This window comes from Streptomyces sp. NRRL F-6492, from assembly GCF_001280125.1.
Lineage (GTDB): Bacteria > Actinomycetota > Actinomycetes > Streptomycetales > Streptomycetaceae > Streptomyces.
On sequence record NZ_LGEG01000225.1, the window covers coordinates 1 to 55,192 of the forward strand.

The 55,192-nt window shown below is 73.2% G+C and carries 54 protein-coding genes, 4 pseudogenes and 1 riboswitch (1 of these 59 cut by a window edge); of the genes and pseudogenes, 22 read left to right on the forward strand and 36 right to left on the reverse strand.

Features of this window, described 5'->3' with window-relative positions; all coding sequences use genetic code 11:
* Nucleotides 1-1,794 (forward strand): NHL domain-containing thioredoxin family protein (locus tag ADL08_RS21045; protein WP_053645267.1); only part of this gene is annotated, 1,794 nt, incomplete at its 5' end.
* Here ADL08_RS21045 and ADL08_RS21050 read toward each other — a convergent pair.
* The 3 genes from ADL08_RS21050 to ADL08_RS21060 form a co-directional block, all read right to left on the reverse strand.
* A complete protein-coding gene (locus tag ADL08_RS21050) occupies nt 1,791-2,135 on the reverse strand; it encodes a hypothetical protein (RefSeq protein ID WP_053645270.1) in 345 nt (114 codons plus the stop codon). The two genes, ADL08_RS21045 and ADL08_RS21050, sit on opposite strands and share 4 nt — an antisense overlap.
* A gap of 101 nt (nt 2,136-2,236) precedes the next feature.
* Entirely contained in the window at nt 2,237-3,544 is a 1,308-nt protein-coding gene (locus ADL08_RS21055) for a M18 family aminopeptidase (RefSeq protein WP_053645271.1), read from the reverse strand.
* A 173-nt stretch (nt 3,545-3,717) separates the two neighbouring features.
* Nucleotides 3,718-5,547: an acyl-CoA dehydrogenase gene (locus ADL08_RS21060; protein ID WP_053645273.1), complete on the reverse strand. Its 1,830-nt coding sequence runs from the start codon at nt 5,545-5,547 to the stop codon at nt 3,718-3,720.
* A gap of 258 nt (nt 5,548-5,805) precedes the next feature.
* On the opposite strand from ADL08_RS21060, the gene ADL08_RS21065 reads away from it, so the two are divergent.
* Nucleotides 5,806-6,294: an SseB family protein gene (locus ADL08_RS21065; protein ID WP_053645275.1), complete on the forward strand. Its 489-nt coding sequence runs from the start codon at nt 5,806-5,808 to the stop codon at nt 6,292-6,294.
* A gap of 107 nt (nt 6,295-6,401) precedes the next feature.
* Here the strand turns inward: ADL08_RS21065 and gcvH are convergent, their stop codons facing one another.
* Nucleotides 6,402-6,764 (reverse strand): glycine cleavage system protein GcvH, encoded by a 363-nt coding sequence (gene gcvH / locus ADL08_RS21070; RefSeq protein ID WP_053645278.1) that lies wholly within the window; start codon nt 6,762-6,764, stop codon nt 6,402-6,404.
* Nucleotides 6,765-6,978: 214 nt separating this feature from the next.
* Here gcvH and ADL08_RS21075 point away from each other — a divergent pair, with 214 nt between their 5' ends.
* Both ADL08_RS21075 and ADL08_RS21080 read left to right on the forward strand, forming a co-directional pair.
* Nucleotides 6,979-7,941: a pirin family protein gene (locus ADL08_RS21075; protein ID WP_053645279.1), complete on the forward strand. Its 963-nt coding sequence runs from the start codon at nt 6,979-6,981 to the stop codon at nt 7,939-7,941.
* A gap of 121 nt (nt 7,942-8,062) precedes the next feature.
* Nucleotides 8,063-9,136, forward strand: coding sequence for an AI-2E family transporter (locus ADL08_RS21080; RefSeq protein WP_053645281.1), 1,074 nt, complete (start codon nt 8,063-8,065; stop codon nt 9,134-9,136).
* A 21-nt stretch (nt 9,137-9,157) separates the two neighbouring features.
* On the opposite strand, the gene ADL08_RS21085 is transcribed toward ADL08_RS21080, so the two are convergent.
* Complete coding sequence (locus ADL08_RS21085) at nt 9,158-11,278, reverse strand: ATP-binding SpoIIE family protein phosphatase (protein ID WP_053645283.1); 2,121 nt, start codon at nt 11,276-11,278, stop codon at nt 9,158-9,160.
* 137 nt (nt 11,279-11,415) lie between these two features.
* Here ADL08_RS21085 and aspS point away from each other — a divergent pair.
* Nucleotides 11,416-13,208, forward strand: a pseudogene (aspS, locus tag ADL08_RS21090) (aspartate--tRNA ligase).
* A gap of 203 nt (nt 13,209-13,411) precedes the next feature.
* Here aspS and ADL08_RS21095 read toward each other — a convergent pair.
* Nucleotides 13,412-13,762, reverse strand: coding sequence for a hypothetical protein (locus ADL08_RS21095; protein WP_053645285.1), 351 nt, complete (start codon nt 13,760-13,762; stop codon nt 13,412-13,414).
* Nucleotides 13,763-13,778: 16 nt separating this feature from the next.
* Nucleotides 13,779-14,000, reverse strand: a complete 222-nt coding sequence (locus ADL08_RS38305; protein WP_078968347.1) for a polymorphic toxin type 30 domain-containing protein — start codon at nt 13,998-14,000, stop codon at nt 13,779-13,781.
* On the opposite strand from ADL08_RS38305, the pseudogene ADL08_RS38310 reads away from it, so the two are divergent.
* Nucleotides 13,959-14,193: pseudogene (locus ADL08_RS38310) on the forward strand (amino acid--tRNA ligase-related protein); the annotation flags it as partial. The gene ADL08_RS38305 and the pseudogene ADL08_RS38310 overlap by 42 nt on opposite strands.
* A 455-nt stretch (nt 14,194-14,648) precedes the next feature.
* Here ADL08_RS38310 and ADL08_RS21100 read toward each other — a convergent pair.
* The 8 genes and pseudogenes from ADL08_RS21100 to ADL08_RS21135 all read right to left on the reverse strand — a co-directional run.
* Nucleotides 14,649-16,190 (reverse strand): annotated as a pseudogene (locus tag ADL08_RS21100) (RHS repeat-associated core domain-containing protein); the annotation flags it as partial.
* 116 nt (nt 16,191-16,306) lie between these two features.
* Entirely contained in the window at nt 16,307-16,846 is a 540-nt protein-coding gene (locus ADL08_RS38315) for a hypothetical protein (RefSeq protein ID WP_053645290.1), read from the reverse strand.
* Nucleotides 16,843-17,157 carry a hypothetical protein gene (locus tag ADL08_RS21110; protein ID WP_159043110.1) on the reverse strand — a complete coding sequence of 105 codons (315 nt, stop codon included), beginning with the start codon at nt 17,155-17,157 and terminating at the stop codon, nt 16,843-16,845. Before ADL08_RS21110 ends, ADL08_RS38315 begins: the two co-directional genes overlap by 4 nt.
* Before the next feature lie 167 nt (nt 17,158-17,324).
* Nucleotides 17,325-17,654, reverse strand: a complete 330-nt coding sequence (locus tag ADL08_RS21115) for a hypothetical protein (RefSeq protein WP_053645294.1) — start codon at nt 17,652-17,654, stop codon at nt 17,325-17,327.
* On the reverse strand, nt 17,647-18,063 hold the full coding sequence (locus ADL08_RS21120; protein WP_053645295.1) for an Imm50 family immunity protein: 417 nt from the start codon (nt 18,061-18,063) through the stop codon (nt 17,647-17,649). Before ADL08_RS21120 ends, ADL08_RS21115 begins: the two co-directional genes overlap by 8 nt.
* Nucleotides 18,050-18,553 (reverse strand): Imm50 family immunity protein, encoded by a 504-nt coding sequence (locus ADL08_RS21125; RefSeq protein WP_053645297.1) that lies wholly within the window; start codon nt 18,551-18,553, stop codon nt 18,050-18,052. Before ADL08_RS21125 ends, ADL08_RS21120 begins: the two co-directional genes overlap by 14 nt.
* A 4-nt stretch (nt 18,554-18,557) precedes the next feature.
* Nucleotides 18,558-19,109, reverse strand: coding sequence for a hypothetical protein (locus ADL08_RS21130; protein WP_159043111.1), 552 nt, complete (start codon nt 19,107-19,109; stop codon nt 18,558-18,560).
* 57 nt (nt 19,110-19,166) lie between these two features.
* Nucleotides 19,167-20,027 carry a DNA-binding protein gene (locus ADL08_RS21135; RefSeq protein ID WP_053645300.1) on the reverse strand — a complete coding sequence of 287 codons (861 nt, stop codon included), beginning with the start codon at nt 20,025-20,027 and terminating at the stop codon, nt 19,167-19,169.
* Nucleotides 20,028-20,410: 383 nt separating this feature from the next.
* Here ADL08_RS21135 and ADL08_RS21140 point away from each other — a divergent pair, with 383 nt between their 5' ends.
* Nucleotides 20,411-20,749 carry a DoxX family protein gene (locus ADL08_RS21140; RefSeq protein ID WP_053645302.1) on the forward strand — a complete coding sequence of 113 codons (339 nt, stop codon included), beginning with the start codon at nt 20,411-20,413 and terminating at the stop codon, nt 20,747-20,749.
* Nucleotides 20,750-20,825: 76 nt separating this feature from the next.
* On the opposite strand, the pseudogene metG reads toward ADL08_RS21140, so the two are convergent.
* A pseudogene (gene metG / locus ADL08_RS21145) lies at nt 20,826-22,468 on the reverse strand (methionine--tRNA ligase).
* Nucleotides 22,469-22,558: 90 nt separating this feature from the next.
* Between metG and ADL08_RS21150 the strand changes: the two are divergent.
* Together ADL08_RS21150 and ADL08_RS21155 are read left to right on the forward strand one after the other, a co-directional pair.
* Nucleotides 22,559-23,212: a response regulator transcription factor gene (locus ADL08_RS21150; protein ID WP_053645306.1), complete on the forward strand. Its 654-nt coding sequence runs from the start codon at nt 22,559-22,561 to the stop codon at nt 23,210-23,212.
* Entirely contained in the window at nt 23,209-24,297 is a 1,089-nt protein-coding gene (locus ADL08_RS21155; RefSeq protein ID WP_053645308.1) for a sensor histidine kinase, read from the forward strand. Before ADL08_RS21150 ends, ADL08_RS21155 begins: the two co-directional genes overlap by 4 nt.
* A gap of 3 nt (nt 24,298-24,300) precedes the next feature.
* On the opposite strand, the gene ADL08_RS38320 is transcribed toward ADL08_RS21155, so the two are convergent.
* Complete coding sequence (locus ADL08_RS38320) at nt 24,301-25,887, reverse strand: VWA domain-containing protein (protein ID WP_234352217.1); 1,587 nt, start codon at nt 25,885-25,887, stop codon at nt 24,301-24,303.
* A 259-nt stretch (nt 25,888-26,146) separates the two neighbouring features.
* Between ADL08_RS38320 and ADL08_RS21165 the strand changes: the two genes are divergently transcribed.
* Complete coding sequence (locus ADL08_RS21165) at nt 26,147-28,204, forward strand: PhoX family protein (protein ID WP_053645310.1); 2,058 nt, start codon at nt 26,147-26,149, stop codon at nt 28,202-28,204.
* Here ADL08_RS21165 and ADL08_RS21170 read toward each other — a convergent pair whose 3' ends face one another.
* From ADL08_RS21170 to ADL08_RS21180, 3 genes are all read right to left on the reverse strand, one after another.
* Entirely contained in the window at nt 28,205-29,212 is a 1,008-nt protein-coding gene (locus ADL08_RS21170; RefSeq protein ID WP_053645312.1) for a hypothetical protein, read from the reverse strand.
* Nucleotides 29,213-29,239: 27 nt separating this feature from the next.
* Nucleotides 29,240-30,724 carry an APC family permease gene (locus ADL08_RS21175; RefSeq protein ID WP_053645314.1) on the reverse strand — a complete coding sequence of 495 codons (1,485 nt, stop codon included), beginning with the start codon at nt 30,722-30,724 and terminating at the stop codon, nt 29,240-29,242.
* 194 nt (nt 30,725-30,918) lie between these two features.
* On the reverse strand, nt 30,919-31,140 hold the full coding sequence (locus tag ADL08_RS21180; RefSeq protein WP_053645316.1) for a hypothetical protein: 222 nt from the start codon (nt 31,138-31,140) through the stop codon (nt 30,919-30,921).
* A gap of 117 nt (nt 31,141-31,257) precedes the next feature.
* On the opposite strand from ADL08_RS21180, the gene ADL08_RS21185 reads away from it, so the two are divergent.
* Entirely contained in the window at nt 31,258-31,665 is a 408-nt protein-coding gene (locus ADL08_RS21185) for a hypothetical protein (RefSeq protein ID WP_053645317.1), read from the forward strand.
* A gap of 74 nt (nt 31,666-31,739) precedes the next feature.
* On the forward strand, nt 31,740-31,886 hold the full coding sequence (locus tag ADL08_RS37665; protein WP_199837050.1) for a hypothetical protein: 147 nt from the start codon (nt 31,740-31,742) through the stop codon (nt 31,884-31,886).
* Between the two features lie 78 nt (nt 31,887-31,964).
* On the opposite strand, the gene ADL08_RS21190 is transcribed toward ADL08_RS37665, so the two are convergent.
* The 5 genes from ADL08_RS21190 to ADL08_RS21210 form a co-directional block, all read right to left on the reverse strand.
* Complete coding sequence (locus ADL08_RS21190) at nt 31,965-32,201, reverse strand: DUF2630 family protein (protein ID WP_053645319.1); 237 nt, start codon at nt 32,199-32,201, stop codon at nt 31,965-31,967.
* Nucleotides 32,202-32,219: 18 nt separating this feature from the next.
* Entirely contained in the window at nt 32,220-33,218 is a 999-nt protein-coding gene (locus ADL08_RS21195; RefSeq protein WP_053645423.1) for an endonuclease/exonuclease/phosphatase family protein, read from the reverse strand.
* A 172-nt stretch (nt 33,219-33,390) separates the two neighbouring features.
* Nucleotides 33,391-33,819, reverse strand: a complete 429-nt coding sequence (locus ADL08_RS21200; protein ID WP_053645321.1) for an FxLYD domain-containing protein — start codon at nt 33,817-33,819, stop codon at nt 33,391-33,393.
* A 5-nt stretch (nt 33,820-33,824) separates the two neighbouring features.
* Nucleotides 33,825-34,325 (reverse strand): DUF7144 family membrane protein, encoded by a 501-nt coding sequence (locus tag ADL08_RS21205; protein WP_053645323.1) that lies wholly within the window; start codon nt 34,323-34,325, stop codon nt 33,825-33,827.
* Between the two features lie 37 nt (nt 34,326-34,362).
* On the reverse strand, nt 34,363-35,160 hold the full coding sequence (locus ADL08_RS21210) for an alpha/beta fold hydrolase (protein ID WP_053645325.1): 798 nt from the start codon (nt 35,158-35,160) through the stop codon (nt 34,363-34,365).
* A gap of 77 nt (nt 35,161-35,237) precedes the next feature.
* On the opposite strand from ADL08_RS21210, the gene ADL08_RS21215 reads away from it, so the two are divergent.
* From ADL08_RS21215 to ADL08_RS21230, 4 genes are all read left to right on the forward strand, one after another.
* Nucleotides 35,238-36,572 (forward strand): PLP-dependent aminotransferase family protein, encoded by a 1,335-nt coding sequence (locus ADL08_RS21215; protein WP_053645327.1) that lies wholly within the window; start codon nt 35,238-35,240, stop codon nt 36,570-36,572.
* 96 nt (nt 36,573-36,668) lie between these two features.
* Complete coding sequence (locus ADL08_RS21220; protein ID WP_053645329.1) at nt 36,669-37,076, forward strand: hypothetical protein; 408 nt, start codon at nt 36,669-36,671, stop codon at nt 37,074-37,076.
* Between the two features lie 36 nt (nt 37,077-37,112).
* Nucleotides 37,113-38,081: an ATP-binding cassette domain-containing protein gene (locus tag ADL08_RS21225; protein ID WP_053645331.1), complete on the forward strand. Its 969-nt coding sequence runs from the start codon at nt 37,113-37,115 to the stop codon at nt 38,079-38,081.
* Complete coding sequence (locus ADL08_RS21230) at nt 38,078-38,944, forward strand: ABC transporter permease (protein WP_053645334.1); 867 nt, start codon at nt 38,078-38,080, stop codon at nt 38,942-38,944. The genes ADL08_RS21225 and ADL08_RS21230 overlap by 4 nt, the downstream gene beginning before the upstream one ends.
* Nucleotides 38,945-39,002: 58 nt before the next feature.
* On the opposite strand, the gene ADL08_RS21235 is transcribed toward ADL08_RS21230, so the two are convergent.
* The 4 genes from ADL08_RS21235 to ADL08_RS21250 form a co-directional block, all read right to left on the reverse strand.
* Nucleotides 39,003-39,377, reverse strand: coding sequence for a VOC family protein (locus ADL08_RS21235; protein ID WP_053645336.1), 375 nt, complete (start codon nt 39,375-39,377; stop codon nt 39,003-39,005).
* Between the two features lie 111 nt (nt 39,378-39,488).
* Complete coding sequence (locus ADL08_RS21240; RefSeq protein WP_053645338.1) at nt 39,489-39,914, reverse strand: universal stress protein; 426 nt, start codon at nt 39,912-39,914, stop codon at nt 39,489-39,491.
* Nucleotides 39,915-39,988: 74 nt separating this feature from the next.
* On the reverse strand, nt 39,989-40,612 hold the full coding sequence (locus ADL08_RS21245; RefSeq protein WP_053645341.1) for an FMN reductase: 624 nt from the start codon (nt 40,610-40,612) through the stop codon (nt 39,989-39,991).
* Between the two features lie 4 nt (nt 40,613-40,616).
* Nucleotides 40,617-41,696, reverse strand: a complete 1,080-nt coding sequence (locus tag ADL08_RS21250; RefSeq protein WP_053645425.1) for an LLM class flavin-dependent oxidoreductase — start codon at nt 41,694-41,696, stop codon at nt 40,617-40,619.
* 187 nt (nt 41,697-41,883) lie between these two features.
* Between ADL08_RS21250 and ADL08_RS21255 the strand changes: the two genes are divergently transcribed.
* Both ADL08_RS21255 and cobM read left to right on the forward strand, forming a co-directional pair.
* A complete protein-coding gene (locus ADL08_RS21255; RefSeq protein WP_053645342.1) occupies nt 41,884-43,122 on the forward strand; it encodes a bifunctional cobalt-precorrin-7 (C(5))-methyltransferase/cobalt-precorrin-6B (C(15))-methyltransferase in 1,239 nt (412 codons plus the stop codon).
* Nucleotides 43,119-43,868, forward strand: a complete 750-nt coding sequence (cobM, locus tag ADL08_RS21260; protein ID WP_053645344.1) for a precorrin-4 C(11)-methyltransferase — start codon at nt 43,119-43,121, stop codon at nt 43,866-43,868. Before ADL08_RS21255 ends, cobM begins: the two co-directional genes overlap by 4 nt.
* Nucleotides 43,869-43,933: 65 nt before the next feature.
* On the opposite strand, the gene ADL08_RS39240 is transcribed toward cobM, so the two are convergent.
* Nucleotides 43,934-44,008 carry a 50S ribosomal protein bL37 gene (locus ADL08_RS39240; protein WP_372460710.1) on the reverse strand — a complete coding sequence of 25 codons (75 nt, stop codon included), beginning with the start codon at nt 44,006-44,008 and terminating at the stop codon, nt 43,934-43,936.
* Between the two features lie 94 nt (nt 44,009-44,102).
* On the opposite strand from ADL08_RS39240, the gene ADL08_RS21265 reads away from it, so the two are divergent.
* Nucleotides 44,103-44,348 (forward strand): type II toxin-antitoxin system Phd/YefM family antitoxin, encoded by a 246-nt coding sequence (locus ADL08_RS21265; RefSeq protein ID WP_053645427.1) that lies wholly within the window; start codon nt 44,103-44,105, stop codon nt 44,346-44,348.
* A 105-nt stretch (nt 44,349-44,453) separates the two neighbouring features.
* Nucleotides 44,454-44,792 (forward strand): VapC toxin family PIN domain ribonuclease, encoded by a 339-nt coding sequence (locus ADL08_RS21270; RefSeq protein ID WP_234352219.1) that lies wholly within the window; start codon nt 44,454-44,456, stop codon nt 44,790-44,792.
* Between the two features lie 15 nt (nt 44,793-44,807).
* Here the strand turns inward: ADL08_RS21270 and ADL08_RS21275 are convergent, their stop codons facing one another.
* On the reverse strand, nt 44,808-45,932 hold the full coding sequence (locus tag ADL08_RS21275; RefSeq protein WP_053645346.1) for a cobalt-precorrin-5B (C(1))-methyltransferase: 1,125 nt from the start codon (nt 45,930-45,932) through the stop codon (nt 44,808-44,810).
* Between the two features lie 12 nt (nt 45,933-45,944).
* On the opposite strand from ADL08_RS21275, the gene ADL08_RS21280 reads away from it, so the two are divergent.
* Nucleotides 45,945-46,673, forward strand: a complete 729-nt coding sequence (locus ADL08_RS21280; RefSeq protein WP_053645348.1) for a cobalt-precorrin-6A reductase — start codon at nt 45,945-45,947, stop codon at nt 46,671-46,673.
* On the opposite strand, the gene ADL08_RS21285 is transcribed toward ADL08_RS21280, so the two are convergent.
* The 4 genes from ADL08_RS21285 to ADL08_RS21300 all read right to left on the reverse strand — a co-directional run bounded on the left by ADL08_RS21285 (nt 46,670) and on the right by ADL08_RS21300 (nt 50,654).
* Nucleotides 46,670-48,178 (reverse strand): precorrin-2 C(20)-methyltransferase, encoded by a 1,509-nt coding sequence (locus ADL08_RS21285; RefSeq protein ID WP_053645350.1) that lies wholly within the window; start codon nt 48,176-48,178, stop codon nt 46,670-46,672. The two genes, ADL08_RS21280 and ADL08_RS21285, sit on opposite strands and share 4 nt — an antisense overlap.
* Entirely contained in the window at nt 48,175-48,825 is a 651-nt protein-coding gene (locus ADL08_RS21290) for a precorrin-8X methylmutase (protein ID WP_053645352.1), read from the reverse strand. Before ADL08_RS21290 ends, ADL08_RS21285 begins: the two co-directional genes overlap by 4 nt.
* Nucleotides 48,822-50,075 carry a cobalamin biosynthesis protein CobG gene (locus ADL08_RS21295; RefSeq protein WP_234352220.1) on the reverse strand — a complete coding sequence of 418 codons (1,254 nt, stop codon included), beginning with the start codon at nt 50,073-50,075 and terminating at the stop codon, nt 48,822-48,824. Before ADL08_RS21295 ends, ADL08_RS21290 begins: the two co-directional genes overlap by 4 nt.
* A gap of 132 nt (nt 50,076-50,207) precedes the next feature.
* Entirely contained in the window at nt 50,208-50,654 is a 447-nt protein-coding gene (locus ADL08_RS21300; protein WP_053645356.1) for a hypothetical protein, read from the reverse strand.
* Between the two features lie 223 nt (nt 50,655-50,877).
* A riboswitch (cobalamin riboswitch) is annotated at nt 50,878-50,957 on the forward strand.
* A 58-nt stretch (nt 50,958-51,015) separates the two neighbouring features.
* Between ADL08_RS21300 and cobN the strand changes: the two genes are divergently transcribed.
* Nucleotides 51,016-54,624 carry a cobaltochelatase subunit CobN gene (cobN, locus tag ADL08_RS21305; RefSeq protein WP_053645358.1) on the forward strand — a complete coding sequence of 1,203 codons (3,609 nt, stop codon included), beginning with the start codon at nt 51,016-51,018 and terminating at the stop codon, nt 54,622-54,624.
* Between the two features lie 115 nt (nt 54,625-54,739).
* On the opposite strand, the gene abc-f is transcribed toward cobN, so the two are convergent.
* Nucleotides 54,740-55,192 carry the end of a ribosomal protection-like ABC-F family protein gene (gene abc-f, locus ADL08_RS21310; protein ID WP_053645361.1) on the reverse strand. Its footprint extends 1,182 nt past the window's final position, so only the last 453 of its 1,635 coding nucleotides appear in the window; the start codon falls outside the window, past its right edge; it ends in the stop codon at nt 54,740-54,742.

The following is a 55,192-nucleotide window of genomic DNA, read 5'->3' on the forward strand; positions in this document are numbered from 1 at the left end:
GATCCCGCGCCCACCCCCGCGCCCCGACGTGCCCGTGTCCGCGCCCCCGAGCTGATCGGCAAGGGCGGCTGGCTGAACACCGGCGGAGAAGAGCCGACCCTCGCCGACCTGCGGGGGAAGATCGTCCTTCTCGACTTCTGGACCTTCTGCTGCGTCAACTGCCTGCACGTCCTCGACGAGCTGCGCGACCTGGAGGAGAAGCACCGCGACACCCTGGTGATCGTCGGGGTGCACTCGCCGAAGTTCGTGCACGAGGCCGACCACCGGGCCGTGGTGGACGCCGTCGAGCGGTACGAGGTGCACCACCCCGTACTGGACGACCCGGAGCTCGCGACCTGGAAGCAGTACGCCGTGCGCGCCTGGCCGACGCTCGTCGTGATCGACCCCGAGGGGTACGTCGTCGCCCAGCACGCGGGCGAGGGCCACGCCAACGCGATCCGGACCCTGGTCGAGGAGCTGGAGGCCGAGCACGCGGCCAAGGGGACGCTGCGGCGCGGCGACGGGCCGTACGTGCCGCCGGAGCCTGCCGACACCGTCCTGCGCTTCCCCGGCAAGGCGATCACGCTCCCGTCCGGGAACTTCCTGGTCTCCGACACCACCCGGCACCAGCTGGTCGAGCTGGCGGCGGACGGCGAGACCGTCGTGAAGCGCGTCGGCGAGGGCGTCTTCCGCGAGCCGCAGGGGCTCGTGCGGCTCCCCGACGGCAAGGTCGTCGTCGCCGACACCGTGAACCACGCCCTGCGCACGTACGACCCGGAGACCGGCGCGATCGAGCGGATCGCCGGCACCGGCAGGCAGTGGTGGCAGGGCTCCCCGACCTCCGGCCCCGCCCTGGAGGTCGACCTGTCCTCGCCGTGGGACGTGGCCTGGTGGCAGGGGAAGGTGTGGATCGCCATGGCCGGCGTCCACCAGCTGTGGACGTACGACCCGGAGACCGGGACCGTCGGGGTCGCGGCCGGCACCACGAACGAGGGCCTGGTCGACGGGCCCGCCGCCGAGGCCTGGTTCGCCCAGCCCTCCGGGCTCGCGGCCGCCGGCGACCGGCTGTGGATCGCGGACTCCGAGACCAGCTCCCTGCGCTGGATCGACACCGAGGGGATCGTGCGCACCGCCGTCGGCACCGGGCTCTTCGACTTCGGCCACCGCGACGGCGACGCCGGCCAGGCGCTGTTCCAGCACCCGCTGGGCGTGACCGCCCTGCCCGACGGCTCGGTCGCCGTCGGCGACACGTACAACCACGCCCTGCGCCGCTACGACCCCGCCACCGGCGAGGTCACCACGCTCGCCACCGACCTGCGCGAGCCGAGCGACGCGGTCCTGGTGGACGGGGACATCGTGGTCGTCGAGTCCGCCCGGCACCGGCTGACCCGGCTGCGGCTGCCCGAGGAGGCCGTCCGGGTCGAGGCGGTCGCCCACCGCACCCGGCGCGAGGCCACCGAGGTCGCTCCCGGCCGCCTCCGCCTCGACGTCGTCTTCCGGGCCCCGACCGGCCAGAAGCTGGACGAGCGCTACGGCCCCTCGACCCGGCTCCTGGTCTCCTCGACCCCGCCGGAGCTGCTGCTCGGCGGCGAGGGAACGGGCACGGACCTCTTCCGGGACCTCGACCTGAACCCGGAGGTCACCGAGGGCGTCCTGCACGTCTCGGCGATGGCCGCGTCCTGCGACGACGACCCCGCCAACGAGTACCCGGCCTGCCACGTCCACCAGCAGGACTGGGGCGTCCCGGTGAAGGTCACGGACGCGGGCGCCTCCCGCCTGCCGCTGATCCTCGCGGGCATGGACGAGCAGGCCTAACGGACGAGCCCCTGGTTCCTGGACGGGCGCCCCGCGGCCCCGTCCAGGCAGCCGTCCACCCAGGCGGCCGGGTCGTGGACGGCCCGGTCGCCGCCCATGCCGTCCCGCTCCATGCGCGCGCACTCCCCGGCGAGCAGCGCCTTCGTCCGCGACCCGTCCACGTCGTACCCGCGGATCCGGGAGGCCAGGACGTACCCGCCCTCGTACGCGATGTCCGTGCCCCACGGCGGCCGGTCGTTGTACGTCCCGACCAGCAGCCCCGCCCCGGTCAGGGCGAGGAGCACGGCGACGACGGCGAACGGGACGGACTTCCGCGGCGGCGGACCCTCATGACGGTGCATGGGGACGAGCCTGCCGGGCGGGACCTTTCGCGGATGTTTCCGAACCGGATGTTTCCGAACCGGACGTCTCGCGAACGGCCCCGCACGGGACCGCCCCGGGCTCAGCCCTCCAGGAAGGCGACCAGCGCGTTCGCGAGGAGGTACGGGTCCTGTGCGCCGCACAGTTCGCGGGCGCTGTGCATGGAGAGGATCGCGACGCCGATGTCCACGGTCCTGATGCCGTGGCGGGCGGCCGTGATCGGGCCGATCGTGGTGCCGCAGGGCATGTCGTTGTTGGAGACGAAGGACTGCCAGGGCACGCCCGCCTTCTCGCAGGCGGCGGCGAAGACGGCCCGGCCGCTGCCGTCGGTGGCGTAGCGCTGGTTGACGTTCACCTTGAGGATCGGGCCGCCGTTGACGCGCGGGTGGTGCGTCGGGTCGTGCCGCTCCGCGTAGTTGGGGTGGACCGCGTGACCGGTGTCGGAGGAGAGGCAGACGGTGCCGGCGAAGGCGCGCGCCCGGTCCTCGTAGGAGCCGCCCCGGGCGTACACCGAGCGCTCCAGGACGTTGCCGAGCAGGGGCCCCTGGGCACCGGTGTCGGCCTCGGAGCCGTTCTCCTCGTGGTCGAAGGCGGCGAGGACCGGGATGTACGGCAGGTCGTCGCGGCCCGCGAGGGAGGCGAGCGCGGCGGTGCCGGCGTGCACGGAGAGCAGGTTGTCCATGCGCGGCCCGGCGAGCAGCTCGCGGTCGCGGCCCAGGTAGGCGGGGGCCTCCACGGCGTGGACCATCAGGTCCCAGCCGGTGACGTCCTCGGCGTCGACGCCCGCCTCCTCGGCGACGAAGGAGATCAGGTCGCCCTCGTGGACGTCGCCGATGCCCCAGACGGGCTGCATGTGGCGCTGGCGGTCGAGCTTCAGGCCGTCGTTGGCCTGCCGGTCGAGGTGGATGGCGAGCTGCGGGACGCGCAGCAGCGGCCGGTCGACGTCGACCAGGCGGTGGCTGCCGTCACGGAGGGTGAGGCGGCCCGCGAGGCCGAGGTCGCGGTCGAGCCAGGTGTTGAGGAGGGTGCCGCCGTAGATCTCGACGGCGACCTGCCGCCAGCCCTGCGAGCCCATGTCGGGGCGCGGCTTCACGCGCAGGTTGGGCGAGTCGGTGTGGGCGCCGACGATCCGGTACGGGGTGTGGGCGGCGGCGCCCTCCGGCACGTACCAGGCGATGATCGCGCCGCCGCGGACCACGTACTTCCCGCCGCTCGTCGCGTCCCAGGCGGCGGTCTCCTCGACCCGGCGGAATCCGGCCTTCTCCAGCCGCTCCGCCGCGTTCGCCACCGCGTGGTACGGCGAGGGGGAGGCCGACAGGAAGGCCATGAGGTCGTCGGTGTGCCCGCGGTCGAAGGGGCCGGCGGTGGTACGGGAAGCTGCGCTGCTCATGGGTTCACCTTACGCAGGGTCCGGAACGCGGGGACGGCCCCCCGGAGGAGCGCCGGGGGGCGACGGGGAGGGGGAGCGATCCGCTCCGGGCAAAGGGAACGGCCCGCCCCCCTCCCCGGGGACGAGCCGTTCCTTGTATGGACGAGAAGTGCTCCCAAACGCCCTGGGGCGTCCTAGAACGCGGCCTCGTCCAGGTCCATCAGCGCGCCGTCGACGCCCTCGGCGAGCGCGCGCTCGGCGGAGACGCCCGGCAGGACGTTCGCGGCGAAGAACTTCGCGGCCGCGATCTTGCCCTGGTAGAAGGCGACGTCCTTGCCGGAGGCGCCGGCGGCCAGCTTCTCGGCGGCCACGGTGGCGCCGCGCAGCAGCAGGTAGCCGACGACGACGTCGCCGGAGGCGAGCAGCAGGCGGGTGGTGTTCAGGCCGACCTTGTAGATGTTCTTGACGTCCTCGCCGGTGGCGGTGAGGTCGGTGATCATCGTGCCGACGATGGCCTCCAGGTCGACGGCCGCCTTGGCGAGCGCGTCGCGGGCGCCGGCCAGCTCCTCGCCGCCGGTGCCGACCGCGAGGAACTTCTTGATCTCCTCGGACAGCGTGTTCAGGGCCGCGCCCTGGTCGCGCACGATCTTCCGGAAGAAGAAGTCCTGGCCCTGGATGGCCGTGGTGCCCTCGTAGAGGGTGTCGATCTTGGCGTCCCGGATGTACTGCTCGATCGGGTACTCCTGGAGGAAGCCGGAACCGCCGAAGGTCTGGAGCGACTGCGCGAGCTGCTCGTAGCCCTTCTCGGAGCCGTAGCCCTTCACGATCGGGAGCAGCAGGTCGTTGAGGCCGTGCAGCGCCTTGGCGTCCTCGCCGGCCGCCTCCTTGAGCGCGATCTCGTCCTGCACGGAGGCCGTGTAGAGGACGAGGGAGCGCATGCCCTCGGCGTACGCCTTCTGCGTCATCAGCGAGCGGCGGACGTCCGGGTGGTGCGTGATGGTGACCTTGGGCGCGGCCTTGTCCATGAAGTTCGCCAGGTCGGTGCCCTGGACGCGCTCCTTGGCGTACTCCAGGGCGTTGAGGTAGCCCGTGGAGAGGGTGGAGATCGCCTTCGTGCCGACCATCATGCGGGCGAACTCGATGATGAGGAACATCTGGCGGATGCCGTCGTGCTTGTCGCCGATGAGCCAGCCCTTGGCGGGGTGCTTGTCGCCGAAGGTCATCTCGCACGTGTTGGAGGCCTTGAGGCCCATCTTGTGCTCGACGTTGGTGGCGTACGCGCCGTTGCGGGCGCCCAGCTCGCCGGTCTCCCAGTCGAACTCGTACTTCGGCACGAGGAAGAGCGAGAGGCCCTTGGTGCCGGGGCCGGCGCCCTCGGGGCGGGCGAGGACGTAGTGGAGGATGTTCTCCTCCATGTCGTGCTCACCGGAGGTGATGAAGCGCTTGACGCCCTCGATGTGCCAGGTGCCGTCCTCCTGCTGGACCGCCTTGGTGCGGCCGGCGCCGACGTCCGAGCCCGCGTCGGGCTCGGTGAGGACCATGGTGGAGCCCCAGCGCTTCTCGACGGCGATCCGCGCGACCTTCTTCTGCGCCTCGTTGCCCTCGTTGTGGAGGATGCCGGCGAAGGCCGGGCCGGAGGAGTACATCCAGATGGCCGGGTTCGAGCCGAGCAGCAGCTCCGCGTAGGCCCAGATCAGGGAGCGCGGGGAGACGGTGCCGCCGATCTCCTCCGGGATGCCCAGACGCCAGTACTCGGACTCCATGAAGGCGTCGTACGACTTCTTGAAGGTGGCCGGGACCGGGGCGGTGTTGGTCTCGGGGTCGAAGACCGGCGGGTTGCGGTCGGCGTCGGCGAAGGACTCCGCGAGCTCGTTCTCGGCGAGGCGGCGGATCTCGTCGAGGATGCTCTTGGCGGTCTCGACGTCCATCTCCTCGAACGGACCGGTGCCGTACACCTTGTCGCGGCCGAGGACCTCGAAGAGGTTGAACTCGATGTCGCGGAGATTCGACTTGTAGTGCCCCATGGCGACGGCTCCGTAAGGCTCGGGGAGGGAGGTTCCTCGTACACGTACCAGTGAGTAGCAAAACGCTCTCCACCATGATGCTACCCGTCAGTAATAAGGGCAACCCCTGGCGGGCATCTGTGACGTGACTCGCCCCTCTCCCTTGCCCCGCAGGCCCCACGGGCCCCGTGCGGCCCACGCGTCCGGCGCCGTCGGACGTACCGGCGGGTAAGGGGCGCGGCCCCCCGGCGGCCCCCCGGCGCTCGATAGGCTGCCCCCATGTACGGATACGGCCAGCACGCGGACGGTAGTGCCGCCCAGCAGCAGTACATCCCGCCCCAGCAGGACGGGATGCAGGCCGGCATGCAGGGCGGGTACGGGCAGCAGGCCCCGCTCTACCCGGAGCCCTCGCCGCCCTCCCTCGCGGACGCCGTGCGCGCCTTCACTACCGGCACCCTGGCCGCCGAGGACTTCCAGCAGATCTTCGCGACCTCCAAGGTCTACTGCCCGCGCGGCGACAACCCCGGTTTCCTGGCCCTGCACAACACCCAGCAGCCGGTCATCCCCATGTTCACCTCGCTCAAGGAGCTGCGGCGGTACGCGGGCAAGGAGTCGAAGTACTTCGTGATCACCGGCGCCGAGGTGATCGACCTGCTGCCGACCGGCTACGGCTTCGTCCTCGACATGGAGGGCGACCACCGCATGGTCTTCGACGCGAAGGCCGTGGAGCAGATGGTCGACTTCGCGATGCGGCGGATGTACGGCTGACGCGGGCGGGACCGGACGGGCCCGGCACCCCCGCCGAGGGGGGCCGGGCCCGTCCGCGCGTGCGCCGGGGGCTACCCGGCGTCGCCCTCGACCGTGAACTCCTCGTACTACGCGGCGCTGAGCAGCCCGTCGAGGGCCCCCGCGTCGTCGATCTCGATCTCGAAGATCCAGCCGTCGCCGTACGGGTCGTTGTTGATCCAGTCGGGGTCGGAGTCGAGGTCGCCGTTCACGGCGGCCACCCGGCCGGAGAGGGGCGCGTACAGCTCGGAGACCGCCTTGACCGACTCCAGGGAGCCGGCCGGGTCCCCCGCCTCCACCCTGCTGTCCACCGCCTGGTTCTCGACGAACACGATGTCCCCGAGCTGCTTCTGCGCGAAGTCGGTGATGCCGACGCGCACGCGGCCGCCGCCCCGCGTCTCCACCCACTCGTGGTCCTTCGTGTACTTCAGGTTCTCCGGGCAGGTCGGCATGCGCGCTCCTTCGGGGGCTTCCGGGTGCCGGGCGGCCCGCCCGGCGGAGCCAGCGTGCCCGAGCGGGAGGGCGCGCGGAGGCGGCCTTCACCCGCGGGGGTGAGCGACTTCAGGACAGTCGGGGAATGTCTCCCGGGCGTTCCGCGTTCCGGGTGGCAGAAAGTTCAGCGTTCAACTAAAGTGGACGTGCAAGGTCGCCCAAGGAGGTCCCGCCATGCCCGCCGTGACTGTCGAGAACCCGCTCACCCTGCCGCGCGTCGCCGCCCCCGCCGACGCCCCGGCCCGTCCCGTGCTCGCCGTGACCACGGCCCCCTCCGGATTCGAGGGAGAGGGCTTCCCGGTCCGCCGGGCGTTCGCGGGGATCAACCACCAGTACCTCGACCCGTTCATCATGATGGACCAGATGGGCGAGGTGGAGTACGCGCCCGGAGAGCCCAAGGGCACGCCCTGGCACCCCCACCGCGGCTTCGAGACCGTCACCTACATCATCGACGGCACCTTCGACCACCAGGACTCCCAGGGCGGCGGCGGCACCATCACCAACGGCGACACCCAGTGGATGACCGCCGGCGCCGGCCTCCTCCACATCGAGGCGCCGCCGGAGTCCCTCGTCGTCAGCGGCGGCCTCTTCCACGGCCTCCAGCTGTGGGTGAACCTGCCGGCCGCCGACAAGATGATGGCCCCCCGCTACCAGGACATCCGCGGCGGCCAGGTCCAGCTGCTCACCTCCCCCGACGGCGGCGCGCTGCTCCGCGTCATCGCGGGCGAACTCGACGGCCACGAGGGCCCCGGCATCACCCACACCCCGATCACGATGATCCACGCCACCCTGCGCCCCGGCGCCGAGGTCGTCCTGCCCTGGCGGGAGGACTTCAACGGCCTCGCGTACGTGCTCGCGGGCCGCGGCACCGTCGGCGCCGAGCGGCGGCCGGTCCACACCGGCCGGACCGCCGTCTTCGGCAAGGGAGGCGCCCTGACCGTCCGCGCCGACGAGAAGCAGGACGGCAACACCCCGGACCTGGAGGTCGTCCTCCTCGGCGGGCGCCCGATCCGCGAGCCCATGGCCCACTACGGCCCGTTCGTCATGAACACCCAGGCCGAACTGCGCCAGGCCTTCGAGGACTTCCAGGCGGGCCGCCTCGGCACGATCCCGGCGGTCCACGGGATGGGCGAGTAAGGAGCACGGGGTTACGGGCCGGGGCGCGCGCCCCGGCCCGTACGCCCTCCCCTGACGCGCCGTCACCCGTACGGGCCGTCAGCGCGCGACGCCGCGCCGGGCGGCGTGGTCCGGTGGTCGGGTGCAGACGCCCACCGCCGGACACCTCCTTCCCGAACCCGCCCGCCGGGTCGCCGCCTGGTGCGCCGTCCTGCTGCTCGTCGCCGGGGTCGCCGCCGTCGGCGTCTGGCTGTGCGTCGTCCTCAAGACGGCCGTCACCCCCGTCCTGCTCGCGATCCTCGGCACCGCCCTCCTCGGCCCCCTCTACCGGCGCCTGCTGCGGATGAAGGTCCAGAAGTCCCTCGCCGCCGGGCTCACCGTCCTCGCCGTCCTCGCGGTCGTCGGCGGCGCCGCGTACATCGTCGTCGCCGCCCTCATCGACACCGGCGACCAGATCGTCGCCTCGCTCCGGCAGGCCGCCGAGGACATCGCGAAGCACTTCGGCGCGGCCGGGACCTCCCTCGACGACCTCAGCGGGAACGCCGAGAGCCTCCTCAAGCGCTTCGGCGGCACCGCCGCCTCCGGGGTGATCTCCGGCATCAGCGTCGTCGGCCAGCTCATCGCCACCGCCGTCCTCGCGCTGCTCCTCATCTTCTTCTTCCTGCGCGACTCCGACCGGGCCGCCGGGGCCCTGCGCTCCCTCGTCCCCCGCACGACCGGAGACACCGCCGAGGCCATGGCGCGCCGCGCCTTCGAGGCCGTCGAGGGCTTCATGCGCGGCACGACCTTCATCGCCCTCGTCGACGCGACCCTCATCGGCACCGGGCTGCTCGTGCTCCGCGTCCCCGGGGCGGTCGGGCTCGCGGCGCTCGTCTTCGTCACCGCGTACATCCCCTACCTCGGCGCCTTCCTCTCCGGCGCGGTCGCGGTCCTCGTCGCCCTCGCGGACCGGGGCTTCGTCATCGCCCTGTGGGCGCTCGGCGTCGTCCTCGCCGTCCAGGTCATCGAGGGCCACCTGCTCCAGCCCGTGGTCCAGAGCAGGACCGTCCACATGCACCCGGCCGCCGTCATGCTCGCGATCACGGCCGGCGCCTCCGTCGCGGGCATCCTCGGCATGCTCCTCGCCGTCCCCCTGACGGCCGCCGCGACGGGGGTGCTGGGGGAGCTGCGGGGGCGGTACGGCTCGGGGAACCCCGACCGGCCGGACACGCCCTAGGGAGTGTCCGCCGGACAGGCCCTAGCCGCGGCGGCCCTCCGCCGGCCCCGCCTCGCGCAGCTCGAACCAGATCGACTTGCCCTCGCCGCGCGGGTCGACGCCCCACGCGTGCGCCAGCATCTCCATCAGGACCAGGCCGCGCCCGCTGGACGCCATCTCGCCCGGCCGGCGCCGGTGCGGCAGCTCGTCGCTGGTGTCGGAGACCTCCACGCGCAGCCGCCGGGACCTCTCGCCGCAGGCGACCTCCGCGACCAGGAGCGCGTCGCCGTCCGTGTGGACGAGGACGTTGGTGACCATCTCGGAGACCATCAGGACCGCCGAGTCGAGCTGGTCCCCGTCCGCCCAGTCGTGCAGCAGCTGCCGCACCTGCTCCCGGGCCTCCGCGATCCGCTCCGGCTCCGCCTGGGCGATCGTCATCAGGGTGCGGCGCGGGGCCTCCCGCACGGCGCCGGCGGGGCGGCGGGAGAGCAGCAGGACGGCGATGTCGTCCTCGCGCCGGTCCGCGAGCGGGCCCGTGGTGTGGTGCGAGCCGGGGCCGTGGACGGCCTCCACGAGGGTGTCGGCGAGGTCCTCCAGGTCCTCGCCGTCGTGGGACTCCAGGAGCTTCCTGGCCCGCTCCCAGCCGCTGTCCAGATCGTGCCCGCCGGTCTCCAGCAGGCCGTCGGTGCAGATCATCAGGGTCTCGCCGGGGTCGAGGGCGATCCGGGTGGTGGGGTAGTCGGTGTCGGGGACGATGCCGAGGGGCAGGCCGCCGGCCGTGGGCCGCAGCAGGACCGTTCCGTCGTTCGTCCGCACCGCCGGGTCCGGGTGCCCCGCCCGCGCGATGTCCACCACCCCCGTCTCCAGGTCGACCTCCAGGTACAGACAGGTCGCGAAGCGCGGGCCGCCGTCCGCGTCCCCGTCGTCGCCGTCCGTGATCCCGTACAGGAAGCGCGAGGCCCGGGAGAGGACCGCGTCCGGCCGGTGCCCCTCGGAGGCGTACGCGCGCAGGGCGATCCGCAGCTGCCCCATCAGGCCCGCCGCCCGCACGTCGTGCCCCTGCACGTCCCCGATGACCAGGGCGATCCGGCCCGCGCCGCCCCCGGCGGGCCGCGAGGCGCCGCCGGGCAGCCGGATCACGTCGTACCAGTCGCCGCCGACCTGGAGCCCGCCGCCGGTCGGCACGTACCGGGCGGCGATCCGGATCCCGGGGATCCCCGGCCCCAGGACCGGCATCATCGTCCGCTGGAGGCCGAGCGACAGCTCGCGCTCCGACTCCGCCACGCCCGCGCGTGCGAGGGCCTGCGCCAGCATCCGCGCCACCGTCGTGAGCACCGACCGCTCGTCGGGCGTGAAGGCCACCGGGTGCTTGAAGGCCGCCATCCAGGCCCCCATCGTGCGCCCGGCGACGACCAGCGGCACGAAGGCCCAGGAGCGGCGCCCGAAGCGCCGGGCGAGCGGCCAGGTCACGGGGAAGCGGCGCAGGTACTCCTCGGGCGACGGCAGGTAGATCGCCCGGCCCGTGCGGACCACCTCGGCCGCCGGGTAGTCGGTGTCGAGCGACATCGACGCGAAGGGCCCCTCGTCGTCCCGGCTCTGCCCGTGGTGCCCGATGACCGTCAGCCGGTCGCCCGCCGCCCCGAAGACGGCGAGCCCGTCCGGCGAGAAGCCCGGCATGGACAGGGAGGCGGCCACCCGCAGCACCTCGGCCGTCGACCGCGCCTCGGCGAGCGCCCGGCCCGCGTCGAGCAGGAAGGCCTCCCGGGAGCGGCGCCAGTCGCCGGTGACCGGAGTGCGGACGGCGGTGCCCGGCGCCTGCTCGGCGACCTCCTGGAGGGTGCCGACCAGCTGGTAGTCGTCCCCCTCGACCAGCGGCTTCGACCGGCTCCGTACCGTACGGATCACCCGTCCGTGCTCGTCCATGATCCGCAGCCGGGACTCGGCGAGGGTCTCCTCGGCGACGGCGAGGTTCACCACGCCGTCGATCTCGTTCCAGTCGACCGGATGGAAACGCGAGCGCACGGCCGCCTCGCTGAGCCGTACGGGCTCGGCGGGCAGCCCGAGCAGCCGGGCGGCCTCGGCGTCGAGCGAGACGGTCCCGGACGCGTTGTCCCAGCGCCACAGGCCGGTCGCGATCGCGGCCAGGACGTCCTCGGTGCGCATTGCCCCACTTTATGAATACCGGACCGCGGGCCGCCACCGACGGTGTCCGAGGAGCGATCACGGCCCGGCCGGTAGGCTGGGAAACCTTGACACCGTCAAGCCCTTCACCATCGATCCCGAAGACTGGATGAACGACGATGCATCGGTACAGGTCCCACACCTGCGGCGAGCTCCGCGCCTCTGACGTCGGCACCGACGTCCGGCTGAGCGGCTGGCTGCACAATCGGCGCGACCTGGGCGGCATCCTCTTCATCGATCTGCGGGACCACTACGGCATCACGCAGCTCGTCGCCCGGCCCGGCACCGCCGCGTACGAGGCGCTCGACAAGCTGACCAAGGAGTCCGTCGTCCGCGTCGACGGCGAGGTCGTCTCGCGCGGCGCCGAGAACGTCAACGCCGAGCTGCCCACCGGCGAGGTCGAGGTCGAGGTCGCCGAGGTCGAGATCCTGGGCGCCGCCCAGCAGATCCCCTTCACCATCAACGCCGACGACGGCGTCAACGAGGAGCGGCGCCTGGAGTACCGCTTCCTCGACCTGCGCCGCGAGCGCATGCACCGCAACATCATGCTGCGCTCGGCCGTCATCGCCGCCATCCGCGCCAAGATGGTCGCCCTCGGCTTCAACGAGATGGCGACCCCGATCCTCACCGCGACCTCCCCCGAGGGCGCCCGCGACTTCGTCGTCCCCTCCCGCCTCAACCCGGGCAAGTTCTACGCGCTGCCGCAGGCCCCGCAGCAGTTCAAGCAGCTGCTGATGATCTCGGGCTTCGACCGCTACTTCCAGATCGCGCCCTGCTTCCGCGACGAGGACGCCCGCGCCGACCGCTCGCCGGGCGAGTTCTACCAGCTCGACGTCGAGATGAGCTTCGTCGAGCAGGAGGACGTCTTCCAGCCGATCGAGAAGCTCATGACGGAGCTCTTCGAGGAGTTCGGCGGCGACCGCCACGTCACCTCGCCGTTCCCGCGGATCCCGTTCCGCGAGTCGATGCTGAAGTACGGCAACGACAAGCCGGACCTGCGCACCTCGCTCGAACTGGTCGACCTCACCGACGTGTTCGCCCACTCCGAGTTCAAGGCGTTCGCCGGCAAGCACGTCCGCGCGCTCGCCGTCCCGAACACCGGCGACCAGCCGCGCAAGTTCTTCGACGGCCTCGGCGACTACGCGATCTCGCTCGGAGCGAAGGGCCTGGCCTGGATCCGCGTCGGCGAGGGCAACGCCCTGACCGGCCCCATCGCCAAGTTCCTCACCGAGGACGACGTCAAGGTCCTCACCGAGCGCCTGGGCCTGGAGCCCGGCCACGCCGTCTTCTTCGGCGCCGGCGAGTTCGACGAGGTCTCCAAGATCATGGGCCCGGTCCGGGTCGAGACCGCCAAGCGCGCGGGCCAGTTCGAGGAGAACGTCTTCCGCTTCGCGTGGATCGTGGACTTCCCGATGTACGAGCGGGACGAGGAGACCGGCAGGATCGACTTCTCGCACAACCCGTTCTCGATGCCGCAGGGCGGCCTGGAGGCCCTGGAGACCCAGGACCCGCTGGACGTCCTCGGCTGGCAGTACGACATCGTCTGCAACGGCATCGAGCTCTCCTCCGGCGCGATCCGGAACCACGAGCCCGACATCATGTTCAAGGCCTTCGAGATCGCGGGCTACTCCCGCGAGACCGTCGAGACCGAGTTCGCCGGCATGCTCCGCGCCTTCCAGTTCGGCGCCCCGCCGCACGGCGGCATCGCCCCGGGCGTCGACCGCATCGTCATGCTCCTCGCGGACGAGCCCAACTCAACGGCAACGCCCAGGACCTCATGATGGGCGCCCCCACGGAACTGGAGGAGGCCCGCCTGCGCGAGCTGAACATCCAGCTGCGCAAGCCGGTGGAGTCGAAGGCGGTCGAGAGCCGCCCGGTGACGGACTCCGTGAGCCCGGACGCGGCGAAGTAGCCCGCACGACGCACTGACGAGGGGCCCGGAACCGTGGGTACGGTTCCGGGCCCCTTTCTCTTTTTCGCCGGCCGGTCGGTAAGTACGGCGTACTGCGAAGATTCCTCGGTGCGGAACCGAAAAGGATTCGTCGGATTCGAGAAGATCTACTTAGGTGTTGGCGCTACGGTACGCGTCCTGCTCGTAGAGGGTAATGCTCGCGCCTAATTTGCTGTGCTGTCGTCCGGTCCTGAGATGTACGGGGCGAAGCTCTCCATGTAATCGCGGTGTTCCACATGGATCGCGGATTCAGAGATTTCTTCCAGGGGTGAGAGATCGGCGCCTTCGAGCTTCCCGCACCCGTCAAGATCGCTCAACGCGTGTAGGAGTGCCTCCAAGGCCACCCGGGACTTCTCGTGCGGAGTCAGCATGGCGATCAGGTCACCCGTCACTCTGGCCTGAGTCCCGGAGAGCAGGTGCGCGAAGTCTTGAACACGATCGCTCGCCTCCGTGCGTACCGCTTCGTCAGGGCTTAGGAGGTCTCGGATGAATTCGACGTAGTAATTTGTTTCCATGGTTTTACCTTCTGGCTCAATGTGGGTACGGTATCGGCAAATTGCTGGGCCATGGAATGTGAGTGTCGTTGATTGCCGTCTCGTTGTAGTTCGGGCTGTTTGGGTTTCCGATCTTGGCGTGGTAGAGATTTCCAGCCTCGTCTTGGAACTGGTGTCCGATCTGGATCCGATATATGGGGCCGCTGCTGGCGTTGGGGCCGGCATGCTCCGCGCCTTCCAGTTCGGCGCCCCGCCGCACGGCGGCATCGCCCCGGGCGTCGACCGCATCGTCATGCTCCTCGCGGACGAGCCCAACCATGATGGGCGCCCCCACGGAACTGGAGGAGGCCCGCCTGCGCGAGCTGAACATCCAGCTGCGGAAGCCGGTGGAGTCGAAGGCGGTCGAGAGCCGCCCGGTGACGGAGGCTGTGCATCCGGACGCGGCGCGGTAAGTAGGACGACGTACTTGCGAAGGGCCCGGGATCTTCGGATCCCGGGCCCTTCGCTCTGCATCGACAGTTGCTCCGGTGCGTGCGAATTGGTGGAGGAATGTGAAGTTCAGCAGAACAAGAGTTCATCCGTAACGCTTGGGTTTGGAAACACTCTAAGCTTGAGAGAGCCCCGAGTGTTACCCATGGAGAAATCGGTACACAGGCTTGTGCTCCCATCTGAATTATCGATCCAAAGGCGCGTTGCGCCCTCTCTGAAAATATTTACGGTCCCATCTCCGCGAATCCATAGAAGGCGGATAGAACGACCAACGGGGTTGAAGCTGAACCGCAAGTATTCCCCGGTCACCTCTGTCAGGTCGATTTCTTGGACGCCCTCGCTGCTTTCTACGGGTTCTACGCCCAGTGATTCCGTGAAGCGAGCTGATTCGGGAACCGAGAACGGCTCTTGTGGCACGTTAATTTCCGCCCTTGAAGATCGCAGTGGAAAACCTTAGACTTCCATCTGGCATTAGCTGCCAGGTTGCCTCCACCTGGCGAATTCCATGAGGTCCGTAGATGACGGATTTAATTTCTCCGAACTCTCCCCGTTGGTTCTTTAAGGTTCGATCGAATCCGTTGTTCGTCGCTTCTTTCAGATGGTCTATCACGTACTGTCGTGAGGCTGGGGTGTCGTGAAACCCTATGCTTTTTAGTTGCTGAGCATTCTGCCTCGCTCTGGGGGTGTTGTGATCATCCGCTTTGATGTCCTTGTTGATCGGTGCTGGAGCGAGACCCAAGGGATCCTGGGAGAGGTACCGCGCCGACTCCGGGTCGTAATACCGGAAGTAGTTGTAGTGCAGACCCGACTCCGGGTCGAAGTACTGGCCCGGGAAGCGGAGCGGGGTGTACGTCGTGGCGTCGCGGGTCCAGGTCGTCGTGCCCCAGAGGGTGGAGCGGGTGCGCCAGGCCAACTCTCCGGACTCGTCGACGAGTTCGGTCGGGGTGCCGATCAGGTCGGTGACGACGGCGAAGAAGCGCTCGTCGTCCGTGTCCGTGCGGCGTTCCGTCTGGGACAGGGGCCGCAGGCCCGCGTGGTCCCAGGTCAGGACGACGTTCTCGGTCGTCTGCTCGCAGAGGGTCGTACCGTCCCAGGTGAAGTGGACCGTCTCAGAAGGGGATTGTTTGGATATGCGGCGGCCCAGCGGGTCGTACGCGTACCTCCAGACCGTGCCGTCCGGCGTCGTCACCGACGTCAGTCGGTCCTCCGCGTCCCAGGCGTACCGCCAGGTGTCCGGCTTCCGGGACACGCGGGTCTTCCGGCGCAGGACGATCCGGCCCTGGGCGTCGTGCTCGTAGCGGACCGTCCCCGCGCGGGTGATCCGTGTGCCCTCGTACGCGCGCGGGCCCGTCGCCGCGTGGGCCGGGTGCTCCGACGGCCGCTCCGCCTCCGTCTGGTTGCCGGCCTCGTCGTACGCGTACCGCTCCGTCCACCGGTCCGCCCGCACCGCCGTGACCCGCCCGGCCCCGTCCAGGTCGAAGCGGCGCGTCCCCGAGAGCCCGTCCGTGACGGCGACCAGACCGCCGTCCGGGCGGTAGTCGTACGCCCGGTGCTGGAGACGGCCGCCGCCCCGGGCCGACGTGACCTCCTGCCCCGTCAGCCGGCTCATCACGTCGTACGACGACGTCAGCGACACGAAGTCCGCGACCGAGCGTTCGACCTCCCGGCCCAGCGCGTCGAAGGAGAAGGCCAGTTCGCGCCCGGACGCGGTGAGGCTCGTCCTGCGGCCCGCCGCGTCGTACGCCCACGTGCTGACCGAACCGACCGGCGTCCTCCTGCCCACCCGGCGGCCCGCCCCGTCGTACGCGTACCCCAGCACCCGCCCGTCGAAGTCCGTCTCGGACAGGGTCCGGCCCGCCGGATCGTAGGCGTAGTCCCAGGTCAGACCCTGCGGGTTCGTCACCCGCGTCAGCCGCAGGTCCGTAGCGGGTCGGTGACCTCGACGGGCAGGCCCCGCCCTCCGAGCCGTTCCGGCGTTTCGGCACCTGGGGCGGCCGAGCGGGTGCCCCGTCCCGTGACGGACTTCGCAGGCGGTTCGGATCGTCTCTGTCAGGTCGCCGGGCCGTGGAGAACCGCTCAGGGCAGTCTCGGAGCGAGCTCCAGCCAGGCGCGGAGCTCCTCCACGGAGGAGTCCCCGTCCTCCAGGAGGGGCAGGACGGGACGCAGCGTGGACAGCAGGTTCTTGACGCGACGCAGCCGGAGCACCTGCTCCCGTGGCAGGGCCTGCCACTCACCGGCCAGGCGCGCGGCCGTCTCCAACGACATGCTCAGGTTCCGCACGACGTCCGCCCGGAGCGCGGCGAGATCCCGGGCCGGGTCGGTGTCGTCGGGCCCGAACTCCCGGATCAGGTAGGCACGTACGCGGGCCGCCTCGACCACCGAATGGAGGGACGGCTCCTCCCGGTACTTCCCCGGGAGCGCGGCGAGCGCGAGCCGGCCCCAGCGGATCCTGGTCCCGGCGGGGAGGTCGTGGCGCTGCATGCCACCGACGGCGAGGACCCGCAGCTCGTTCCACCGCCCAGGGGCCCAGGCTTCCGCCTCGCGTCCCGACAGCAGGCGCTCCAGACCTTCCGGCGAGGCGTCGGGGAGTGCGCCCCGGTCGTCGTCGTGACTCACGCTCCTGTCGCCCTCATGCCCGTCGCCGCGCGGAAAGCCCGTACAGCCGCGACGTAGTCGCGCCGTGCCCCGCTGGCCGCGGGGAGGCTCGAAAGGCCTTCCTCCGAAAGTTCCCCAGTGGCACGGAGAACCGCCCGCGCGAGGTCTTCGACACGGACTCCGCCCACCGGCGTCCTCTTCGACGTGACCGAGACGCACCCTTCCCGGTCACGCTTGAAATCGAGCCGGAACGACGAGCCGATGCCCGTATGCGAGAGGGTCCGCTGTTCGCCGAGGAGCAGCGGCCTGGGGCTGTCGAGCAGGAGGGCCACCGACAGGCAGATCATCACGCCCCGGTCGGGTGCGTGACCTGCCGACACCACCGTTCCGCTCCGCCCCTCACACGCGATGTCCCCGAAGTCGGAGTCACCGGGCTCTCCCTGCCCCGGGCGCACCGGGAACCTCACCCCGATCGCGCCCGGTCGCTCCTTCCGCCCCGTCATGCCGGACCGGGCCGACGGAACTCGTGCACGACGCGGGGGAACGAGGAGGAGAGGACGCCCGGGCGCGGCTCCCCGGAAAGGGCGGACGCGAGGAATCGGGTGCGGGACACGGAGAAGTGCTCCCAGCGGGCGCCGCGCGTCTCGTTCACCACGACGGTCCACCGGTCCGGATCGAGGCCGGAGCGGTCGAGCCGGTAGAGGCGCTCCCCGTTGTCCGTGACCGTCCACGGGACGACCCGGGCCCCCTCGGCCTCCAGCTCCGCCGGCTTCTGCCCGTACGCCCACAGGTCCTCCAGGTCCCCGGCCCGCTCCCCGGGATCAATCACCGCACGGCCCCGCGGAGAGGTAGGAGCGGAAACGGGCCAGGGAGGAGCCGGAGGCCGTGAAGTCGAGGTACGAGCCCTCCGCCTCGACGGTCACCCGGACGTCCGTGCCCTCCCCGGTGTTCAGGGCGACTCCCGCGTCGCGGGCGCTGAACTCCCAGCCGCTGACCCGCAGTCCCCGCACGCCCGTGAACGTCAGGTAGAACTCGACGGTGTCGTACGCCCTGTCCGCCCAGGCGGGGGGCGGCCTCTCGGGGAGGGCGGTGGTCTCGAACATCAAGGTAACCGACGCTTCCCTCTCGTCGATCTGTACGTAGTACAGCCTGCACGCGTCCAGGTCCGGGGGCGTCGCGTACGCGTCCGTGACCTCCTCCGTCGATCCGACGACCGCCGTCCAGTCAGACGCGCTCATGGAAGGGCCTCTCCTCGGGTCCGGGGACGGTCTCGTGCAGCCTTGCGTCCACCCGCCCCAGGAAGAGGTGACGGCCGCCGTCCGCGCCGTCGGGCGCGATCCTGAAGGCGCTCACGTGTCCCACCGGCACGGACTCGTGGCCGGTGAAGCCGAGGTCCACCCCGGCGCCCCGCACGCGCACCCGCATCCTCCGCCTTCCGCCCAGGGGCTCCGCCGTGAAGGAGGCGGAGGGCACGGGCGGCTCCCACTGCTCCAGGGAGAGATCCTCCACCGCGAGGAACTGGAGGTGGCACTGGACGGTGTCGACGTCCGTGCCCTCCCATTCCGGCGGGACCGTCGCCGGGAAGCTCGAAAGGTCCACGCGCAGTATGACCGTCGGACCGATCCAGGACAGGTTGACGGCCCGCAGCCGGAACGTGTCGAGGGGCGGGACCGCTCCGTACAGGCGGATCAGGTCCGCGGGATTCACCAGGGTCGGGACGACGGTCATGGTGCTACGGCCCTTCCAGCGGGGGGCCGATCACTTCGGCACCGGCCTGGCGGGCGAGCCACTCCGCTCTGTCGTCGTGACCGTCGGCATGGACGTACAGGGTGTGGTCGGGAGCCGGGTCCTCGTCGAGGGCCACGTGGCGGTGGTGGAAGCTGATCTGCACGGCGGCGTACTTGAAGTGAGCGGCGTGGCCGAGTTCCGGAACCGGCGGCCAGCCGAAGGAGTCCCACGTGAGCTGGAATCGGGGACAGAACTCCAGTACGGCTCGGGCGGTCTCGACGGCGTCCTGAACGGGCACGGCCAGATCGATGAGGTAGAGGTCCTCGGACAGCGGGTGGTCGCCGGGTTCGGCGGCATCGGCGCGTACGCGGGCCGTGGTCTCGGCACCGGGTACGGCGGCCAGCAGTCGGCGGAGTTGCTCACGGCCGGGTACCCGCACCCAGAACTCGGCCCTCGCGTCGGAGCCCTCGGCAACGACCAGCAGCCGCTCGGCGAGGGCGAAGAGCGCGTCGAGATCCGTCGTCGTCAACAGCGGATAGGCAGTGGAGTGTCCCATGGCCGACAGTCTGTCCCAGCCGTCGGGCAGAGCGGGCGGCAGGCCCGTCGACCGGGTTCAGGTCGTCATCGCGTTCCGCCTGCAGCCCTCGCACGTGCCCGGCTCCGGGCCCCGGAAGGCCAGGTCGCAGGTGTCGCAGTTCTGGAGGGGGTGCCGGGGGGGCGCCGGGTCCGCCGTGCCGAGCGGCGGCGGCGGGAGCTGGGCGGACAGGCGGTGGGCCAGGAGCGCGGCCGGGCGGCGCAGGGGCTCCAGGGGCAGGGCGCAGGTCAGGACCCGGCGGACGGCCTCCGGCGTCAGGTCGCGCTCCAGCCAGGCGGCGACCCCCGGCGCCAGGTGTTCGGTCTCGGTGGCCGACAGGTGCAGGCGGGGGTCCTCGTGCCGCAGGCCGGCGAGGACGCCGAGGCCCGTCCGCAGGAGGTCGGGGGACGGGTACGCGGGCTGCGGTACGGCGGGCAGGGCCCGGCGCGGGGCCTCCGTACGGCGGGCCGGGGCCCTGCGCACCGCCTCCTCGTCGGCGGCCGACCGCCCCGGGTGGTTGCAGGAGACCGTGCGCGTGACGATCTTCCCGGCGTCGTCGCGTGCCAGCTCGCGGCGCAGGTAGCCGTGGGCCTCCAGCTCGCGCAGTCCGGCGGCGATCCGGCGCGCCCCCTCGGGGAAGCGCCTGGTGAGGCTCTTGATGTCGACGGGCGACCCGCCGGGCAGCGACTGGATGTGCACGGCCAGGCCGATGGCCAGGAGCGACAGCTCGGCGTGCTGGGAGAGGTGGTTGCCGACCACCGTGAACCGGGTGGTGTGGCGGACGTTCTCGTGGATGACGCCGCCCGCCCGGACGGACCTCGTGCCGGGCTTCACGGGGCGGTTCCGCCCGTCGTTGCGGGACGGGGCGAGGGGGCGCGCGCTAATGTTCTGGGTACCCATCGGGAAGCCTCACTTCCTAGGTGGTCAGGCCCCCGTCTTTGGGACTCCACTCCCGGCGGGGGCCGACGCATGTCTGCGGTCATATGCCAATCGGGCCGAGCTTAGATCCGGCAACCCGCCCTCCGAACAGCCCTTTTGGTGGTTTTCACTCCCCCGGGTGAGGGTTCCGCCGAAGCGGGGAGAGGTGGGGCTTGGAGAGGGTTCTTTCTCTCCTCGTTCCTTGGGAAGGCGGCCCGACCGACCGGAACCCGGGTTTCCGCGTTCCGGTCGCGGTCGCGTCCCGAGGAAGTTTCCGGCGGCCCGTCACACTTCCCCTCCCCGCTCCGTCAGTGGGGTGTCCGGCCCGATCGGGTCGGACACCGGGAACGCCGAAGGAGCCCGTCATGTCCACCACCGCCACCGTCGTCACCGCCGTCGCCGCCTTCATGGCCGGGTTCTCCGGCGTGGCCGTCCTCGTGAGGGCCGGGTTCGTCGTCGAGCCGCTCGCCGCGTACGGGGTGCCCCGGAGCTGGTGGAACCTGCTCGGGGCCGTCAAGATCGCCGGGGCCGTCGGGCTGCTCGTCGGGTACGCCGTGCCGCTCGTCGGCGTCCTGGCCGCGATCGGGCTCGTCCTGTACTTCGCCGGTGCCGTGATCACGGTCCTGCGGGCCCGCGCGTACGGCCACGTGCCCTTCCCGCTGGTCTACATGGCGCCCGCCGTGGCCGTCCTCGCCCTGGTGTGAGGCGCGTACGGCGAAGGCCGCCGCCCCGTGCGTACGGGTGCGGCGGCCTTCGGCGCGATCGACGGCAGCGGGACCGTCAGTCCTTCTTCGGCTCCTCCAGGCGCGGGAACAGCACCGCGCCCTTCGTCACCGTCGCGCCCGCCGGGAGCCGCCCCCACGCGGCCGCGTCCTGGACCGGCTGCGCGGCCAGGGCGCCCAGGGACGCCTCGGCGCCGAGGGAGTCCCACAGGGCCTGGGAGGTCTCCGGCATGATCGGGTTGAGGAGGACGGCGACGGCGCGGAGGGACTCGGCGGCCGTGTAGAGGATCGTCGCCAGGCGGGCGCGGCCCTCCTCCGACCCCGTCGCGTCAGCGGCGTCACCGAACGCGGTCTTCGCGACCTTCCAGGGCTCCTGCTCCGTGATGTAGCCGTTGACCTGCTTCACGAAGTCGAAGATCGCCAGGATGCCGGCCTGGAAGTCCAGCTCCTCGCCGATCTTCAGGTCGGCCGTCGCGACCGCCTTCGCCAGGCCGTCCTGGACCGCCTTCTCCGCGTCGCCGTCCGCCGCCGACGCCGGCAGCTCGCCGCCGAAGTACTTGCCGACCATCGCCGCCACGCGCGAGGCGAGGTTGCCGTAGTCGTTGGCCAGCTCGCTCGTGTAGCGGGCGGTGAAGTCCTCCCACGAGAACGAGCCGTCCTGGCCGAAGGCGATCGCCCGCAGGAAGTACCAGCGGTACGCGTCCACGCCGAAGTGCGAGGTCAGGTCCTGCGGCTTGATGCCGGTCAGGTTCGACTTCGACATCTTCTCGCCGCCGACCATCAGCCAGCCGTTGGCCGCGACCCGGCCCGGGACCGGCAGGCCCTGCGCCATCAGCATCGCCGGCCAGATCACCGCGTGGAACCGCAGGATGTCCTTGCCGATCAGGTGCACGTCCGCCGGGAACGTCTCCTCGAACTTCGCCGGGTTCTCGTTGTAGCCGACGGCCGTCGCGTAGTTCAGGAGCGCGTCGATCCACACGTAGATGACGTGCTTCTCGTCCCACGGCACCGGGATGCCCCAGTCGAACGTCGAGCGCGAGATGGAGAGGTCCTCCAGGCCCTGCTTGACGAAGTTCACGACCTCGTTGCGGGCCGACTCCGGCTGGATGAAGCCCGGGTTCGCCTCGTAGAACTCCAGCAGCTTCGGGCCGTACGCGCTCAGCTTGAAGAAGTAGTTCTCCTCCTTGAGGATCTCCACCGGCCTCTTGTGGACGGCGCACAGCTTGGTGCCGTCCTCCGCCTCGACGAGGTCGCCGGGGAGCTTGAACTCCTCACAGCCCACGCAGTACGGGCCCTCGTACCCGCCCTTGTAGATCTCGTCCTTGTCGTACAGGTCCTGCACGAACTCCTGCACGCGGTCGGTGTGACGCTTCTGCGTGGTGCGGATGAAGTCGTCGTTCGCGATGTTCAGGTGCTCCCAGAGGGGCTTCCACGCCTCCTCCACGAGCTTGTCGCACCAGGCCTGGGGCGTGACGTCGTTCGCCTCGGCCGTGCGCATGATCTTCTGACCGTGCTCGTCCGTGCCGGTGAGGTACCACACCTTCTCGCCGCGCTGACGGTGCCAGCGCGTGAGCACGTCGCCTGCGACGGTCGTGTAGGCGTGGCCCAGGTGAGGAGCGTCGTTGACGTAGTAAATGGGGGTCGATACGTAGAAACTCTTCACGCCTTCGCCCCCTGCTTCTCGGATCCAGTGGCCGCCATGGTCGAAATCCTAACGGCCCCGCGAAGATCCACTCACATCCATGAACCCCCGGGGGACGGGGGCGGGCGCGGGGCGGCGAGGATGGGGGGATGCGTGTACTGGTAGCCGAGGACGAGCGCGTCCTCGCCGGATTCGTCGCCACCGGCCTGCGGCGGGCCGGATTCGCCGTCGACACCGTCCACGACGGCGAGGACGCCCTGGAGCGGCTCGGCCTGTACGCGTACGACGTCCTCGTCCTCGACCGCGACCTGCCCCGCGTCCACGGCGACGACGTCGCCCGGCGGCTCGTCGCCGGGGCCTCCCGCACCCGGATCCTGATGCTGACCGCCGCCACGGCCGTCGAGGACCGGGTCGAGGGGCTCGACCTCGGCGCCGACGACTACCTCGGCAAGCCCTTCGAGTTCCCCGAGCTGGTCTCCCGCGTCCGCGCCCTGCGCCGGCGCTCCGCCCCGCCCCTGCCGCCGCTCCTCGAACGGGACGGGCTGCGGATGGACACCGTCCGGCGGACCGCCGTCCGCGACGGACGCGACCTCGACCTCTCCCCCAAGGAGTTCTCCGTCCTCCAGATCCTCCTGGAGGCCGACGGCGCCGTCGTCTCCGCCGAGGAACTCCTCGAACGCGCCTGGGACGCCCACGCCGACCCCTTCACCGGAGCCGTGCGCGTCTGCGTGAGCAAGCTGCGGGCCAAGCTGGGGGAGCCGGGGGCGATCCGGACCGTGCAGGGCGTGGGGTACGCGCTGTGAGCGCGGGAAGCGGTGGCCACCTGGGGGCCGGGTCGACCATCCGGACCCGGATCGCCCTCGTGTACGGAGGGGTCTTCCTGGTCCTCGGCGCCCTGCTGCTGCTCGTGGTGAACCTGCTGGTCAGGGCCGGTACGGACGGCCGGACGGAGGCCATCGTGGCGCGGGCCGACGAGGTCGCCGTGGTCGAGGCGTACCGCATCGGCGACGACGTCGGCCGGGCCGCGCACCAGCAGATGCTCATGTGGTCCTGCATGTCCCTGCTCGTGATCGCCTGCGGCGCCGTGGTCGTGGGCTGGTGGACGGCGGGGCGCGTCCTGCGGCCCGTGCACGAGATGACCGCCCGCGCCCGGCGCCTCTCCGAGCGGGACCTGGGCGGGCGGCTCGCGGTGCGCGGACCCGACGACGAGCTGAAGGAGCTGGGCGACACGGTCGACGCGCTGCTCGGGCGGCTGGAGACCGCCTTCGACAGCCAGCGGCGGTTCATCGCCAACGCCTCGCACGAGCTGCGCACCCCGCTCGCCACCCAGCGCGCCGCCATCCAGGTCGGCCTCGACGAGGACTGCGGCGTCCGGCAGGTCCTCCTCGACACCAACCGGCACGGCGAACGCCTCCTCGACGGCCTGCTCCTCCTCGCCCGTGGCGAACGGGGACTCGCGGAGCGCGAGGACGTGCCCTTCGGCGAGGTCGTCGCGGAGGAGTACGAGGACGCGGTGGCGGGCGAGGAGGGCGGCGTCGTACGGGGGAGCCGGGTGCTGCTGCGGCAGCTCGTACGGAACCTCGTCGCGAACGCGGTCGTCCACAACGTGCCCGGGGGCTTCGTGGACGTGCGGGTGGCGGGCGGTGTGCTGACCGTCGTCAACACCGGGCCCGTCGTTCCGCCGGACGACGTCGAGGGCCTCTTCGAGCCCTTCCGGCGCGGCGAGGGGCGCGACCGGACGGGGCCCGGCGCCGGGCTCGGGCTCTCCATCGTCCGGTCGATCGCCACCGCCCACGGGGGGAGCGCGACGGCGGTGGCGCGGAGCGCCGGGGACGGCGGCGGCCTCGTGGTGACGGTGACCCTGCCGGTCACCGCCGCCCGGCCCTAGGGCCTACAGCTCCAGGCCTTCGAGCAGGCCCCGGTAGAAGGCGGCGTGCGCCGTCCCGGCCGGGACCGAGCCCGGGAAGTACGCGGCGGTACGGGGCGTGCCGCCGAGCTTCCTGAGGTAGTCGAAGGCCTTGTTGTCCTGCTCGCCCCAGGCCACGAACCGCCAGTGCAGCGGGCGGTCCGCCGCCCCGGCGAGCGCCTGCGTGGCGGCCGTCCTCGCGTCCGGCGCGCCGTCCGTCTGGAAGACCACCAGCGCCGGGCGGGCGGGGTCGGTCTTCTCGTGGTGGGCGAGGACCTCCTCCACCGCGCGGTGGTAGTGGGTGCGGCCCAGGCGGCCGAGACCGGCGTTGATCTCCTCGACGCGGGTGGGGGAGAGCGTGGCCGGGGTCAGTTCGGCGGTGCCGTCGATGTCCGTGGAGAAGAACACGGCCGTGACGGCGGCGTTCTCGTCGAGGTGCGCCGCGAGCGCCACCGTCTGCTCGGCGAGCCGCTGCACGGAGCCGTCCTTGAAGTACCCGCGCATCGAACCGGACCGGTCGACCACCAGGTACACGGCGGCCCGCGCCCCGGTGAGCCCCTGCTTCTTGAGCACGGTCCCGGCGGCCTTGTACGCGTCGGCGAGGTGCGGGGCGACGGCCTTGACCCTGGCGAGGGAGAGGGCGGGGCCGGCGGCGACGGCCGGGGCGGTGGCGTCGAAGGCTTCGGGAGCCTCGGTGACCTCGGTGACCTCGGGGGTCTCGGGGGCCTCGGGCTCCAGGGCGGTGATCACGGGGGTTTCCGGGGTTGGTACCGGCGCGGGGGCCTCCGGCGCGGAAGCCTCCGGCTCGGGGGCGGCGACCACGGCGGGCGCGGGCTCCGCGACCATGGCGGGCTCCGGCTCCGCGACCACGGCGGGCTCGGGCTCGGTGGCGGCCACGGCCTGCGGCTCGGCCTCCGGGGTCTCCTCGGCCTCCGGGGCGTCCTCGGACTCCGGGGCCTCCGGGGTCTCCTCGGTCTCCTCGGCCTCGGCGGTGCCGGGCTCCGGTGCGGCGGGGACCGCGCAGGTTCCCTCCGCCCCGGCCGGGGTCTCGGGGTAGGAGACCTCGACGGCGTCCACCTCGGCGGACACCCCGGTCTCGTCGTCCCGCTCCTCGGGCAGGGAGACCTCCACGGGCTCGGCCACGGGAACGGCCGCCGCCGCCTCCCGCTCCGCCGCCTCGGCCGCGGCGGAGCGGACGGGGGTCTCCTCCTCCAGGGTCTCCGCGGCCTCCGCGGACTCCACCGTGTTCGTCTCCGCGTCGGACCCGGCCGGCTCCAGCCGCGGGACCGCTTCCACCTCGGCCTCCGCGGGAGCGACCGTCTCCGCGGGAGCGACCGGCTCCGCCGAGCGCGCCTTCGGGACCTGCGGGTTGTCGAAGGACGCCGCCACCAGGTCGTCCGCCGCCCGACGGACTTCCTCGGGGGCCTCGGGCGTCTCCTGGGTCTCCGGAGCCCCAGTGGCCTCAGGGGCCGCCGGCTCCACCGTCTCACGCGACTGGGGCGGGACGGAGGTTGCCGGGGAGTCCTCGCGGTCCCGGCCGAACACCTTGCGCAGCATGCTCCGAATACCCATGGGCGAACCCTTTCGCATGAGTGGGGGTGCGGTGTGAATGTCCGTACTGGGTGCTTCGGGACTTTCATCCCTGGCCAGGGCGGATACGTAAGGTTAGCGGCCACTTCCCGCCACCTCCGTGCCCCGGTCGCCCTCGGCCGTCCCGCATTCATCCGGCGTTCATCCCCCCGCCGCCCCCGTGCAGGGACGCGCACCTAGCGTCACCGCCGAAGACATCCCGACACCATGTCGGCGCAGTGCTGCGCCGGAGGAGGACGAAGTGCGCAAACTGCTGCCGCTCCTGAGCACGAACCCGCACGGAGGCGGCCGTTCCGCTCTCACCTGCCGCTACCGCTGCGGTGACGCCTGCTTCCACGAGGTGCCCAACACCAGCGACAACGAGTACGCCGGCGACCTCATAGCCGGTGTCCTCTCCCGCCGTTCCGCCCTGCGCGCCGCCGCCGTCGTCACCGTCGCCTCCGCCGTCGGCGGCGCCGCCGTGCTCGGCGAGGCCCCGGAGGCCGTCGCCCACGGCGGCGGCCACGGCCACGGGCACCCGCCCGTCAAGGCCGACGGCGCCCGCGGCCTCCGCTTCGCCCCCGTCGCGCCCAACACCGCCGACAAGGTCACCGTCCCCTCCGGCTACTCCCAGAACGTGGTCATCCGCTGGGGCGAGCCCATCCTGCGCGGCGCCCCCGCCTTCGACGCCGAGAAGCAGACGGCGAAGGCCCAGGCCGGCCAGTTCGGCTACAACAACGACTTCCTCTCCCTGCTGCCGCTGCCCGGGGAGCGCGACCGCCAGGTCCTCGTCGCCAACCACGAGTACACCGACGAAGTCCTGATGTTCCGCGGCTACGACCCCGCGAACCCGACCCGCGAGCAGGTCGAGACCGCCTGGGCCGCGCACGGCCTGTCCGTCGTCGTGGTCGAGGAGGAGCGCCGCGGCGGCAGGCTGACGCCGGTCTCCCGCCACCACCTCAACCGGCGGCTGCACACGACCAGCGAGTTCCGGGTCACCGGCCCCGCCGCGGGCAGCGACCTGCTGAAGACCTCCGCCGACCCGGCCGGCCGCACCGTCCTCGGCACGCTCAACAACTGCGCGGGCGGCACCACCCCGTGGGGCACCACCCTCCACGGCGAGGAGAACTTCAACCAGTACTTCGCGAACGGCTCCAGCGCCACCGACAAGCGCTACGGCGTCGGCTCCGGCGCCACCGAGCGCAAGTGGGAGCGGTTCGACAAGCGCTTCGACCTGAAGCAGGAGCCCAACGAGGTCCACCGCTTCGGCTGGGTCGTCGAGCTCGACCCGTACGACCCCGACTCCACGCCCCGCAAGCGCACCGCCCTCGGCCGCTTCAAGCACGAGGCAGCCCAGCCCCGCCTCACCGCCGACGGGCGCCCGGTCGTCTACATGGGCGACGACGAGCGCTTCGACTACTTCTACAAGTTCGTCTCCTCGAAGCGGATGAGGAAGGGGAGTTCGCGGGCCGCCCGCGAGCACAACCTCACCCTCCTCGACGAGGGCACCCTGTACGTCGCCAAGCTGACCGGCGACTCCCCGGCCGAGGTCGACGGCACCGGAAAGCTCCCGAACGACGGCGAGTTCGACGGCTCCGGCACGTGGATCCCGCTCGCCACCGGGAACGTCTCGCACGTCCCCGGCATGACCGCCGAGGAGGTGTACGTCTTCACCCGCCTCGCCGGCGACAAGGTCGGGGCGACGAAGATGGACCGCCCCGAGGACGTCGAGCCGTCCCCCCGCACCGGCCGCGTGTACGTCGCGCTCACCAACAACACCGACCGCGGCAAGGCCGGCAAGGCGGGCGCGGACGAGGCCAACCCGCGCAACCTCAACAAGCACGGGCAGATCCTGGAGCTGGCCGAGCACTGGGACGACCCGTCCTCGGACGGCTTCGCCTGGCGCCTCTTCCTCGTCGCGGGCGACCCGAACGACCCGGCGACCTACTTCGCCGGCTTCCCCAAGGAGAAGGTCTCCCCGATCTCCTGCCCGGACAACGTCGCCTTCGACCCGCACGGCAACCTGTGGATCTCCACCGACGGCTCCCAGCTCGGCTCGCACGACGGCCTGTTCGGCGTCGCCGTGCAGGGCGAGCGGCGCGGTGAGCTGAAGCAGTTCCTGACCGTGCCGAAGGGCGCCGAGACCTGCGGTCCGATCATCCAGGACCGGCGCGTGCTCGTCGCCGTGCAGCACCCGGGCGAGGTCGACGGCGCGTCCGTCGAGAAGCCCGCGTCGACCTGGCCCGACGGGCCGGGGAAGATCGTCCGGCCCTCGGTCGTCGCCGTCTGGCGCACGGACGGGCGGGACATCGGCGTCTGATCAGCCCCGGGCCTGGGGGGACTCCACCCCCAGGCCCTCCCCGAACCGCACGAACTGCTCCTCCGGCTCGCCCGTGTACGCCCACGGCACCCACGCCGCCCGCCGCCCCAGCATCCCGAGCAGCTCCCTGGCGATGTCCACCTGGCCCGCGTAACAGGCCGCGTGCGTCAGGAAGTTGAGGTCTCCGACCTCCTCGGGCGCCACCGGGCTCCCCGGATCGCGGCCACCGATCCAGCGGGCGTGCGTGCGGCGCAGCTCGGTCACCGCCAGCTCGTGCTTCCAGTGCTGGTCGAAGCCGCGCACCGGGCCCCGGCCCAGGGCCCCGTCCGCGATGTAGCGGTACTCCTCGACCCGGGCCACCTGCACCAGGACCGGCAGCGGGGAGCCGGGCGGCGCCACGCCGGCCGCGTCGCGGGCGAAGTCGTACATGCTGCCGTGCGTGCCGTGCCACCGCGCCGACCAGTACCGCAGCACCTGGATGTGCCCCTCGGTGTTGTACGGGTCGCGGCGCCGCAGCTCGTCGAACCAGTGGCGCAGTTCGCGGCGCGGCACCCCGCCCTCGTACAGCCTGGCCACCGAGAGCAGCGACACCCACGGCATCGGGTCGGCGGGCGCCGCCTCGGCCGCGCCCCGGCAGGCGTCCACGGCCGCGTCGATCCGGCCCCGGTCGACGGCCGCGCCCCGGCCGGCCGCGATGGCCGCGTCGAAGACCCGCACCACCTCGGTCGCGGCCCGCAGCACGGCGGCGTCCGGGTTGCCCGGTTCGGCGCCCCGCCAGGTCTCGACGGTGGAGCTGCCCGCGGCGGCGTGCGAGAGGAGCCGGACGCGGTGGGTGCGGCGCGCCCAGTCGTCGCCGGTGGCGGCCAGCAGGTCCCGGACGCCCTGCCAGCGGCCGATGACGATGTCGTGGCGCGCCTCGGTCAGCGCCCGGTCCCCGAAGTCCGGGTCGAAGTCGGGCGCGAAGCGTTCCGGGCGCGCCGGGCGCGAGGAGCGGCGGCGTACGGCCATCGGGGCCTCCTTCTGGTTCGGCTGCCGTCAGAAGTCCGTCGCGTAGCCCTTGTCCCGGCCGCCCGTGCGGGCGCCCGGGGTGGCCGCCCCGGCGTCGGCCGAGGCGGCGAGGGCGCGGACCGCGTCGAGGCGGGCCGGGCGGCGGTAGTAGTCGCCGCCCCTCCGGCCGTACACGGCCAGCGGGACCACGCCGAGGAGCAGGCCGCCGAGGCCGATGGCGAGGGCGGTCGTGGAGAGTTCGCCGAGCGACTCGACGAAGGCCCACAGCATGAAGGCCGAGCCGAGCAGCGGCCAGAGGCCGCCGACGACCAGGTTCTTCACGGAGCGCAGCAGCAGGCCCTTGTAGGCGACGACGGCGGCGATGCCCGCCAGGCCGTAGTAGAAGGCGATCTGGAGGCCGATCGCGGAGACGGCGTCCCGGAGGATCTGCTGCACGGAACCGGCCGCCGCGGCGGCGGCGAACAGCAGCAGCGCCGCCCCGCCGACCGCGGCGATCGCGACCCACGGGGTGTTCCAGCGCGGGTGGACGGTGCCGAGCGCGGCCGGCAGGGTCCGGTCGCGGCCCATCGCGAAGAGCGAGCGGGTGACCTGGATGAGGGTGGTCTCCAGGGTGGCGACGGTCGACAGGAGGACGGCCACGACGAGGAGCTTGCCGCCGACGCCGGGCCAGACCTCCTGGCCGACGACGGCGAGGACGTTCGGTCCGGCGCGGCGGATCTCCTCGGAACTCAGCAGCACGTTGACGGCGACGGTGATGGCCTCGAAGAGGACGAAGACGAAGCCGACGCCGACGAGCGCGGAGACCCCGGCGGTCCTGCGGCTGTCGCGGGTCTCCTCGCTGAGGTTGCTGGTGACGTCCCAGCCCCAGTAGTAGAACGCGGCGATCAGCGCCCCGGCGGCGAACCCCTCCGGGCCGTCGAACTGCGCGAGGCCGAACCAGGACCAGTCGAAGGCGGTGGCGTGGCCCCGGTGGGCCACGGCGGCGAGGACGAAGCCGAGCAGGAGCAGCATCTCGACCCCGGACATGACCAGCTGCGCCCGTACGGTGAGCCGGGCGCCGCCCAGGACGACGAGCAGCATCACCAGGAACCAGCAGGCGCCGACGGCCGCCGCGAGCGCGGTGTGGTCGGCGAGGCCCGGGGCGACCAGGGAGAGCGTGAGGGATCCGGCGGGCAGCGAACCGGCCACCATGAAGACGGTGGTGGAGAAGACGAGCGCCCAGCCGGACAGGAAGCCGAGGAAGGGGTGGAGGGTGCGGCCCACCCAGGAGTACGCGGCGCCGGCGTTGACGTCGATCCGGCCGAGCCGGGCGTACGCGAGGACGATGCCGAGCATGGGTATCGCGCAGTACAGCAGGGCGGCCGGTCCGCCGACGCCCACCGCGCCGAAGAGGACGGCGGTGGTCGCGGCGAGCGAGTAGGCGGGGGCGCTGCCGGCGACGGCCATCACGATCGTGTCGAAGGTGCCGAGGACATTGGGCTGGAGCCCTCTGCTGCTGGTGGTGGTGCGCATGGCGGATCCTCGGGGCGCGGGGGGTGAGACAGGGCGAAGTGGCGCGTCCGCCGGTCCGGTTGCCGGTGGTGGCGGGCGCGGATCACCGTGAATGGGCGCATCGTAGTCGCCGGGAGGGATTCCGGTAACGGCGGCGGGGAGGGTTCCGTTCCGTGACCGCCGGTAAGTTCTCCCGTGCGCCCCCCGGAGGGGGTTTACCGCAGGTCGGGACCGGCGATGGCGCGGGCCGCGCGGACCTCCCGGCGGAGCGGTTCCAGGACTCCGTTCCCGTTCCCGGGCAGCCCGGCGCGGACCTCCACGCGGGTGCCGTCCGCGCGCGGGACGGCGGCCCGCGGGACCGGCGCGGCGGAGTGCCGCGTGCCGGCGGCCGGCCGGATGGGCGGGGCGAGCCGTCCGGCTCCTTCGGATCGCGCCATGCCCGCCGACGTGGTGGCGGGGTGCGCCGCGGCACGCCTGGCTGCCGTCGTCCACGGCGATGACACCGGGCTCGGTCCCTAGGATGGGCAGGCCGCCACGAGAGGAAATGATCACAAATGCGTCCCCAGCGATTCACCGACTTCGTCGTCGACGTCGTGAAGAACAACCCGACCGCCGGCCGTGTGCGGACCCTCGCCGAGGCGGGCGACGCGAAGCACCCCTTCGGCGTGGTCGTCACCGTGGGGGCGACCGAGAGCCGCTGGCAGTTCACCGGACAGCTCCCCGAGGGCGCCAAGCACGAAGGGTTCCTGGACGAGCCGGTCACCGGTACTCCGGTGCCGGCCGGGGACGCGCCCCAGACGTCCGACTCTTCCGAAGCATGGCTCGCCGCCGCCCTCGCGCAGGCCGACTGCCCCGAGATCTCGGACATCGAGCGGTGGTCCACCCAGCCCGACGCCGGCTCCAAGAAGGGCCTGACCGTCTCGTTCCACAACGGCGCCCGGATCTACGCCCGTGCCTTCTGACCCTCCCCGGCACCGACCGGGGAGCGCACATCGCACCACCGTCAGCACCACCGTCTCGAGGAGGACCGATCAGCATGCGATGCGACCCCGGTACGTGTGAGGGCAACTGCTCCGTCTGCGGCCAGGGCGTGGGCGCTCCCGCCGGACAGCCCGCCGCCATGCACCAGCGCGGCGGCACCGGGACCGAGACCTGTCCCGGGAGCGGTCAGCCCGCCGTGTAGCGACATCCCACAGGCCCCGGTCGGAGCAACTCCTTCCCGACCGGGGCCTGTCCGCCTTCACCGGCCGGGAGCGGCCGCTCAGTTGCGGTACGACTCCACCTCGGCGGCCGGGCGGAGGGCCGCCGTGTCCGGGTCCTCGCCGAACTCCGCCTTGGCGCGGCGCTGGCGCAGCAGGTCCCAGCACTGGTCGAGGCGCACCTCCAGTTCGGTCAGGCGGGCGCGCTCCTCGGGCAGGAGGCCGCCGGTGCGCTGCCGCAGGGCGCGCTCCTCCTCGACGAGGGTGCCGATGTCGTCCAGGATCTCCTCGTTGTCCATGCCTTCCAGCGTGGCCGATCAGCGCTCTCCCCGCAGGTCGAGATCGGCGAGGACGGCCCGGTGGTCGGTGCCGTCGAGGCCGAGGAAGCGGACCCCGTCCACGCTGAACTCGTCGCTGACCAGGACGTGGTCGATCTGGACGTACGGGGGGAGCGGGCCCTCCATGGGCCAGGTGGCGGCGCGGCTCTTCCTCACCGCCCAGGCCGCGTCGCGCAGACGGCCCTCCTTCAGGATCGCGCGGAAGGCCGCGTGGTCCTGGGAGGCGTTGAAGTCCCCGGCGATCAGCGTCGGTCCCGTGCGCAGGGCGGCGAAGTCCTCGACGCGGCCCAGCTCCCGCTTCCACACGTCCACCTGGCCCGGCACCGGCGGCATCGGGTGGGCGAGCTGGACGCGTACGGAACGCCCGGCGATCTCGGCCGTGGCGCCCGGCATCCCCATGGCCGCCGGGATCACCCGCCAGTCGCGCAGCGGATAGGCGCTGAGCAGGACGGAGCCCGCCGATCCGTCGGCCTCGACGGCGGCGTAGTGGGGGAGTTCGGCGGCGAAGGCGGTGGTGAGGGCGCGTCCGCAGGCGCGGTCGCACTCGGAGACGTAGAGGAGGCCGGGGCGTTCGCGCCGGACCGTGGCGATCAGCGCGTCCGTGGCCTGGCCGAACTCGACGTTGGCGGCGAGGACGCGGACCCGGGCGACGGGAAGGCCGTGGCCGACGGTGGTCCACGTCGTGTACGGCAGGGAGCTCCAGGCGGTGGCGGCGAGCACGACGACGGCGGTGAGGGCGAGGCCCCGGCGGCGGGCGACGGCGGCGAGGAGCAGCCCGAGGCCGGCGGGGACGGTCAGCCAGGGGAGGAAGGAGAGCAGCTGCGGGACGGGCGTGATGCCGTCCGTGTCGAGGAGGCGGCAGGCGGTGATCAGGGCGGGCACGACGAGCAGCAGCCCGGCGGCCCACGCGGCGGGGCGCCCGGGGCGCCGGGACGACGGGCCGGGGACCGGGGCGGGGCCCGCGACGGGGCCCGTCACGCCGGGCTTGCGTTCCGGCGCGGCGGGCGCGGTGTCCGGTACCGGCGCGGCGGGCGTCGGCCCGGGCGCCGGTTCCGGCTGGGGCGCGGCGGCGAGGGCGGGGTCGGAGTCCACGCCGTTCAGTGTCGCAGGGTCCGCCCCGGCACCACGGGCCCCGGCCGGGCGGCCCGGCTCAGTGCCGCAGGGCCCGGCCGATCTCCGCCTTCGTCACGCCGGAGAGCTGCCGATTGCTGCGCGCCGTACCGGACTTGGACTTCCCCGGCGGGACGGCGCCGACGTTCAGGACGACGGAGTCGAGCAGTTTCCCGTCGGCGTCGCGGAAGTCGACCTCGACCGTGTAGTCGGCGTCCTGGTCCTTCGGGTTGGTCGCGGTGATCTCCGCGACCGTCCGGTCCCCGTCGGCCCGGGGCTCCCCGGCCTTCACGTCGCCCTTCGCGTCCACCCCGTCCCTGACCTCGTCCATCTTCCGCTCGGCGGCCGAGGCGACCGCGGCCGTCGCGGAGGAGACGGCACCGCCGGCCGCGTCCTCGGCGGCGTCGCAGCCGGTGGTGAGGGCGAGCGCCGCCGCGAGGGTCAGGACGGCGCCGGCGGTGCGTCCCATGCCCGTCAGTACCTCTCGCCCGGGCCGTACGCGTCGTCCGTGGCCAGCGCCCAGATCACGAAGATCGAGACGGCCATGGAGAAGAGCGCCCACCACGGCTGGTAGGGCAGGAAGAGGAAGTGGAAGAGGATGTTGAGGGAGGCGAGCGCGATGCCGGAGACCCGGCCCCACTCGGCGCCCTTGAGGACGCCGTAGCCGACGATCACGAGGATCACGCCCAGGATCAGGTGGATCCAGCCCCAGGCGGTCAGGTTGAACTTGAAGACGTAGTCGCCGACACGGGTGTAGACGTCGTCCTGGGCGATGCCGGCGATGCCCTGGAAGACGTCCATGAAGCCGATGACCAGCATGAGGACACCGGCGAAGAGGGTGCCGCCGGAGGCCCAGGCGCCCGCGGCGCTCTGCTTGCGGGGCGGGGCGGCGTTCGGGTTGCGGGGCGGCGCGGCGTGCTGGCCCTGGCTCTGGCCCTGGCCCGGACGCGCGGTCCCGTCGTCGTTCTGGCTCATGGGCCCATCGTGGGAGCGCTCGCCCGCCGGCGAACCTTTAACTGGGCCGTACGAGTGAACGCAGGAAGGCGTCCAGGGCCGCGTCGAACTCCTCCGGCCGCTCCAGGTTGGGCAGGTGCGCGGCCCGCTCGACCACCACGAGCGTGGAGCCGGGGATCAGCGCGTGCGTCTCCTCCGCGTCGGCGACCGGGGTGTACGTGTCGTCCCGGCCGACCACGACGAGCGCGGGCACGGCGGCGGCGGCGAGGGACTCCCGGTAGTCGGGGCGTTCGGCCCGGCCGCGCAGGGCGGCCGCCGCCGCGACGGGGTCGGTGGCGCGCATCATGCGGTGGACGTGGGGCGCGGCGTGCGCGTTGTACGGGGCGACCATCCGGTCGAGGACCTCGTCGGCGTACCCCCGCATGCCCTCGGCGAGGAGCCGGTCGGCCGTGGCGTTCCGGTCGGCCCTCCCCTCCTCGGTCTCGGCGGCGGGGAAGGTGTCCGCGAGGACCAGGCCCCGGACGCGGCCGGAGTGGCGGCGGTGGAACTCCATGACGACCTGGCCGCCCATGGAGAGCCCGGCGAGGACGCAGTCCTCGACGCCGAGGCCGTCGAGGAGGGCCGCCAGGTCCCCGGCGAAGACGTCGAGGCCGACGGCCTTCGCGTCCGTCGCGAGCGGGGTGGCGCCGTAACCGCGCAGGTCGGGGGCGATCACCCGGTGCGTGCGGGAGAAGCGGTCGAGCTGCGGCCGCCACATCGTGTGGTCGAAGGGGTGGCCGTGGACGAGGAGGAGGACGGGCCCGGAGCCCCGGTCCTCGTAGAAGGTCTCGGTACCGGCTGTTCGGGAGACGGGCATGACGGCAGGCTAGGCAGCGCCGACTCGTCGGTGCAATGAAATCTTTGCCCTCGGTGCAATGGGAGAAGGGGTGCCCCGTGGAGGAGTACCGGAGGATCGCGGACCGCGTCGAGGCGGCCGTGCGGGACGGACGGCTGAGACCCGGCGACCGGCTGCCGCCGCAGCGCGTCTTCGCCCGGCGGCACGGGATCGCGAACTCGACGGCGATCCGGGTGTACGGCGAGCTGGCGCGCAGGGGCCTGGTCGTCGGCGAGGTCGGGCGCGGCACCTTCGTCCGGGCGGCGCCCCCGCTCCCGGCGCCCGCGCTCGTCGAGGCGACCGGGGCCGCGCCCGTCGACCTCCAGCTCAACTACCCGGTCGTGGACGGCCAGCCGGAGCTGATGGCCCGCGCGCTCACGGCCCTCGCCCGGCCCGGCGTCCTCACCGGGGCCCTGGCCCGCCCGGCCGCCGCCGACGGCACCCCGGAGGCCCGCGACGCGGCCGTGTCCGTGCTCGCCGGGCCCGGCTGGGCCCCGGACCCCGGGAGCGTCCTCTTCGCCGGGAGCGGTCGCCGGGCCGTCGCCGCCGCGCTCTCCGCGCTCGTGCCGCCCGGCGGGCGCCTGGGCGTCGAGGAGCTCACGTACCCCCCGCTCAAGGCCGTCGCCGAACGGCTCGGCATCCGGCTCGTGCCCCTCGCCCTCGACGCGGAGGGGGTGCGGCCCGAGGCCCTCGCGGCGGCCCACCGGGCGGCGCCGCTCGCCGCCGTCTACCTCCAGCCGACCCTGCACAACCCGCTCGCGGCGACCGCCGGGGAGGCACGGCGGGCCGCGCTCGCCGAACTCCTGCGCGGGCTCGACCTGACGGCCGTCGAGGACGCCACCTGGGCCTTCCTCGACCCCGGGGCGCCCGCCCCGCTCGCCGCCCGCGCGCCCGAGCGGGTCGTCCTGGTGGACAGCCTCTCCAAGCGGCTCGCCCCCGGCCTGACCGTCGGCTACCTCGTCGTCCCCGGCCGGCTGCGCGCGGCGGTCGCGGAGGCGCTGCGCTCCGGTGCGTGGACGGCCGACGGGCTCGCCCTCGCCGCCGCCACCCGCTGGGCCGGGGACGGGACGGTCGCGGAGACCGCCGCCGCCAAGCGGGCGGACGCGGCGGCCCGGCACGCCCTGGTCCTGCGGCGGCTCGCCGGACAGGCGCTCCGGACCTCCCCGCACGCCTACTTCTGCTGGTGGGAGCTGCCCGCGCCCTGGCGCGCCGAGACCTTCGCGGCGGCGGCCGCCGCACGCGCGGGCGTGGCCGTCACCCCGGGGAGCGCCTTCGCGGTGGGACCGGGGACGGCGCCCGGCGCGGTCCGGGTGGGCCTGGCCTCGCCGCCGCACGCCGTGCTCGACGGGGCCCTCGCCCGCCTCGCGGCCCTCGCGGCGGCCGGCCCCGGCTGATCCACTTGCGGCGCACCGGCCGCGGGTGTGCCCTGGAGGGTGCGGGAACCGGGGGACGAGAGGCGCGGAGGCGCCAGAGACGAAGGAGCTCCTGCCATGGCCGCACACGCAGCGGTGCCCGCCCGGCGGCGCCAGGTCAGCACCCACGGCTGGGCCGTGCCGATCACGATCGGCGTCCTGTACGGCTTCTACGCCGAGACGAACGCCCGCCACGGCGGTCCCCTCGCCCTGAGCCAGCTCTGGATCGGCCTCGTCTCCGCCGTCGTGCTCTCCGTGGCGATCCACGCCCTCCACCGTTACGGCCGGGCCCTGCCCCGCGTGCCGCGCGCCGCCGCGTGGGGCGCCCTGGTGGGCGTCTCGGTCGGCTACGCCTACAGCCTCACCGACGCCACCGTGCTCTCGTCGAGCGGGCTCGGCCTGGCGTCCGCCCTGGCCACCACGGTCGCCGCCCACTACGCCTTCTACACCCACGAGGACGCGGCGGGCCGTCCCGCGACCCGCTGACCGCAACCCGGACGCCCGGGACGACGGAGGAACCGCATGACCGACCTCGCCGTCGAGACCGAGGACCTGGTCAAGGTCTTCGGCAGCAACCGCGCCGTGGACGGCGTCGACCTGCGCGTCCCCGCCGGGACCGTCTACGGGGTCCTCGGCCCCAACGGCGCCGGCAAGACGACCGTCGTCAAGATGCTCGCCACCCTGCTCCGCCCGGACGGCGGCCGGGCCGGCGTCTTCGGCAAGGACGTCGTCAAGGACGCCGACGCCGTACGCGGGCGCGTGAGCCTCACCGGCCAGTACGCCTCCGTCGACGAGGACCTGACCGGCACGGAGAACCTGGTCCTCCTCGCCCGGCTGCTCGGCCACTCCCGGCCCGCCGCTCGCGAGCGCTCGGAGCAGCTGCTCGCCGCGTTCGGGCTCGCGGAGGCCGCCGACCGGCAGATCAAGAACTACTCGGGCGGCATGCGGCGCCGCATCGACATCGCCGCGTCCATCCTCAACACCCCCGACCTGCTCTTCCTCGACGAACCGACGACCGGCCTCGACCCGCGCAGCCGCAACCAGGTCTGGGACATCGTCCGCGCGGTGGTCGCCCAGGGCACCACCGTCCTGCTGACCACCCAGTACCTGGACGAGGCGGACCAGCTGGCCTCCCGCGTCGCCGTCATCGACCACGGCAGGGTGATCGCGGAGGGCACGAAGGGCGAGCTGAAGGCCTCGGTCGGCTCGGGCTCGGTGCACGTGCGGCTCCGGGACCCCGAGCGGCGGCGGGAGGCCGAGCGGGTCCTGCGCGGCGCGCTGCGCGCCACCGTGCAGCTCGACCCGGACCCGGTCGCGCTCACCGCCGCCGTCGACGGCCACGGGACGGACCTCGGGGCCGCCGAGCAGGCGGCGCGGGCGCTCGCGGAGCTGGCGCGGGCCGGGATCACGGTCGACAGCTTCGCGCTCGGGCAGCCCAGCCTCGACGAGGTGTTCCTGGCGCTGACGGACAAGAAGGGAACGGCGGCATGACCACCGTCACCACCGGCAAGGACACGAAGGGCACCGACACCGCCGAGTTCACCGCCCCCCGGGCGGAGGAGCTGGCGGAACTGCTCGTGGGACGGTCGCGGCCGCCCCGCCCCGGCGCGCTCTCCGCCTCGATGACGTTCGGCTGGCGGGCCATGCTGAAGATCAAGCACGTGCCGGAGCAGCTGTTCGACGTGACGGCGTTCCCGATCATGATGGTGCTGATGTACACGTACCTCTTCGGGGGCGCGCTGGCCGGCTCGGTCTCCTCGTACGTGCAGTTCCTGCTGCCGGGCATCCTGGTGATGAGCGTCGTGATGATCACGATGTACACGGGCGTCTCGGTCAACACCGACATCGAGAAGGGCGTCTTCGACCGCTTCCGCACGCTGCCGATCTGGCGTCCGGCGCCGATGGTCGGCTACCTCCTCGGCGACGTCGTGCGCTATCTGATCGCCTCGGCCGTGATGCTGACGGTCGGCGTGGTCATCGGCTACCGGCCGGCCGGCGGGCTCCCCGGCGTGCTCCTCGGGATCGCGCTGCTCATGGTGTTCTCGTTCGCCTTCTCGTGGATCTGGACCATGTTCGGCCTGCTGCTGCGCAGCGAGAAGTCCGTGATGGGCGTCTCGATGATGGTGATCTTCCCGCTGACCTTCCTGTCGAACGTCTTCGTCGACCCGAAGACCATGCCGGGCTGGCTCCAGGCCTTCGTGAACAACAACCCGGTGACCCATGTGGCGAGCGCGGTCCGCGAACTGATGGCGGGCGGCTGGCCGGGCGCCGACATCGCCTGGTCCCTGGGCTGGTCGGCGCTGTTCGTCCTGGTCTTCGGCTGGGTCACGATGCGGCTGTACAACCGCAAGTAGCGGGCGTACGGGGGGTCGGGGCGGGTCCGGCGGACCGGGGCCGGACGGGCCCCGGACGTCAGGAGGCCGTGCGCGGGACGGTCTGCTGGACCGACCAGCGGTTGCCGTCGGGGTCGGCGAAGTACACGAAGGAGCCCCAGGGCAGGTCGTCGACGTCGCTGACCTCGACGCCGCGCGCGGCGAGGTCGTCGTGGGCCTCCTGGATGTCGGCGACGACGACCTGGAGGTTGTCGAGCGAGCCCGGCTCCATTCCGGTGACGCCCCTGCCGAGGGCGATCGAGCAGGCCGAGCCGGGCGGGGTGAGCTGGACGAAGCGGACGTCCTCGCTCACGGTGACGTCGTGGTCGGCGTGGAAGCCGACCTTCTCGTAGAAGGCCTTGGCCCGGTCGACGTCGGTGACGGGGACGCCGATCAGCTCCAGCTTGATGTCCATGGCGGGCTCCTCACGCTCCTCACGGGCGGTGGGGCCGCACCGCGCGGCCCCACCGGCATCATGCGCCGGGAGGCCGCGCGCCGCCGCTCGGGGAGGTCCGGGGGCGGGGACCTACTCGCCCCGGACGACCACGACCGGGCAGGGCGCGTGCTGGGCGACCTGGGTGGAGACCGAGCCGAGGACGGCCGCCCGGAAGCCGCCGCGGCCGCGGTCGCCGACGACGAGGAGGCTCGCGCCCTTCGCCACGTCGACCAGGGCCTGCGAGGCGTTGCCGCCGACCACCGTGCGGGTGGCGGCGGCGGCCTCCTCCGGGGTGAGCGCGTCGGCCAGGGCCCGGTCCAGGATCTGCGCGGCGAGCCGCTCGGGGTCGAACTCCGCCGGGACGCCCGGCATCAGCGTCGCCCACGAGGCCGGGTACTCCCAGCCGATGACCGCCTCCAGGGTGTCCCCGGTCAGGGCGGCCTGTCCGGCCGCCCACCTCAGGGCCTTCAGGGAAGGCTCCGACCCGTCCACGCCCACCACGATCCTGCCGGCCACGGCCGACCTCCGTTCGCTGTACGACACGTCCGTGCGATCCGCCCCCAACGTAACAAATGGGGTGTCGTGGCCGGTCAGTCGAGGCGCAGGTCGGCCAGTTGGCGTGCGAACGGCACGACCTCGTCCTCGTCCGCCTCCCGGGCCGGCCGGGCCGCGACCGCGTCCGCGAACTCGTACCCGGCGCGGTTGATCCGGGCGGGCAGCCCCTCGGTGTACTCGTCGCCGCCCGAGCCCCAGTCCTCCGAGGCCGCGTAGACGGCGGTCGGGACGGTGAGGGCCCGCAGGTAGGCGAAGAGCGGCCGCAGGGCGTGGTCCAGGACGAGCGAGTGGCGGGCGGTGCCGCCGGTCGCCCCGATCAGGACCGGGACGCCGGTCAGCGCGGTCGGGTCGACCAGGTCGAAGAACGACTTGAACAGACCGCTGTACGAGGCCGTGAAGACCGGGGTCACCGCGATGACGCCGTCCGCGCCGGTCACCGCGTCGATCGCCTCCTGGAGCCTCCCGGAGGGGAAGCCGGTGACGAAGTCGTTCGCGATGTCGACGGCCAGGTCGCGCAGTTCGACCACCTCGACGTCGACGGCGTACTCCTGCTCGGCGAGCCGGTAGCGGGCCGCTTGGAGGAGCCGGTCGGCGAGGAGCCGGGTCGAGGAGGGGCTGCTGAGGCCGGCCGAGACGGCGACCAGCTTGAGGGTGCGCATGACGTCAGACCTCCTGGGACTTCACGACGGCGGGGTGGAGCGGGGCGGTGTCCGGGACGCCGGCCGGGCGCAGGTTCGCGAACTCCTTGCGCAGCACCGGGACGACCTCCTCGCCGAGGATGTCGAGCTGCTCCAGGACGGTCTTCAGGGGCAGTCCGGCGTGGTCGACCAGGAACAGTTGGCGCTGGTAGTCGCCCGCGTACTCGCGGAAGGACAGGGTGCGCTCGATGACCTCCTGCGGGGAGCCGACGGTCAGCGGGGTCTCGCGGCTGAACTCCTCCAGGGAGGGGCCGTGGCCGTAGACCGGCGCGTTGTCGAAGTACGGGCGGAACTCCCGTACCGCGTCCTGCGAGTTCCTGCGCAGGAAGACCTGGCCGCCGAGGCCGACGATCGCCTGCTCGGGGGTGCCGTGGCCGTAGTGCGCGTACCGCTGCCGGTAGAGCCGGACCATCTTCTCGGTGTGCTGCCTGGGCCAGAAGATGTGGTTCGCGAAGAAGCCGTCGCCGTAGTAGGCGGCCTGCTCGGCGATCTCCGGGGAGCGGATGGAGCCGTGCCAGACGAACGGCGGGACGCCGTCGAGCGGGCGCGGGGTGGCGGTGAAGCCCTGGAGGGCGGTGCGGAACTTCCCCTCCCAGTCCACCACGTCCTCCCTCCACAGCCGGTGGAGCAGCGCGTAGTTCTCGATGGCGAGCGGGATGCCCTGGCGGATGTCCTGGCCGAACCACGGGTAGACCGGGCCGGTGTTGCCGCGGCCCATCATCAGGTCCACGCGGCCGTCGGCGAGGTGCTGGAGGGTCGCGTAGTCCTCGGCGATCTTCACCGGGTCGTTGGTGGTGATCAGGGTCGTGGACGTGGACAGGATCAGGTTCTCCGTGCGGGCGGCGATGTGCCCGAGGAGGGTGGTGGGGGACGACGGGACGAACGGCGGGTTGTGGTGCTCCCCGGTCGCGAAGACGTCGAGTCCGACCTCCTCCGCCTTGAGCGCGATGGCGACGGTGTCCTTGATGCGCTCGTGCTCGGTGGGGGTGCGGCCGGTGGTGGGGTCGGTCGTCACGTCGCCGACGGTGAAGATCCCGAACTGCATCGTGCTCACCTCTCGCGTTCCCGGGTGCCTTTCCCGGCTAGTGGTTGAATCTTAAACCATCACGTCCAACGGTGCCACCGTCCGGGGTATTCCGGGGCCCCGCCCCCGGCGCGCGGCCCCGGACGTGAGCACCCCCACAAGCCGCCGCGAGCAGGGAGAACCCCGGGCTCCCGTAGAGTTCGGCGGCGTGAACGGTGCGGGTGCGAACGGTGCGACAGCGGTCGTCGGAATCGGCGCGGACGGCTGGGACGGGCTCCCCGAGGCCTCCCGCCGCGTCCTGCGTGCCGCCGAGGTCCTGCTCGGCGCCCCCCGCCAGCTCGACCTGCTCCCCGACGACTGCCCCGGCGAGCGGATCGCCTGGCCCTCCCCCCTCCGCCCCGCCGTCCCCGGCCTGCTCGCCGCCCACGCGGGCCGCGCGATCGCCGTCCTGGCCAGCGGGGACCCCTCCTTCTACGGCATCGGCCGCACCCTCGCGGAGACCGTCGGCGCCGGCCGGCTCCGGATCCACCCGCACCCGTCCTCCGTCTCGTACGCCTGCGCCCGGCTCGGCTGGCCCCTGGAGGAGACCGAGACCGTGTCCCTGGTGGCCCGGCCGCTCGCCGCCCTCGCCGCCGCCCTGCACCCCGGGCGCCGGGTCCTCGTCCTCGGCGAGGGCCCCGAGACCCCCGCCCGGGTGGCGTCCCTGTTGCGGGACACCGGCTGGGGCGGCACCCGGATCCGGGTCCTGGAACAGCTCGGCGGCCCCCGCGAGCGGATCCTCGACGCGACCGCCGCCGCCTGGCCGCACGAGCGGACCGACGCCCTCCACGTCCTCGCGCTCGACTGCGCGCGCGACCCGGACGCCCTGCGGCTCGGCGCCGTGCCGGGCCTGCCGGACGAGGCGTACGAGCACGACGGGCAGCTCACCAAGCGCTACGTGCGCGCCGCCACCCTCGCCGCCCTCGCCCCCGCCCCCGGCGAACTCCTCTGGGACGTCGGCGGCGGCTCCGGCTCCATCGGCGTCGAGTGGATGCGGACCCACCGCTCCTGCCGCGCCGTCGCGATCGAGAAGAGCCCCGAGCGGGCCGCCCGCATCGCCCGAAACGCCGACGCCCTCGGCGTCCCCGCCCTGGAGGTCGTCACCGCCCCGGCGCCGGAGGGACTGGCCGGCCTGCCCACCCCGGACGCGATCTTCGTCGGCGGCGGCCTGACCGCCCCCGGCCTGCTCGCGGCCTGCTGGGACGCGCTGCCCGCCGGCGGCCGGCTCGTCGCCAACACCGTCACGCTCGAATCCGAGGCGCTGCTCGCCGGGGCCCACCGCCGCCACGGCGGGGAGCTCGTCCGGCTCGCGGTCGCCACCGCCGTCCCCGTGGGCGGCTTCACCGGCTGGCGGCAGGCGATGCCGGTCACGCAGTGGTCCGTAACGAAAGGTTCTGAAGAGGGATGACCGTCTACTTCATCGGCGCGGGCCCCGGCGCGGCCGACCTGATCACCGTGCGCGGCGCGCGGACCCTGGCGGCGTGCGGGGTCTGCCTCTACGCCGGCTCCCTCGTCCCCGTCGAGCTGCTCGCCGAGTGCCCGCCGGACGCGCGGCTCGTCGACACGGCCCGGATGGACCTGGACGGGATCGTCGCGGAGATCGCCGCCGCCCACGAGGCGGGGCGGGACGTGGCCCGGCTGCACTCCGGCGACCCGTCCGTCTTCAGCGCGGTCGCCGAGCAGATGCGGCGCCTGGACGCGCTCGGCATCCCGTACGAGGTCGTCCCCGGCGTCCCGGCCTTCGCGGCGGCCGCCGCCGCGCTGAAGCGGGAGCTGACCGTCCCCACGGTCGGCCAGACCGTCATCCTCACCCGGATCGCGCAGCAGGCCACGCCGATGCCCGAGGGCGAGGACCTGGCGACCCTGGGCCGCAGCGGCGCCCTGCTCGTCCTCCACCTCGCCGCCCGCTACGTCGACCGGGTCGTCGCCGAGCTCGTCCCCCACTACGGCGCGGACTGCCCGGCCGCCGTCGTCGCGATGGCCAGCCGCCCCGACGAGGTCGTCCTGCGCGGCACCCTCGACGACATCGCGGCGCAGACGAAGGACGCCGGGATCACGAAGACGGCCGTCATCATCGTCGGCCGCACCCTGGCGGCCTCCGAGTTCCGCGACAGCCACCTGTACGACCCGGCCCGCGACCGCCACGCCTGCTGAGGACCGCGCACGCGCGGAGGGGCCCCGGGGAGATCCCCGGGGCCCCTCCGTCACCACGACCCGGCTCAGGTGTTCGGCCGCTTGCCGTGGTTCGCGCCCTTCTTCTTCCGGGCCCGCCGCTTGTTGCCACGCTTCGACATGAGACTCCCTCTCGGTTTCTCGGTCGGGTGTTCGCCGCCAAGCCTAGGGGCGGAGGGCCGACGGCGCACGTCGACAGGTGGCAACACGTACTACATGGAGACCACGGCTCGGGAGTTCGACCAGAGGTCGTCGCGGATCCTTGCCGCGGCCGCAGCGGGTGAGACCGTCACCGTCACCAAGAACGGCGTCGCCGTCGCGCGCGTGGTGCCGATAGGGGCCGAAGTGCCCCCGTACCCCACCGACCCCATGGGCAAGATCGACCTTCCGGACCTCGGCCTCGAAGACCTCGACGACGACGAGATCGAGGACGTGCTCAAGGGGACGGGGTCGGCCGGGTGATCGCCGTCGCCGACACCAACGCCCTGTACCGCCTGCTCGATCCACGGATCACGGATCACGGGACACGGGGCCCACAAGAAGGCACTGGCCACGATCAGTCACCTGGTGATCTCCCCGATGGTCCCCGCCGAACCGGACTGCCTGATCTCCGAGCGCGGCGGAGCCCACAAGGCCCTGGCGGCGGCCCGGTTCATCGAGCGCCACACGGCCACCCGCCGGTTCGAGGTGCCGCCGGTGGCCGCGCACCTGTCCACCGCGATCGCCGTCGCCGAGGGCCACGCGGACGCGGACGGCGGCGAGGGAGTCGGGATGACCGTCGCCATGAACGTCGCCCTGGCGGCCGCGTACGGCACCGAGGTCCTGTTCACCACGGACCGCCGCTTCCGCATGACCGGACCGCTGACGGGACACGAAGCCTTCCGGCTGCTGCCCGACGACCTGTAGCCGGAGGCATCCGTCCTACGCCCCCGGCCCCCGCACCGACGACCGCCCCACCACCGTCCCCGCCCGGTCGACGCAGACCACGTCCACCGCGACCGGGGCGCCGCGCAGGACCGCCAGGGACTCGTCGCGGGCGCGGGCGGCGACCAGGTCGCCGAGGGGGACGGCGGCGGCCTCGCAGAGGCGGAGGGCGGCCAGGCCGGTGTTCGCGGCGGCGATCTCCGCCGCCAGGGACGCGGACGCGCCGCCCGCGCGGGCCAGGTCCGCCAGGAAGCCCTTGTCGACCTGGGAGCGGGCCGAGTGCAGGTCCAGGTGCCCTGCCGCCAGCTTGGAGAGCTTCGCGAAGCCGCCGCAGACCGTCAGCCGGTCCACCGGGTGGCGCCGGACGTACTTGAGGACCGCGCCCGCGAAGTCGCCCATGTCGAGGAGGGCGATCTCCGGCAGGTCGTACAGGCCCGTCACCGTCCGCTCCGAGGTCGAGCCGGTGCAGCCGGCGACGTGCGTGAGACCGGCCGCGCGGGCCACGTCCACGCCCCGGCGGATCGAGTCGATCCAGGCCGAGCAGGAGTACGGCACGACGACGCCGGTCGTGCCGAGGATCGACAGGCCGCCGAGGATGCCGATCCGGGGGTTCCAGGTGGAGCGGGCGATCTCGGCGCCGTTGTCGACGGAGATCGTGATCTCGACGTCCCCCGAGCCGCCGTGCGCGGCGGCGACCCGCGCCACGTGCTCGCGCATCAGCTGCCGGGGCACCGGGTTGATCGCCGGCTCGCCCACGTCGAGGGGCAGTCCGGGCAGGGTGACCGTGCCGACGCCCCCGCCCGCCCGGAAGACCACCCCGGAGCCCGGCGGCAGGAGCCGTACCGTCGAGCGGATCACGGCCCCGTGCGTGACGTCCGGGTCGTCGCCCGCGTCCTTCACCACCGCCGCCATCGCCGTGTCCCCGGCGTGCTTCTCGGCCGTGAGCGCGAACGACGGCGTCTGCCCCTTCGGCAGTGTGATCGTCACCGGGTCCGGGAAGTCGCCGGTCAGCAGGGCCGTGTACGCGGCCGTCGTCGCCGCCGTCGCACAGGCACCGGTCGTCCAGCCCGGACGCAGACCGGTGTGCTTGAGTTGGGCCTCGCGCCCGCCGCCTGAACTCACGAAGGGGCTCCTGTGCACGTACTCATTCTCGGCGGGACCACCGAGGCCCGCGCCTTGGCGGGGCTGCTCCACCCCCGCGTCCGGGTCACCAGCTCGCTCGCGGGACGGGTCGCCCGGCCCCGGCTGCCCGAGGGCGAGGTCCGGATCGGCGGCTTCGGCGGCGCCGAGGGGCTCGCGGCCTGGATCGGGGAGCACGCGGTGGACGCGGTCATCGACGCCACGCATCCCTTCGCCGAGCGGATCAGTTTCCACGCGGCCCGGGCGGCCGCCACCGCCCATGTTCCCCTGCTCGCGCTGCGCCGGCCCGGCTGGGTGCCGGAGGAGGGCGACGACTGGCGCGACGTGGGCTCCCTGGCGGAGGCGGCCGCCGCCCTCGACGGCCTCGGGGACCGCGTGTTCCTCACCACCGGCCGCATGGGCCTGGCCGCCTTCGCCGACCGCCCGGAGTGGTTCCTGGTCCGCTCGGTCGACGCCCCGGAGGCCCCGGTCCCGGCCCGCGCCGAGATCCTCCTCGACCGGGGCCCCTTCACCCTCGAAGGCGAACGCGACCTGCTGCGCCGCCACCGGATCGACGTCCTGGTCACCAAGGACAGCGGCGGCGCGGCCACCGCCCCGAAGCTGACCGCCGCCCGCGAGGCCGGCATCCCGGTCGTGGTGGTCCGCCGCCCGCCGGTCCCGGAGGGCGTACCGGTGGCGACGACCCCGGAGGAGGCCGCCGCCCGGGTGCGGGACAGGGCCTAGCCGTACCGGCGCGGCGTCCACGTGATCGTGCGGCCGTCCGCGCGCTCGACCGCCCGGGTCTGCGAGGAGCCGATCAGGAGGAGGGTGCGCATGTCGACCTCGGAGGGGTCCAGGGCCTTCAGGGTCAGGACCCGGACCGACTGCTCGGGGCCGCCCACGTCGCGGGCGACGACCACCGGGGTGTCGGGGGAGCGGACCTCCAGGAGGAGGTCGCGGGCGGCCGCCACCTGGTGGGTGCGGGACTTCGAGCCCGGGTTGTACAGGGCGATGACCAGGTCCGCGCCGGCCGCCGCGCGCAGCCGGTCCGCGATCACGTCCCAGGGCTTGAGCCGGTCGGAGAGCGAGATCGTCGCGTAGTCGTGGCCGAGCGGGGCGCCCGCCGCCGCCGCGGCCGCGTTGGCGGCGGTCACGCCCGGGAGGACCCGTACGGGAACGTCCGCGTACTCCGGTTCCGACGCCACCTCCAGGACCGCCGTCGCCATGGCGAAGACGCCCGGGTCGCCGCCCGAGACGACCGCGACCCGGTGCCCGCGCCGGGCCAGGTCGAGGGCGAACTCGGCGCGCTCCGACTCCACCTTGTTGTCGGAGCCGTGCCGCCGCTGACCGGGGCGCAGGACCGGCACCCGGTCCAGATAGGTGGTGTAGCCGACCAGGACGTCCGCGTTCAGCAGGGCCCCGCGCGACTCCGGCGTCAGCCAGGGCGCGCCCGCCGGGCCGGTGCCGACCACGACGACCTCGCCGCGCTCCCGCACCGGCGGCTCCTCGTCGACGCGGGAGGGCAGGACGGCGACCGAGAAGTACGGGACCGACTCGGGGTCCACGTCCGCCAGGCGCTCCGTCCGCTCGCCCGCCATGAACGCCCGCTCCACGTACCGCGCGTCCTCCAGGCGGCCCGCCCGCTCCAGGGCCCGCCGCACGGCGGGGAAGGTGCGGCCGAGCTTCATCACGACCGCCGAGTCCGTGCCCGCGAGCCGGGCCGTCAGCTCGTCCTCCGGCAGCGTGCCCGGGACGATCGTGAGGACCTCCTCGGCCTCGCACAGCGGCTCCCCGAGCCGGGCGGCGGCGGCGCTCACCGAGGTGACGCCGGGGATGACGGTGGTGTCGTAGCGGTGCGCGAGCCGCTTGTGCATGTGCTGGTACGAGCCGTAGAAGAGCGGGTCGCCCTCGGCGAGGACCGCGACCGTGCGGCCCGCGTCCAGGTGGGCGGCGAGCCGGGCCGCCGCCTCCTCGTAGAAGTCGTTCAGGGCGCCCCGGTAGCCGCCGGGGTGGTCCGTGGTCTCCACCGTGAGCGGGTACATGAGCCGCTCCTCGACGTGGTCCTCGCGCAGGTGCGGGGCCGCGATCGAGCGGGCGATGGAGCGCCCGTGGCGGGCCGAGTGGTAGGCGATCACGTCGGCGGACGCGATCGCCTTCACGGCGGCGAGGGTGAGGAGGTCGGGGTCGCCGGGCCCGAGCCCCACGCCGTACAGCTTGCCGACGGTGTTTCCGGCCGGGTTCCCGGTCACTGCTGGATCTCCGCTTCGTGCGCGAGGGCGTTGAGGGCGGCGGCCGTCATGGCGCTGCCGCCGCGCCGGCCCCGGACGACGAGGTGTTCGAGGCCGAGGGTGTTGGCGGCGAGGGCGTCCTTGGACTCGGCGGCGCCGATGAAGCCGACCGGTATGCCGAGGACGGCGGCGGGCCGCCCCGCGCCCTTCGCGACCATCTCCAGGAGGTGGAAGAGGGCGGTGGGCGCGTTGCCGATGGCGACGACGGAGCCTTCGAGGCGGTCGCGCCACAGCTCCAGGGCGGCGGCGGAGCGGGTGGTGCCCAGCTCGGCGGCCAGGGCCGGGACGGCCGGGTCGGAGAGCGTGCAGAGCACCTCGTTGTCGGCGGGCAGCCGCTTGCGGGTGACGCCGCTGGAGACCATCCGCGCGTCGCAGAGGATCGGCGCGCCGGCCCGGAGCGCGGCGCGGGCGCTCGCGACGACGCCCGGCGAGTACGCGATGTCCTGCACGAGGTCCGTCATGCCGCAGGCGTGGATCATCCGGACCGCCACCTGGGCGACGTCGGCGGGCAGGCCCGTGAGGTCCGCCTCGGCGCGGATCGTGGCAAAGGAGCGGCGGTAGATCTCCGTGCCGTCCTTCTCGTAGTCGAACATCCTGTTCTCGCTCATCTCGTTGTGCGGGGCGCGGTACGGGCCGTGGTGACCGCGGGGGCCAGATCGGTACGGGGGGCGGGAGCGCCGTCGACCAGGTAGCCGCCGCCGGGGGCGGCGAGGACGTCGACCCAGTCGCCGTGCGGGTGGCCGCAGCGGCGCTCGCACCCGGAGTAGTGGACGGGCAGGCCGGGGCGGCCGGGGACCGCGTCCGCCCGGACGTCCGCGAGGGACTTGGCGCAGCCGGGCCGCCCGGTGCAGGCGCTGACGCCGGCCCAGGGGGAGTCGGGCCGGGTGATCAGTCCGGCCGCGTCGAGCGCGGGCGTCCGGTCGGGCCCGGCGCCGACGACGACGGCTCCGCGCCAGGGCGTGAGCCGCACCTCGTCGGCGGGCAGCAGGGCCCGCAGCTGGGCGGCGGTGAGCCGGCCGAGGGGGGCGAGGACGTGCAGGGCGGCGGGTCCGAGGGGGCCGGGGGCGGGGGGCGGCCCCTGCGGCAGGACCGGTTCCGGCACCTCTTCCGCCACGAGCGCCTCTTGCACGTCTTGCACGCCTCGCACGTCTTGCACGCCTCGCACGTCTCGTACGTCGGCCCCGTGGCCCTCCGGCAGCTCCCGTACGCGCCAGGCGCCGGTGCCGGCCGCGCGGGCGGCGGTGAGGAAGGCGCGGGCGGCGGTGAGGGCGGCGCGGGGGGCGTCGGCGGCGGCGACGCGCACGGCCCGGCCGCCCAGGTGCAGGTGCGCGGTGCGGGGGTCCACTGCGACCAAGGTCACATCCCCGCCGAGGCCGGTGACGTCGCCGCGGCCGTCGTCCAGGACGAAGAGGAAACGGCCCGAGAGCCCGGCGGCCCAGGGCGTGGCGCAGAGCCGTTCGTCCAGCTCGCGGGCCCACAACTGCACGTCGGCGGAGCCGAGTCCGTCGAGCCCCGAGGCCGGGGAGGCCACGATGTTGCGGACGCGCTCGTGGGTGGGGGAGGGCAGCAGGCCCGCCTCCACGAGGAGCGGCGCGAGCTCCGCGCCGCAGCCGTCCGCGAGGCCGCGCAGCTCGGCGTTCCCGCGCGAGGTGACGCTGATCCGCCCGTCCCCGAGGGACTCGGCGGCGTCCGCCAGGACCTCCACCTGACGCGCCGTCAACCGCCCTGCGGGCAGCCGCAGTCGGGCCAGGTGCCCGTCGTCGGCGGAGTGCAGCCGCAGCGCCCCGGGACAGGCGTCGCCGCGCTCCCGCACACGGGGTGCGCCGGGACCGGGCGTCGGGGTCGGGGTGGGCGGCATGGCGGCGAGCATACCCACGGGAAAACCGGCGGTCGGCGGGGTGTGACCGGCCTGACTCGGGGACGCCGGGGCGCGTACGCGGGACCCGGCCGCCGGGGCCGCGGCGGGCGTGCGCCGGTTTCCGGCCCGTGCCTAGGCCGTTCTGTTCAAGGTCGCGAGCAACGCGCTCACCGCCAGGGCGGGGACGAGCAAGGTGGTGCAGATCCAGACGGAGGAGAGGCGGTCCGTGGTGATCTTCTCGCCGGTCAGCAGTTGGGCGAAGTACCGCCGGTACATCCGGCGCCGGAACGGGAGCAGGGCGACCGCCATGGACACGGCCGCGACGCCGTACAGGAACAGGTAGAGCCCGTCCTGCTGCTCCGACAGCAGATCCAGCAGGACGGCCACGGCGAAGAAGGCGGGGATCCCCGCGAAGACGACCCGTACGGCGGCCTTCCTCAAGCTTTCCGCCTCGTCCCGCAGCTCCTCCGGCGCCTCCTCGACCGCGACGGCGGAGAACCTCTCCATCGTCATCATGAGCACCACGGTCGCCATGGCCCCGATCAGCCACCAGGTGTGCTCCGGTACCGAGAACAGCACCGCCCACCTCCTTCTCCTCCACCGGCCCGCGCCGGGCGACACCAGCATCGGCGGCGGCCGGACACCGCGCACTGCCGGTGCCCGGCAGTCTTCGGCTCCCGTTCCTGCCCGGCCCCGGATCCGGCTTCCGCTCCGGTGTGATCCGCCCGACCCTCCCGCTCCCTCCAGCCCCCGGAGCACACGATCTAGGATGCGAGTCGGCATGGGGTCCCAGGACCCCGGGGAGGAAGCCCGGTGAGATTCCGGCGCGGTCCCGCCACTGTGAGCCGGCCCGGCACCCCCGGGGCGGTGAGTCAGGAACTCCCGCCGTCCACACGACCACCCGGGGCGCGGACAACCCCGAGGAAGGCCTGCGCTCGCCATGCTCCTGCTGCTGTCGCACTCCGACACCGACCTGCTCAGCGCCCGCGCGGCCGGCGGCCCGGTCGCGTACCGGTTCGCCAACCCGTCCCGGCTCCCCCTGGCCGATCTCGACGGCCTCCTCGACGGCGCCGACCTCGTCGTCGTCCGGCTCCTCGGCGGGCTCCGTTCCTGGCAGGACGGGCTCAACGCGATCCGCGCCGCCGGAAAGCCGGTGGTCGTGCTCAGCGGCGAGCAGGCGCCCGACGCGCAGCTGATGGAGGCCTCCACCGTGCCCGTCGGCGTCGCCACCGAGGCGCACGCCTACCTGGCGCACGGCGGCCCCGCCAACCTGGAGCAGCTGGCCCGCTTCCTCTCCGACACCGTCCTGCTCACCGGCCACGGCTTCGAGGCCCCGGCCGCCGCCCCCACCTGGGGCCCGCTGGAGCGCACCCCGAAGGCCACCGAGGGCCCGACGATCGCCGTGCTCTACTACCGCGCCCACCACATGAGCGGCAACACCGCCTTCGTCGGCGCCCTGTGCGACGCGGTCGAGGACGCCGGAGCACGCGCCCTCCCGCTGTACGTGGCGTCCCTGCGCGCCCCCGAGCCGGAGCTGCTCGACACCCTCCGCACCGCCGACGCGATCGTCACCACCGTGCTCGCGGCGGGCGGCACCAAGCCGGCCGAGGCGCAGGCCGGCGGCGACGAGGAGGCCTGGGACGCGGGGGCGCTCGCCTCGCTCGACGTGCCGATCCTCCAGGCCCTGTGCCTGACCGGCTCCCGCGCCGCCTGGGAGGAGAACGACGAGGGCCTCTCCCCGCTGGACGCCGCCAGCCAGGTCGCCGTCCCCGAGTTCGACGGGCGCCTGATCACCGTCCCGTTCTCCTTCAAGGAGATCGACGAGGACGGCCTGCCCGCGTACGTCGCGGACGCCGAGCGCGCGGCCCGCGTCGCCGGGATCGCCGTGCGGCACGCCCGCCTGCGGCACATCCCGAACGCCGAGAAGAGGCTGGCGCTCGTCCTCTCCGCGTACCCCACCAAGCACTCCCGCATCGGCAACGCCGTCGGGCTCGACACCCCCGCCTCCGCCGTCTCGCTGCTGCGCCGGCTGATCGAGGAGGGCTACGACTTCGGGCCCGCCGAGGACCTCCCCGGTCTGGTCTCGGGCGACGGCGACGAGCTGATCTACGCCCTCATCGAGGCCGGCGGCCACGACCAGGACTGGCTGACCGAGGAGCAGCTGGCCAGGAACCCGGTCCGCATCCCGGCCGCCGACTACAAGCGCTGGTACGCGACCCTGCCCGAGGAGCTGCGCACCCACGTCGAGGAGCACTGGGGCCCGGCGCCCGGCGAGATGTTCCTCGACCGGTCGCGGAACCCGGAGGGCGACATCGTGCTCGCCGCCCTGCGGCGCGGGAACCTCCTGGTCCTCATCCAGCCGCCGCGCGGCTTCGGCGAGAACCCGATCGCGATCTACCACGACCCCGACCTCCCGCCGTCCCACCACTACCTGGCGGCCTACCGCTGGATCGCGGCCCGCGCCGAGGACGGCGGCTTCGGCGCCGACGCCATGGTGCACCTGGGCAAGCACGGCAACCTGGAGTGGCTGCCCGGCAAGAACGCCGGCCTGTCCGCCGCCTGCGGCCCGGACGCGGCCCTCGGCGACATCCCGCTGGTCTACCCGTTCCTGGTCAACGACCCGGGCGAGGGCACCCAGGCCAAGCGGCGCGTGCACGCCACCCTGGTCGACCACCTGGTGCCGCCGATGGCCCGCGCCGACTCGTACGGCGACATCGCGCGCCTGGAGCAGCTGCTCGACGAGTACGCGCAGATCTCCTCCATGGACCCGGCGAAGCTGCCCGCGATCCGCGCCCAGATCTGGACCCTGATCCAGGCCGCCAAGCTCGACCACGACCTCGGTCTGGAGGAGCGCCCGGAGGACGACGGCTTCGACGACTTCCTGCTGCACGTCGACGGCTGGCTGTGCGAGGTCAAGGACGCCCAGATCCGCGACGGCCTGCACGTCCTCGGCGGCGCCCCGGCCGGCGAGGCCCGGGTCAACCTGGTCCTCTCCATCCTGCGCGCCCGCCAGATCTGGGGCGGCACGCAGGCGCTCCCCGGTCTGCGCGAGGCCCTGGGCCTGGACGAGTCGGCCGCGACCCGCACCACCGCCGACGAGGCGGAGGCGAAGGCGCGCGAGCTGGTCGAGGCGATGGAGGCGGCGGACTGGGCGGTGGACGCGGTCGAGTCGGTCGCGGCCGGCCACGGCCCCGACGTGCGGGCCGTGCTGCGGTTCGCCGCCGAGCAGGTCGTGCCGCGTCTGGCCGCCACCACCGACGAGCTGGCGCACGCCGTGCACGCGCTCGACGGCGGCTTCGTCCCGGCCGGTCCGTCCGGCTCCCCGCTGCGCGGTCTGGTCAACGTCCTGCCGACCGGCCGCAACTTCTACTCCGTCGACCCCAAGGCCGTCCCCTCCCGGCTCGCCTGGGAGACCGGCCAGGCGCTCGCGGACTCGCTCCTGGAGCGCTACCGCACCGACAACGGCGACTGGCCGACCTCGGTGGGCCTCTCGCTGTGGGGCACGAGCGCGATGCGCACCGCGGGCGACGACGTGGCCGAGGCGCTCGCCCTGCTCGGCGTCCGCCCGCTGTGGGACGAGGCCTCGCGCCGCGTGAACGGCCTGGAGCCGATCCCGCTCGCCGAGCTGGGCCGCCCGCGCGTCGACGTCACGCTGCGCATCTCGGGCTTCTTCCGCGACGCGTTCCCGCACGTCATCGGCCTCCTGGACGACGCCGTACGGCTGGTCGCCGGCCTGGACGAGCCCGCCGGGGACAACTACGTACGGGCGCACGCGCAGGCCGACCTCGCCGAGCACGGCGACGAGCGGCGCGCCACCACCCGCATCTTCGGCTCCCGGCCGGGGACGTACGGCGCGGGCATCCTCCAGCTCATCGACTCCCGCGACTGGCGCACGGACGCCGACCTCGCCGAGGTGTACACGGTGTGGGGCGGCTACGCGTACGGGCGCGGGCTCGAAGGGCGCCCGGCGCGGGCCGAGATGGAGACCGCGTACAAGCGGATCGCGGTGGCCGCGAAGAACACGGACACCCGCGAGCACGACATCGCGGACTCCGACGACTACTTCCAGTACCACGGCGGCATGGTCGCGACCGTCCGCGCGCTCAAGGGCACGGCCCCCGAGGCGTACATCGGCGACTCGACCCGCCCGGAGACCGTCCGCACCCGCACCCTGGTCGAGGAGACCTCCCGGGTCTTCCGCGCCCGCGTGGTCAACCCGCGCTGGATCGAGGCGATGCGCCGCCACGGCTACAAGGGCGCGTTCGAGCTGGCGGCGACCGTCGACTACCTCTTCGGGTACGACGCCACGACCGGCGTGGTCGCGGACTGGATGTACGACAAGCTGACGCAGGAGTACGTCCTCGACCCGGAGAACCAGGCCTTCCTGAAGGAGGCCAACCCCTGGGCCCTGCACGGCATCGCGGAACGCCTCCTGGAGGCCGAGTCACGCGGCATGTGGGAGAAGCCGGACCCGGAGACGCTGGCCGCGCTGCGGCAGGTGTTCCTGGAGACGGAGGGCGACCTCGAAGAGGACGGCTCCGAGGACTGACGCCCCCGGCGGTGACTTCACGAGGCCGCGAGACCGTGACACCACGGTCTCGCGGTCTCGCGGCCTCGTGGCGTCACGGGGGCCGCCCTCTCGGCCCCCGCCCCTTCCTTCCCCTTCACCGGACCGGTGCGGCGAGGGGGGAGCGGGCCGGGGTCAGCGAGAGGGCGCGGCCCCGGAAGTTCGCCCGCAGCCGCCGGTCGTGGCTGACGACGACCAGCGTGCCCCGGTACGCGGCGAGGGCGGCCTCGATCTCCTCCACCAGGCCCGGGGCGAGGTGGTTGGTGGGCTCGTCGAGGAGGAGCAGGTCGGCGGGCGAGGTCACCAGCCGGGCCAGCTCCAGCTTGCGGCGCTGTCCGACGGACAGGTGCCGGACGGGGGCCGTCAGGTCGCGGGCGGAGAAGAGCCCGAGGGCGACGAGCTCGTCCGCGCGGTCCGCCCCGAAGGCCTCGGCCACCGTACGGGGGTCGGTGGGCGGGGCCGTCTCCTGGCGGAGCAGCCCGACCCGGGCGGGGGCGCTCACGACGCCCGCGTCCGGGGCGAGTTCGCCCGCGAGGACCCTCAGGAGGGT

Excerpts from the sequence above, each read along its gene's own strand:
- ADL08_RS21295 (WP_234352220.1), bottom strand. The coding sequence starts at position 50,075 with ATGCCGCCCACCCCGACCCCGACGCCCGGTCCCGGCGCACCCCGTGTG.
- gcvH (WP_053645278.1), bottom strand. The coding sequence starts at position 6,764 with ATGCCGACCTGCCCGGAGAACCTGAAGTACACGAAGGACCACGAGTGG.
- ADL08_RS37665 (WP_199837050.1), top strand. The coding sequence starts at position 31,740 with ATGCGATGCGACCCCGGTACGTGTGAGGGCAACTGCTCCGTCTGCGGC.
- ADL08_RS21235 (WP_053645336.1), bottom strand. The coding sequence starts at position 39,377 with ATGGACATCAAGCTGGAGCTGATCGGCGTCCCCGTCACCGACGTCGAC.
- ADL08_RS21265 (WP_053645427.1), top strand. The coding sequence starts at position 44,103 with ATGGAGACCACGGCTCGGGAGTTCGACCAGAGGTCGTCGCGGATCCTT.
- ADL08_RS21140 (WP_053645302.1), top strand. The coding sequence starts at position 20,411 with ATGTCCACCACCGCCACCGTCGTCACCGCCGTCGCCGCCTTCATGGCC.
- ADL08_RS21290 (WP_053645352.1), bottom strand. The coding sequence starts at position 48,825 with ATGAGCGAGAACAGGATGTTCGACTACGAGAAGGACGGCACGGAGATC.
- ADL08_RS38320 (WP_234352217.1), bottom strand. The coding sequence starts at position 25,887 with ATGGGTATTCGGAGCATGCTGCGCAAGGTGTTCGGCCGGGACCGCGAG.
- ADL08_RS21180 (WP_053645316.1), bottom strand. The coding sequence starts at position 31,140 with ATGGCGCGATCCGAAGGAGCCGGACGGCTCGCCCCGCCCATCCGGCCG.
- ADL08_RS21205 (WP_053645323.1), bottom strand. The coding sequence starts at position 34,325 with ATGAGCCAGAACGACGACGGGACCGCGCGTCCGGGCCAGGGCCAGAGC.
- ADL08_RS21175 (WP_053645314.1), bottom strand. The coding sequence starts at position 30,724 with ATGCGCACCACCACCAGCAGCAGAGGGCTCCAGCCCAATGTCCTCGGC.
- ADL08_RS21150 (WP_053645306.1), top strand. The coding sequence starts at position 22,559 with ATGCGTGTACTGGTAGCCGAGGACGAGCGCGTCCTCGCCGGATTCGTC.
- ADL08_RS21120 (WP_053645295.1), bottom strand. The coding sequence starts at position 18,063 with ATGAGCGCGTCTGACTGGACGGCGGTCGTCGGATCGACGGAGGAGGTC.
- ADL08_RS21095 (WP_053645285.1), bottom strand. The coding sequence starts at position 13,762 with ATGGAAACAAATTACTACGTCGAATTCATCCGAGACCTCCTAAGCCCT.
- ADL08_RS21200 (WP_053645321.1), bottom strand. The coding sequence starts at position 33,819 with ATGGGACGCACCGCCGGCGCCGTCCTGACCCTCGCGGCGGCGCTCGCC.
- ADL08_RS21210 (WP_053645325.1), bottom strand. The coding sequence starts at position 35,160 with ATGCCCGTCTCCCGAACAGCCGGTACCGAGACCTTCTACGAGGACCGG.
- ADL08_RS21125 (WP_053645297.1), bottom strand. The coding sequence starts at position 18,553 with ATGACCGTCGTCCCGACCCTGGTGAATCCCGCGGACCTGATCCGCCTG.
- ADL08_RS21230 (WP_053645334.1), top strand. The coding sequence starts at position 38,078 with ATGACCACCGTCACCACCGGCAAGGACACGAAGGGCACCGACACCGCC.
- ADL08_RS21060 (WP_053645273.1), bottom strand. The coding sequence starts at position 5,547 with ATGGGGCACTACAAGTCGAATCTCCGCGACATCGAGTTCAACCTCTTC.
- ADL08_RS21075 (WP_053645279.1), top strand. The coding sequence starts at position 6,979 with ATGCCCGCCGTGACTGTCGAGAACCCGCTCACCCTGCCGCGCGTCGCC.
- cobM (WP_053645344.1), top strand. The coding sequence starts at position 43,119 with ATGACCGTCTACTTCATCGGCGCGGGCCCCGGCGCGGCCGACCTGATC.
- ADL08_RS21185 (WP_053645317.1), top strand. The coding sequence starts at position 31,258 with ATGCGTCCCCAGCGATTCACCGACTTCGTCGTCGACGTCGTGAAGAAC.
- ADL08_RS21055 (WP_053645271.1), bottom strand. The coding sequence starts at position 3,544 with ATGAGCAGCGCAGCTTCCCGTACCACCGCCGGCCCCTTCGACCGCGGG.
- cobN (WP_053645358.1), top strand. The coding sequence starts at position 51,016 with ATGCTCCTGCTGCTGTCGCACTCCGACACCGACCTGCTCAGCGCCCGC.
- ADL08_RS21065 (WP_053645275.1), top strand. The coding sequence starts at position 5,806 with ATGTACGGATACGGCCAGCACGCGGACGGTAGTGCCGCCCAGCAGCAG.
- ADL08_RS21190 (WP_053645319.1), bottom strand. The coding sequence starts at position 32,201 with ATGGACAACGAGGAGATCCTGGACGACATCGGCACCCTCGTCGAGGAG.
- ADL08_RS21220 (WP_053645329.1), top strand. The coding sequence starts at position 36,669 with ATGGCCGCACACGCAGCGGTGCCCGCCCGGCGGCGCCAGGTCAGCACC.
- ADL08_RS21050 (WP_053645270.1), bottom strand. The coding sequence starts at position 2,135 with ATGCACCGTCATGAGGGTCCGCCGCCGCGGAAGTCCGTCCCGTTCGCC.
- ADL08_RS21170 (WP_053645312.1), bottom strand. The coding sequence starts at position 29,212 with ATGGCCGTACGCCGCCGCTCCTCGCGCCCGGCGCGCCCGGAACGCTTC.
- ADL08_RS21245 (WP_053645341.1), bottom strand. The coding sequence starts at position 40,612 with ATGCGCACCCTCAAGCTGGTCGCCGTCTCGGCCGGCCTCAGCAGCCCC.
- ADL08_RS21225 (WP_053645331.1), top strand. The coding sequence starts at position 37,113 with ATGACCGACCTCGCCGTCGAGACCGAGGACCTGGTCAAGGTCTTCGGC.
- ADL08_RS21250 (WP_053645425.1), bottom strand. The coding sequence starts at position 41,696 with ATGCAGTTCGGGATCTTCACCGTCGGCGACGTGACGACCGACCCCACC.
- ADL08_RS21130 (WP_159043111.1), bottom strand. The coding sequence starts at position 19,109 with ATGGGACACTCCACTGCCTATCCGCTGTTGACGACGACGGATCTCGAC.
- ADL08_RS21135 (WP_053645300.1), bottom strand. The coding sequence starts at position 20,027 with ATGGGTACCCAGAACATTAGCGCGCGCCCCCTCGCCCCGTCCCGCAAC.
- ADL08_RS21085 (WP_053645283.1), bottom strand. The coding sequence starts at position 11,278 with ATGCGCACCGAGGACGTCCTGGCCGCGATCGCGACCGGCCTGTGGCGC.